Origin of the sequence: Kocuria sp. SM24M-10 (assembly GCF_001027955.1) — a bacterium.
Lineage (GTDB): Bacteria > Actinomycetota > Actinomycetes > Actinomycetales > Micrococcaceae > Kocuria > Kocuria oceani.
In genome coordinates, this window is record NZ_LDNX01000111.1 from 1 (window position 1) to 53,532 (window position 53,532).

Consider the following 53,532-nt stretch of genomic DNA (forward strand, 5'->3'; position numbering starts at 1 on the left):
CACGTATGTGAGCGGGAGCGCGGTTCCGACGGAACCGCGCTCCCGCTCACATCGGGACGACGTCTGGAGCGGGGAAACCCCACGGCACTGCTCCCTGTCGGAATTGGTTACCGCACCACTCTTCCCAGCCTGATATATGAGTCGTATGCTCAGGGTGGATCCGCCCACGGATCGACCGCCAACTCGACGAGGAGTGGAACAGCATGCGAGAACTCGCGCACCGGCTCGACCGGCTGGGCACCGAAACCGCCTTCAGCGTCGCCCAGGCCGCGGCCGCCTGGAAGGCGCAGGGGAACCGCGTGTACCCCTTCCACCTCGGCGACATCAACATCCCGACGGCCCCGCACATCATCGAGGCCATGAACCGGGCCATCGCCGACGGCTACACGGGCTACTGCCCCGGCCCCGGCATCCCCCAACTGCGGGAGGCTCTCGCCGAGGACCTCGGCTCGCGCCGCGGCATCGACCTCACCCCCGAGAACGTCGTCGTGATGACCGGCGGCAAGCCCGTCATCACGAAGTTCCTGCAGGCCGTCATGAACCCGGGCCAGGAGGTGCTCTACCCGAACCCCGGCTTCCCGATCTACGAGTCGCAGATCGAGTACCTCGGCGGCACGGCCGTGCCGTACCGCTACCTCCCCACGCCGGACGGCTTCGCGATCGACCTCGACCAGGTGCGCGCCTCGATCACCCCGAACACGGTCGCCATCATCTACAACGACCTGCAGAACCCGATCTCGGCCGAGTCGACGGCGGCCGAGCGCGAGGCCGTCGCACAGCTGGCCCAGGAGCACAACCTCTGGGTGCTCTCCGACGAGGCCTACTTCGAGACGCGCTACGAGGGGGTCTCGAGCTCGATCGCCTCGCTGCCCGGCATGGCCGAGCGCACCGTCATCCTCTACACGTTCAGCAAGAAGTTCGCCATGACCGGCTCGCGCCTCGGCTGCGCCGTCGCGCCGCCCGAGATCGCCAAGGTGCTCAGCACCCTCAACACCAACGACGAGTCCTGCACCACGCACTACGTGCAGTGGGCCGGCGTCGAGGCGCTCCGCGGCCCCCAGGAACCCGTGCAGCAGATGCTCGACGTCCTGCGCGAGCGTCGCGACGCCGCCTGTGAGCTCGTGAATGCCACTCCCGGCATGCACGTGGCCGTGCCGCAGTCGACCTTCTACCTGTTCCCGGACGTCACCGCCGCCATGGAGCGCATGGGGTACACGGCGGTCGGCGAATTCGCCACGGCGGCGCTGCACGAGACCGGCGTCTCCTTCTGTACGCGGGAGCACTTCGGCCGGCGCCAGCCGGGTGAGGAGCAGCAGTACATCCGGCTGGCCTACTCGGGCATCGACGTCGCCGACATCCGCGACGGCCTCGGCCGCCTGTGCCAGTGGATCGAGTCGGCATGAGCCGGGTCGTCGTCACGGGACGGGTGCCCGACGCCGCCGTCGAGAAGCTCCGCGCCGAGCACGAGGTCGACGCCTGGCCGGGCCCGCAGTCGATCGACCGCGAGGAACTCCTGCGCCGCGTGGCCGGCGCCGACGCCGTGGTGAGCCTGCTCACCGAACGCGTCGACGCCGAGCTGCTCGACGCCGCCGGCCCGCAGCTGAAGGTGGTCGCGAACGTCGCCGTCGGCTACGACAACATCGACGTCCCGGCCTGCAGCGAGCGCGGTGTCGTGGCCACCAACACCCCCGGGGTGCTCACGGAGGCCACCGCGGACATCGCGCTGGGCCTCGTCCTCATGGCGACCCGCCGGCTCGGCGAGGGGGAACGGCTCATCCGCTCCGGCCAGGAGTGGAAGTGGGGCATGTTCTTCCTGCTCGGCAGCAGCCTGCAGGGCAAGACCCTCGGCGTCGTCGGCATGGGCGGCATCGGCCAGGCGACCGCGCGCAGGGCCAAGGCCTTCGGCATGGAGATCGTCTACCAGTCGCGCAGCGAGATCGATCCCGGGGTCGCCGCCGAGCTGGGCGCCCGGCGGGTCGAGCTCGACGAGCTGCTGGCCGTCTCCGACGTCGTGTCGCTGCACTGCCCCTACGGGCCCGCCACGCGCCATCTGATCGGCGCCGAGCAACTGGCGGCGATGAAGGACACCGCGTACCTCGTCAACACCGCGCGCGGACCGATCGTCGACGAGGCGGCGCTCGCTTCCGCGCTGCGCGAGGGCCGGATCGCGGGCGCCGGACTGGACGTCTACGAGCACGAGCCCCAGGTGCAGCCCGAGCTGCTGGAGCTCGACAACGTGGTGCTGGTGCCGCACCTGGGCTCCGCCACCGTGGAGACGCGCACCGCGATGGCGGTGCTCGCCGCCGACAACGTGCTCGCCGTGCTCGGCGGGGAGCGGCCGCCGACGCCGATCGGGTAGCGGCCGGGCCGTCCGTCGCTCAGGACAGGACCGCGGTGACCGGCTCCCGGACGTCCTCCGCCGTCGGACGCGGCGTCCGGGCCCGCACCGGCCCGGACGCCGACGCCTTGCCGAGGATGGCACTTTCCTGATATCCGTCGATTCCCTGCCAGTTCCGTGGGAGCATGGACCCATGATCAGCAACGTGGCCGTCATCGTGTTCGACGAGGTCTCCCCCTTCGAGCTCGGGGTGGCCTGCGAGGCCTGGGCGATCGACCGCTCCGGGGACGGGCTGCCGGTCATGGACTTCGCCGTGTGCAGCCCGGACGGGCGGCCGGTCCGCACGATCGCCGGCTTCGACGTGGCCGTTCAGCACGGGCTCGACCGGGTGGCCGAGGCGGATCTCGTGGTCCTGCCGGCGATGTCCCGGGGCATCCCGGTCCCGGCGGAGGTGATCCACGCGCTGCGCACGGCCCACGACCGGGGGGCCCGGATCCTGTCCATCTGCTCGGGCGCGTTCGTGCTGGGGGCCGCCGGGCTGCTCGACGGCCGCCGCTGTACCACCCACTGGATGCACACCGCGGAGCTGGCCGAGCGGTTCCCGGCCGCCCAGGTGGTGCCCGAGGTCCTCTACGTCGAGGACGGCACCATCCTCACCAGCGCCGGCACCGCGGCGGGCCTGGACGCCTGCCTGCACCTGTGGCGCCAGGAGTTCGGCTCGGCGGCCGCCAACACCGTGGCCCGGCGCATGGTCGTGCCGCCGCAGCGCCAGGGCGGGCAGGCGCAGTTCATCAAGGACCCGGTGCCCGAGCAGCGGGCCGAGACGCTGGACCCGCTGCTCACCTGGATCGTGGGGCACCTCGACGAACCGCTCGACGTCGACGCCCTGGCCCGGCGCGCGGCCATGTCCCCGCGCACCTTCGCCCGCCGGTTCCGCGACGAGACCGGCACCACCCCGCACGCCTGGATCACCGCGCGGCGCCTGCACCGGGCCGAGCAGCTCCTCGAGGAGACCGACCTGCCGGTCGAGCGCATCGCCGCGGACGTGGGCTTCGGCAACGCGGCCACGCTGCGCCACCACTTCACCCGGATCCGCCGGCTCAGCCCGCAGCAGTACCGCCGCCGCTTCGCGACCGCCTCGTGAGCACCGCCTGAGCACGATCTTGGCCGCGATGACGCGGCCGAGATGCTCCGTGATGGTCGCGGCCGGGGCCCAGACAATGCCCCTGCCGGCTCCGGAGCGAGGCACTGGCACATTTGGCAGATAATGACCGGAGAGAGGCATTTCTGCCACTCGTACGCCGGGGCCCGGGCGACCAGGCTTGTCAGTGTGAGAGTGGGCCGGATCGGACCGGCGCACGACAGGCAAGGAGCCAACCATGATGACGGACCTGTTCCTGATGCTGGCCGCAGCCGCCGTGCTGTCGGTGTACACGCTGATCGGGCGCCTGGCCATTCCCGCGGAGGAGCGGGTGCCGCTGCGTGACCTCGGCTGGGACGGCTGGGTGCACACGCTGCAGCGCAGCCTGGTCGCCCTGGGCGACTCCGCACCGGGCGCCGGCGCGGTGCGGGGACGGTGAGGCAACGGGGCTGACCGTGGCGGCCCGGCCCGACGAGGGCCCCGGTGCGTGGTCGCACCGGGGCCCCCGTTGCTGGCGTCTAGAGGTCGTGCTCCTCCAGGACGTCGAGGTTGCGGAAGACGGGTTCGCCGTCCATGAGCTCTGTCAGCTTCCGCGCGTACTCCTGGGTCTCCGGGAGGTTCGAGTTCTCCATGGCGGACTCGTAGGAGTCGAAGTGGACGATGTGGGTGTAGCGGTTCGGGTCGTCGCGGTCCTGCGTCGACAGGACCCGCCGGGCGGTCCTGTTCCCCTGGGAGCTGCGCTCCCACTCCGCGACGATCTTCTCCACCTCCTCCGGCTTCGAGGTGCTGAACTCGATCAGCTGGACGAAGGCCATGACGCACGCTCCTTCGGATCTGGCCCTTTCCGGGGCCAACAGTTTAAGTCCGAGTCCTTGCGCTGGAGTGAGTGGACGAAGAATGACAGCCCGTAGCGTGGACTCCACCACCTGCCGGGCGTCCCGCTGCCCATGGACCGCCCGACGCCCCACTACGACCAGGAGAGCCCGACCCGATGAAGATCCTGATTCCCGACACCACGGACATCGACCCGGCGGACCTCACCGGCCACGAGGTCGTCCGCTACGACGCGGCGGTCCCCGTCCCGGCGGAGCACGCCGACGCGGAGGTCGTCGTCGTCTGGGGCACCCCGCCCGACGCCCTGCAGGAGACGGCGCGCCGGCTCTCCCGCGTGCAGCTGGTGCAGGCGCTGGCGGCCGGTCCGGACAGCGTCCTGGAGGCCGGGTTCCGCGAGGAGGCCGTGATCTGCACCGGGGTCGGCCTGCACACCCTGCCCGTGGCCGAGCACGCACTGGCGCTGATGCTGCACCTGGTCCGGCAGCTGCCGACTGCGGCGCGAAGCCAGGAGGAGCGCTCCTGGGACCCGCGGCTGGGCGGGCTGCAGCCGCTGCACCCCGAGGACCGGGTCACCACGCTCCTGGACGCGCACGTGCTCATCTGGGGGTTCGGCGCGATCGGGCAGCACCTGGCCGGCCTGTGCACCGCCCTGGGCGCCCGGGTCACCGGCGTGGCGCGCAGCGCCGGCGAGCGCGGCGGATACCCGGTCGTCACCCCGGAGCAGCTGCCCGAGCACCTGCCCGGGACGGACGTGCTCGTCCTGATCCTGCCGCAGGACCCGGCGACCGAGCGGGCGCTGAACCGTGAGCGGCTCGACGCCCTGCCCCCGCGCGCTCTCGTCGTGAACGTGGGGCGGGGATCGACCGTCGACGAGGACGCACTGGTGGACGCCCTCGACGCCGGGTCCATCGCCGGCGCGGCGATCGACGTCGCCGCCCAGGAGCCGCTGCCCGCGGAGTCCCCCCTGTGGTCGGCGCCGCACCTGACCATCACCCCGCACATGGCCGGCGGCCGGCCCATCGGGGCCGCGCCGCTGCTGCTCGAGAACCTCCGGGCCCTGGCGCAGGGCGGCGACTTCACCAACCGGGTCGACCGCACGTGAGCACCGGACCGGGGCGTCCGGTGACGCGCAGCGCCCGTTCCTGACGACGCCCTCGCGCACACCGCTCAGGGGCACCGTTCGGAAGAGCCCGCCGGGACGCCCAGCACGGCATCGAGCCCCTCGGCCCCCGTCCTTGCCGGCCGACCGGAATGCCCGCTTTCCGGACGTCGGACTTGTGGGAGCCCCCTCCGCGCCGCAAGGATGAACCCGTGCCCGAACCCTGCCTCGGGGACTTCCCGCCGCAGCACGTCCGCGGCGGCCCGCCGGCGGGAGGCTCTGCACGCGGTGTGCAACCGATCAGGTGCGAGAACCGAAGAACCCCGACAGGAACGGCGGTAGGGCCCATGAACTGGTATTTGGTGTGGATCGTGGGGTTCCTGCTCCTCCTCTTCGCCGTCAGCGTGCGGTCGGCGAAGACGGTGAAGACCGCGGACGACTACGCGATGGCCGACTTCCGCCTCGGCTTCTTCCCGATCTGCGGCTCGGTCATCGCCACGGTGACGGGCTCGGCGGCGCTGATCGGCGGGGCCGGCCAGGGCTTCGAGCTGGGGATCTCCTACGCCGTCACCGTCATCAGCTTCACCCTGTTCACGATCGTCGCGGTGCTGGTCCTGGGTCCCACGATCCGCGCCCTGCGGCTCTACACCGTCCCGGAGCTGTTCGCCCGCCGGTTCGGGAAGCTCTCGGCCCTGATCCCGGCGCTGATCATCGGCTTCCTCTACATGACCCCCACGTTCGGCATGCAGCTGGTGGGCATGAGCTCGATCCTGTCCTCGATCACCGACCTGCCGGTCTTCTGGGGCATCGTCCTCGGCTTCGCGGTGACCCTGGTGTTCACCATGATCGGCGGAATGCCCAGCGTGGCCTGGACCGACACCGTCCAGACCGTCGTCATCGTGGCCGGTGTGGCGCTCATGCTCGTGCTGGGCATCGTGTACGTGGGCGGCCCCTCGGTCGTCGTCGAGGCCACCCCCGGCCGCCTGCTGGACTTCGGCAGCATCGGCTTCACGGAGCTGCTGAACTGGTTCCTGGTCTTCGGGCCGTTCTACATCGTCTGGCAGACCACGTGGCAGCGCCTGACGGCGGCCCGCTCCACCCGGACCGGGATCTCCGCCGTCGTCGTCGGGTTCGTCATCTCCGGGGTCATCGCGGTGCTGGCCATCCTCATCGGCATCACCGCGGTCCAGGCGTTCCCGGCCGGGACGGACCCGGACGCCGTCTACACGTCGTTCGTCGCGGAGGTGTTCCCCGGGTCCGTCGGCGGTCTGCTCATGGTCTCGCTGCTGGCGGCCCTGCTCACCGGCGCGACGTCGTTCCTGCTGAGCGGGGCGATCAACATCTCGAAGGACATCTACCAGGGGTGGGTCAACCCTGCGGCCGACGACGCCAGGATCCTGCGCGTCTCCCGTCTGTCGGTCGGCTTCATGGCCGTACTCGGCCTGCTGATCGCCCTGTGGGTCGAGGACATCATCGCGATCTACCAGGTGGCGCTGTCCTTCACGGCGGCCGCGCTGGTCGCGCCGGTGCTCGCGGCCATGTTCTGGGAGCGGGCCACGAAGGCCGGCGTCATCGTCAGCACGATCGGCGCCCTGGCCGCGACCCTGCTCTGGCGCCTGGCCGGGCAGCCGTTCGGCCTGCACGAGATCGCGCCGGGCCTCGTGGTCTCGGCCGTGCTGCTGGTCGTGGTGAGCCTCCTGACGCCCCACGCGCGGGAGGAGCAGGTCACCGCCTACGTCCACGAGTTCCGCCGCGGCCGCCTGCGCGCACCGGACGCGCCGGACGCGCCGGACGCGCCGACGGAGGACACCGCGGCGCCGACGGGGCAGGACGGTCCGAGCCTCGCGGCACCCCGCCGCGACGGCCGGGACTGAGCCGACCCCGCGGACGCCCGAGCCCACCACCGAGAGGACCCCATGGAGCCCACCACCGTCTACCCGGCCCGCACCGTCCGCACCATGGACCCGGCCCGGCCCGTGGTGGAGGCCGTCGCCGTGCGCGGCGACCGGATCCGCGCCGTCGGAGGCGTCGCCGAGCTGCTGTCCTATCCGGGCGCGGAACTCGACGAGCGATACGCGGACGCCGTCCTGCTGCCCGGCTTCGTCGAGGCGCACAGCCACGCCGGCTCCGGCAACGTGTGGGCCAGCACGTACGTGGGCCTCGTGGACCGCACCGATCCCGACGGGCGCCGGTGGCCCGGCTGCCGGACCATCGACGAGGTGCTGGACCGGCTGCGGGAGGCGCAGGCGGAGCTGGACGCCCCGGACGCTCCCCTGCTGGCCTGGGGCCTGGATCCCATCTACTTCCCGGGGCAGCCGCTCGCCGCCGCGGAACTGGACCGGGTCTCCGCCACGCGCCCGATCCACGTCTCCCACACCAGCGGGCACGTGTGCGCCGTGAACTCCGCGGTCCTGGACCGGTTCGGCATCGACGCCGCCACCCCCGTTCCCGGGGTGGTCAAGGACGACGCGGGCCGGCCCACCGGGGAGCTGCGGGAGTTCGCGGCGATGGGCCTCGTCGGCGAGCTCACCGCGGGCTCCGGCCTGCTCACCATCGACGCGCGGGCGCTGCGCCGGTTCGGCCAGGACGGGGTCAACACGGGCACCACCACGCTGACCGACCTGGGGTCGCTGATCCTGATGGACGACGACGGCGTGGCGCTGTACCGCTCGAGCGTCGACGACGACTTCCCGGCCCGGCTCAACGTCTTCCACTTCGGCGCCGGCGTGGGTCCCGTGTCCCGCTCCCTGCCCGAGGCCGCGCAACGGCTGGTCCGGCTCCGGGAGCTGAACACGGAGCGGCTGCGCTTCGGCAACGTCAAGCTCATGCTGGACGGCTCCATCCAGGGCTTCACCGCACGCCTGCTGGAGCCGGGCTACCTCAACGGCGAGCCGAACGGGATCTGGGCCGTGAGCCCGGAGGAGTTCCGCGAGGCCTTCGAGACGTTCCACCGGGCCGGGCTGCTGATCCACGTGCACTGCAACGGGGACCAGACCACCCAGCTCTTCCTGGACACGCTCGAGGCCGTGCTCGTGGCGCACCCCCGCCCCGACCACCGGCACACCTGCACGCACTCGCAGCTGAGCACCGCCGCCCAGTACCGGCGGATGGCCGCCCTGGGCGCGTGCGCCAACGTCTTCGCCAACCACATCTGGGCCTGGGGCGACCAGCACATGGATCTCACCGTGGGCCCGGACCGGGCGGCGCGCATGAACGCCGCCGCCACGGCGCTGCGGCTGGGCGTGCCGATCTCGCTGCACTCCGACACCCCGGTCACGCCGCTGGGCCCGCTGCACTCGGTCAAGCACGCCGTGACGCGGCTGACGGTGTCCGGACGGGTCATGGGCGAGCACGAGCGGATCGGCGTGCAGGAGGCCCTGGAGGCCGTCACCGTCGGCGGGGCGTACCTGCTGAAGATGGACCACGAGGTCGGCTCGCTCGAGGCCGGCAAGTTCGCGGACCTGGCCGTCCTGGCCGAGGACCCGCTCGCCGTGGCCCCCGAGGAGATCGGGGACATCCACGTCCTCGGCACGGTGGTCGGCGGCCGCCACCACGCCACCCGGGTCCCGGCCCCGCCGGCGGGCGCAGCGCCGTGACCGCCCGGCTGGGGATCATCGGCGGCTACCTGGGCTCCGGGAAGTCCACGCTGGTGAACCGGCTGCTGGCCGGGGTGCTGCCCGGCCGGACCGCCGTGGTCGTCAACGACTTCGGCAGTGTCAACATCGACGCGGACCTCATCGCCTCGGCCTCCGGGGACACGATCGAGCTGACCAACGGGTGCATCTGCTGCCAGATCAGCGACGACGCCCTGCGCACCATGACCGCCCTGGCCGCCCGCGGGGACCTGGACCACGTGCTGTGCGAGGTCAGCGGCGTGGGCGACCCCGCCCAGCTGGCCGCGTGGCGGGACTTCCCGGGCTTCTCCCCCGGCCCGGTGCTGGTCTGCGCGGACGCGACCGCCGTGCGCCGGCTGCTGCGGGACGAGTACGTCGGGGACACCGTGCGGCGCCAGCTCACCGCGGCCGAGGTGGTGCTCGTGACGAAGACCGACCTCGCGCTGCCCGCCGAGACGCAGGAGGCCGTGGAGGCCTGCCGGGAGGCCGCACCGCGGGCGCGTCTGCTCGTGCAGGATCCCACCGACCCCGGCGCGGCGGCGACGGCCGCCTTCGCCGGCCCGGTCCCGGGGACGCAGAACGGCGGAGCGCCGCCGGACGACCCCGCGGACCGCCACGCGACGACCCACAGGTCCACCGCCCTGGAGGACCTCGGCCCGCTCGACGTCGCCGCGTTCGCCCGGGTGCTGGCCGGGCAGGCGGGGCGGCTGGTCCGGGCCAAGGGATTCCTCCAGGATCCGGCCGGGCGGTGGCACGAGATCCAGCTCTCGGGCGGACGGGTGGACCTGCGCCCCCGCCCGCCCGGCCGGCCCGCACCGGAGCACCCGGTCCTGGTGCTCATCGCGGCGGACCCGGACGCCGAGGACATCCTGGGCGAGGTCCGTACCGTCCTGCTCCACGCAGCGACGTCCCCGCCGGGGTGAGCCCCGGCCTCGGCGGCTCGGTCGTTTCCGCGGTGGACGCCGGCTTCCCCGGCGTCGTCCGGGACCGAGTTACCGGGATGGTCCCGGCCGGGGGCTTCGCGCCCGCAACGAAATGTTGCCTGTGGTGTGCGTCATATTCAGGCACCGTTTGCGGGCCCGGCGGCAGATCCTCCATGGTGGTCGTGGGGAAAGACCAGGGCCTGACCAGAGGCACTTCTGGTCACCCGCAGCCGTTGCGCACCACTCGCTGGACAAGGGAGTCCCCGAGGCGGTCGCAGCGGCCGTCCCTACCCTGAGGGGGGGAGCGCTGGAGGCGGATCGTGCTGGGGGGCATGATCCGCCTCCAGCCATGTCCGCACCCGGTCCCGCACCGCCGAGGTCCTCCTGCAGCCGGGCCGTTCGCCGCACGTCGATCGGGGTGCTGTGTCCCGTCAGGGGGTCCAGCCCAGGACCTGCCCGCCGAACGACATCAGGCCGAACCAGCTCACCGCGGCCACGACGGGCACGAGCAGCACCAGGTAGGACCGGCGCTGCACCAGCCGCACGCCGACGACGGTGAGGACCGCCCACCAGACCAGCAGCAGCACCACGGCCCACAGCGGGGCCATCAGACCGCTGGCCAGGTAGAAGTACCCCGCCACGAGGTGGGCGACCGCAGCCAGCACGACCGCGAGCACGAACCCGGGCTGTCTCCGCGTCGTCATGCAGCCACTGTGCGCCCCCGCACGGCGTGTGCGCAATGGTGAACTCCGGGCCGACAGGCCGGGGCCGCCCGGGAGGTCCCGCCCCCCGGGGGATCTCCTACAGCACGCGGCTGTAGAACACGGTGGGCAGCGGGGTGAAGCCTCCGGCGGCATAGGCGGCCCGGGCGGAGGCGTGCGCGTCGTCACCGCCGGTGCTCGCCCAGGCGACGACGCATCCGGCAGCGCGCATCGCCGTCAAGGTCCCCTCGATCAGGGCGCGGCCGAGGCCGCTCCGCTGGTGCCGGGGGTCGACCGCGAGCAGCGTGATCTCCCCTTGGGGCCCGGCGGGACCGGGGTGGACCGCCCAGGCCGCGTAGCCGGCGGGTGCGCCGTCGAGGTCGGCGACGAGGAACTGGTGCCGGCGCTCCGGGGCGGTGAGCTCCGTCAGGGTGTCGCGGTAGTCCTGCTGCCACTGTCCGTTCTGCCGGGCGAACAGCTCAGGGCCCAGCTGGTGGCGGATGCCGTCCTGGATGGGCCGGAAGGCGCGGACGGTGAGGCCGATGAGGGTCTCGAGGTCGTCGGCGCGGAAGGTGCGAAGGTGCATGGTCCGTCTCCTGGTGCGTGGGGAATCCCGCGGCCCGGGTCCGGGTCGCGGAAGGAGCTCGTTCCCGAGGCGGCGGGGCCTCGGCACGGTCAGGAGCGGGTGCGCGCGGCGGCGGGGCACATCACAGCTCCAGCGTAGGCCAGGTCCGTGACACCGGGACATGGACTGCCTGCCGAAGCCGCGCCGTCCGCGGAGACCGCGCGGGCGAACCTGGGGATCCTCTCGGAATCAGCGCTGGGAGCCCGGCCGGCGGTGCGGCGGGAAATAGACTGGTCGGCGCATCTGCATCCCCGACCAATGGAGTGTGTGTACCACCGTCATGGGCCCATCGCCTGCGAGCCCCGGGTCGTCCGACGACCCGGGCGACAGTTGTCCTTTTCACGCCACAGCTGACCACCGCCGCAGGCTCCGGCCCGGCTCCTCCTCCCCGGGGGTGAGCCCCCGATGATCGGAGCGCTCCTCACCCTGCTCCTGGGCATCGTGGTGATCCTCGCGATCATCGCCGCCAACGGGTACTTCGTGGCCCAGGAGTTCGCCTACATGTCGGTGGACCGCGCCCGCCTGGGGGCCCGCGCCGACGCCGGCGACAAGGCCGCCCAGCGCGCGCTGAAGGTGACCCGCCGCACCTCGTTCATGCTCTCGGGCGCCCAGCTGGGCATCACCGTCACCGGCCTGCTCATCGGCTACGTCGCCGAGCCCATGGTCGGGGAGTCCCTCGCCGTGCTGCTGGGCGAGGCGGGGATTCCCGCGGCGCTGAGCATCACGGTGGGCACGGTGATCGCCCTGGTCGTGGCCGCCGTGGTGCAGATGATCTTCGGTGAGCTGTACCCGAAGAACCTCGCCATCGCGAACCCCGAGCCGCTCGCCCGGGCGCTGGCCCGCTCCACGACGATCTACCTGGCGCTGTTCGGCTGGCTCATCACCGTGTTCGACCACGCCGCCAACGCCCTGCTGCGCCTGGTGCGCGTGGAGCCGGTGCACGACGTCGACTCCACCGCGACCGTCGAGGACCTCGAGCGCATCGTGGCCGACTCCCGTCAGAGCGGGGACCTGCCCGAGGAGCTGTCGGTGCTCATCGACCGCATCATCGACTTCCCGGACCGGGACGTCGAGCACGCCATGATCCCCCGCTCCCAGGTCGGCGCCGTCACCCCGGACACCACCGTGGGCGAGCTGCGCGCCCTCATGGCCGCCGAGCACACCCGGTACCCGGTCCTCTCCGAGACCGAGGAGCCCCTCGGCGTCGTCCAGCTCGCCGACCTGCTGCGCAGCAACGCGCCCGACGACGCCGCGGTGGCCACCATCATGGCGCCCCCGCTGGTGCTGCCCACGCTCATGTCCCTGCCCGACGCACTGGCCCGGCTGACGGAGTCGCGCCACGAGCTGGCCTGCGTCATCGACGAGTACGGCGGCTTCGCCGGCGTCCTGACGGTCGAGGACCTGGCCGAGGAGCTGGTCGGGGAGATCACCGACGAGCACGACGACGAACCTCCCGCCGTCATCACGCCGGAGCAGGAAGACACCTGGCGGATGGACGGTGACATCCACGTCGACGAGGTCGAGCGCGCGGTCGGTCACGAGCTGCCCGACGGCGACTACGAGACCATCTCGGGCCTGCTCATCGCCCACCGCGGTGAGCTGCCGGCCACCGGGGACGTGGTGCGCATCGAGCTGCCCGACGACCCCCGCGACCTCGTCCTGGACGACCCCGTGCACCGGGCGCTCGACGTCGAGGTGCTGGAGCTGTCCCGGCACGTGCCCAGCGAGCTGCTCGTGCGGCTCGTCGAGACCACCGCCGAGGGCGCCGCCCCGGGTACCACCACCGACACCACCCGGGAGGAGGACCGATGACCGACCCCCTGATCGTCACCGTCGCCACCGTGCTGCTCATCGTGCTCAGCGCGTTCTTCGTGGTCATCGAGTTCGCCCTGCTGGGGGCCCGCAGCCACCGGCTCGAGGCCGAGGCCGCGACCAACCGCTCCGCCCGCGCCGCGCTGCGCGGGATCAACGAGCTGACCATCATGCTCGCCGGCGCGCAGCTGGGCATCACCGCCTGCACCTTCGCCCTGGGGGCGGTCACCAAGCCGGCCGTGGACGCGTGGCTGAGTCCGGTGTTCGCGGCCTGGGGCGCGCCCGAGGGGCTGGCCGACGGCGCCGCCTTCGGCCTGTCGCTGCTGTTCGTCACCTTCCTGCACCTGGTGGTGGGCGAGATGGCGCCGAAGTCCTGGGCGATCGCGCACCCGGAGACCTCGGCCAAGCTCATCGGCGTGCCCTCCCGCGGCTTCATCTGGGTGGTGCGGCCGCTGCTGGTCTGGGTCAACGCCATCGCCAACCGGCTGGTCGCCGCCAGCGGGGTCACCCCCGTGAACCGCGCGGCGGTCGGCGGCCAGGACGCCGAGACGATCCAGCACCTCGTGGAGCACTCCGCCTCCGTCGGGGCGCTGGACTCCTCCTTCCGCAGCCAGGTCTCCGGCGTCCTGGAGCTGGAGAAGCTCACCGTCGAGGCGCTGATCGCCTCCGACGGGCCGCCCACCACGGTGCCGGTCGGGGCCACGGCCGCCGACGTGCAGGAGGCCGCCACCCGCACCGGGCACCTGCGCATCCTCGTGGGGGACCCCGAGACCGGCGCCCCCGGCGTCGTGCACGTGCGCGACACGCTGCTCGAACCGCCGGGCCGGCCCGTGCGGGAACTGTCCCGCCCGGCGTTCGTGCTCGAGGCCGACACCCCGGTCTACGAGGCCCTGGCCAGGATCCGGGAGGCCGGCGAGCAGCTCGCCGCCGTCCGGCACGACGGCCGCTTCGTCGGGGTGATCACCCTCTCCGACGTCCTGCGGCGCGTGCTGCCCATGGAGCTCACCCCGGCGGACCAGCCAGGCTGATCCCGCTCCCCGACCTGCGGTGACGCGGTCCCCGGTGCGGTCCCGACGACCGCGCCGGGGACCGCACCGTCACACCGGCGCCGATCAGAAGGAGTCCAGGACCGCCTCGACCGGCCCCGAGCCGAGGAACGCCGCCAGCGCCGCGGCGACCCCGGCGAGCTTCCACAGGTCGCGCCGCACCCGCGCGCCGCGGACGGTGGACCGCAGCTGCTCGAAGCGCTCCTGCAGCACCGCTGGGTCCTCGGGCAGCGCGGGGTGGTCGTGCCAGGTATCCGGGCGAAGGGCCGCGGCCCTGATCCGGTCGACCTGCGCGGGCGCCAGCACGGGGCGACGCCGCTGCAGCCAGCGCAGCACCTGGCGGTCGGTGACGACGGCGACGTCCACGGGACGTTGCTTGACCGTCAGCGACTTCGGGGCGATCAGCACCAGCACCGGGGTGACCGGCACCGGCTCCCCCACCGCCGCGCTCAACCGTTTCGCCGCCCGGGCGGCCTCGTGCCGGGAGTGCGACAGGTAGTGCTGCCTGTGCCCGCCGACAAGAATGGCGCGCGCCCCGAGCCACACTGCCTTGCCCGTGTGGTTCTTCGTGTTGAGCGTGAACACGCCGGCCGGGCCGATCACCACGTGGTCAATGTCCGAGGTCCCGGCCCCGACCGGGACGGCGTGCAGCACCGTCCACTCCGGTCCGAGCCGCCCCAGGATCTGCCCGACCGCCATCTCCCCTTCCGCGCCCCGGAACCACGGGCGGCTCCGGTCGCTGAGCGGATCGGTGCCGAGAAAGCGGGCCCACCGTGACCGGGGTGGTCGCTCGTCCTGGATCCGCAGCGTCTCGGCGATCACCGCCTGGCCGGCAGGCCGGTCCGCCAGGCTGGGTCCGGGCCTCGGGCTGCTCACATCCGCCGGTGGGGGCAGGAGCCGGAACGCGGCGAAGCCCGTGCTGCGGATAGGGGCTTCGGGCGGGAACTCCCCCGGCGCCGCGGCCGGCGGGAGTCCCGCGCGGTTCCCGGCATGCACCGGCCGTGGAGAAGGCGGCAGGACGGGTGGGCCGGGCGTGGCAGGAGTCGTCATGGTCGTCGGCTTTCGGACGGAGCGGAGATGTCTTCCTGCATCTCATGTGTTTGCATTAGTACACGACAAGTCGGAGCGCCCGTGTGCCCCATTGTGACGCTGCAGCAGCGCTCGGCCCCCGTCCTCGACGCACCACGAGGCGCGGCACATCCCCGAACTGGGGACGGGCCCCTCCGTGATGATTGCATTCGCATCCATAGGCTGGAGGGGTACTGACGGCTTCCTGACAGGACCCCCATGACCTTCCTCCCGGCATCTCGCCGCCTGGGCGCCTCCGCGCTCGTCCTCCTGCTCCTGACCGGCTGCGGTGGGACGGCGGCCTCCAGCGACGCGGCACCGCCGTCGAACGCTTCCTCGACCGTGACCTCCGATGCCGCGGAGCTGCGCGGCGAGCGCGCCGTGGTGGAGCGGGTGATCGACGGCGACACCGTCGACGTCCAGCTGGGCGGCGAGGTGGTGCGGGTGCGGCTGCTCAACATCGACACCCCGGAGACCAAGGACCCGAACGAGGTCGTCGAGTGCCTCGGCCCGGAGGCTACCGCGCTGCTGGAGGAACTCCTGCCGCCGGGCACGGTGGTCGGCCTCGAGTACGACCAGGAGCGCACCGACTCCTACGGCCGCAGGCTCGCCGGCGTCTTCCTGGAGGACGGCACCCTGGTCAACGCCGAGATCGCCCGCCAGGGGCTGGGCACGCCGCTCTACATCGCCCCGAACGACCGGTTCCTGCCGCCCGTGGAGGAGGCCTTCGCCGAGGCCGAGCAGCAGCAGGCCGGCCTGCTCGACCCGGCCCACGGCTGCACCATCCCGGCGCAGCTGCAGCAGGCGACGAACGCGCTCGCCGACGCCGCGCCGGCTGATCTCGACGACGTGGCCGGAGAGGTCGCGGCTGCCCTCGCGTTCCTGGCCGCCCTGGACGCTGTCGACGGGGACGCGCACCCGCACGTGCGCCACCTGGCCGGGCTGCCGTCGCTGAAGGGCAAGCTCTCGGATGTGCGGGGAGACGTCGCCGCGCTCCGGGAGCGCGCCGCCGAGCAGCGCCGCGCGGCGGAGGCCGAGGAGCAGAGCCGCCAGGCAGAGACCGAAGCCGCCCGGCAGGCGGAGGCCGATCGTCAGGCGGAGGCGGCGCGCCAGGCCGCGGCGGCCCAGCAGGACGAGCTGGCGCACCAGGCGGAGGCGGCCCGGCAGGCGGCAGCCGACGCCGCGCGCCGGGCGGTGGCGCCCGCGCCCGCTCCGGCACCCGCACCCGCACCCGCACCCGCACCCGCACCGAAGCCTGCCCCGAACCCGGGGGCCAACATCGTCAACCAGGCACCGCCCGGGTACTACGCGGACATTCCCGGCTACACGGGTCCGCGCTGCTACGCGCCGGGCGGGAAGTTCTTCAAGCCCTGCTGAGTCCACCGGTGGGGAATCCACGGGCGGCGCAGCGACTCACCGGAGCGCGTCAAGGCGCCGGACGCCGAACCGGGCCCTTCCTGGGACGGCCTCGTCGGCCCTGAGTCTGCTGTGGCAGCTCGCCGTCGGTGACAATGGCTGGATGCTGCCTGACCGCCATCTGCTCCGGGCCGATCAGCACCAGCCCCGATGATGGCCCATCCGGCCTCGGCCATCGCTGGGCCGGACAGTCCACGCTCGCCGGACTGCGAGCCTCCCGGCTCACCTTCGGCGTGGACCCGTATGGGGCCGGGAGGCGTCAGCAGCACCGGCACCAATCACCCTCACGGTCATACGCTGCGCGCGCCAGCCACCACTGGACGTTGCGGTCCCGGTCCCGCGCAACCAGAGCCGCGTAGGCGGTGGCGGCGACCCCGGCCAGCATCCACCCGGCGAGCGAGCGCCGAGACTCGGGCGGGGCCTTGACGCCCACCAGCATGCCGAGCAGGACGGCCAGCACGTGGAGGGGCCGGCCCTCAGGGATGATTTCCACGGGGATCTCCTGACGTGGGGGAACGGGAACTGCGCATCATCGTCCCACGTCAGCGGCGTGTTTCTCGGCGGAGGAGACCGGCAGGGCGTCCCCTCTTGCGCGGACGGCAATGGCCCTCCCCCTCGTCGCGACGAGTCCGACCGGCCCCGAGGTCGGTCCACGGGAGGCCGACGACCGATGGAGTTCGCGATGTGCGACTCCGACACGGAGACGACATGAGTCACGGCCCGGCGACGATCCGGTCGATGCCCTTGGGCCGCCTCCCGCCGGGGGCCTACGGTCGGGGCAGCCGCGCTCGAGGAATCCGGCGGAACAGCCGCCAGGACGCCCTCGGGCACCGGAAGGACGAGACGATGCCGCTCTATCTGTCGAAGTTCAGCTACACCCCGGAGACCTGGGCCCGGATGATCCAGCACCCGGAGGACCGCCGCGAGGCCGCCCGGGCCTACATCGAATCGGTCGGCGGGAAGCTGCACGGATTCTGGTACGCCTTCGGCGAGCACGACGGCTACAACCTCTGGGAAGCACCGGACAACGTGTCCATGGCCGCGGTGGCCCTCGCCATCGGCGGGGGCGGGGCGCTCAGCTCGCTGGAGACCACGGTGCTCATGAGCGTCGAGGAGACGCTGGACGCCCTGGGCCGGGCCCAGCAGGTCCGGTACCGGCCACCCGGCACCTGATCCGGTCCGGTACGCCGGTCCGGGCGGGGTCCACGCCGGCGACCCCTCGGACGGCCGGTCGCCCCTCGGACGGCCGGCCGCCGGCGGCTACCCGAGCCGGCTCAGGTGCGATGCCGCGGCCATGACCGTGTTGCGCACGGGCAGGAAGTGCTGCGCGGTGCTCACGGTGTTGGCCAGGCGCGCCAGGCGCACCGTGCGGGTGGCCGGCCTGCGGCGGGCGTCGTCGTACCGGCGCAGGGCGCCGGCCACGTCCGGTGCTGCGGTCAGCGCCTCGACGAGGACCGTGGCGTCCAGAAGGGCCTCGCAGGCGCCTCTTCCGAGATTGGGCGCCATGCCGTGGGCGGCGTCGCCCAGGATCGCGGTCCGTCCGCTGACGTAGGAGGGCGGCGGAGCGACGTCGAGCAGCGTCCGCCGGTCGATCGGGGTGTCCCCGAGGGCGTCCAGCACCCGCCGCACCTCCCGGTGCCAGTCCCCGTAGAGCTCTCGGAGCAGCTGGGCGGCGCTGCGCGGAGACGTTTCCGGCGGCAGGAGATCGGCGCGGATGCTCGCGAACCAGTTGGTGTTCCCGGGGTCGTGCGGGGTGATGCCGAAGAGCCGCCCGGGCCCCCAGGTCTCCGTGATCCCGTCCGCAGGGCCGGGCACGGTGCCGCGGAAGGCGACGGTGCCCAGCGCCCGCGGGGCGGTGCCGAACAGGGCGGCGCGGGTGGGGCTGTGGATGCCTTCGGCGGCGACGAGGATGTCGGCCGCGGGCAGCTCACCGTGGTCGGTGACCGGGGTGTTCCACGCGATGACTCCCGGAGGAATCATTGCGGCCAGTGCCGTCAGCAGCACGGGCCGGGGCACCAGCCGGACCGGGCGGCCGAGGTCCATGCGGGCGATCTCGGTGCCGTCCGGCCGGAGGAGCCGCCCGCCGCGCTGCTCGACGGAGGAAGATCGGACCTCCTTCCCCACCCCCAGCCGGTCCAGGGCGTGCATGGCCTCGGGCCACATGCCCAGGGCGGTGCCGGTGTCCGGCAGGCCCGGCGAGCGCTCGAGCACGTGGACGGTCCAGCCCGCGCGGAGCAGCCCGCGGGCGGTGGCGAGACCGGCGATGCCGGCCCCGAGGACGACGGCTGATCCCTGCACGGCGCCTCCTCCGATCGGTGGTGTCCTGTTCAGTGTCTACACCCGGGGGCGGGAGGACGTCGGACGGTCGAGGGTTCAGGTCCGGTGGCCGGGCACGCCCTGGTCCGCACCGGGCCCCAGGTGGCGCCGGCCGTAGGCCTTCCCGCCCTGGACCACGGCCACGAGCAGCAGCACGAGCAGCCCGACGCTGGCCGCGGGCACCACGTCGACCGGCAGCGTGTAGGCCATCACCACCCGGGCCGCGGCGTCGAGCAGGAACGCCGCGCCGAAGGCGGCGGTCATCCGGCGCAGCAGCCGGCGGAAACCGGGGCTGGTCTCCCAGTCCCGGCGCCACCCCGCGGCGGCGCCGGCCGGCATCAGCCGCAGCGTGGCCTCGTAGAGCACCGGCTTTCCCCCCAGCAGGGAGGCGAGGATCCAGCCGCCCACCAGGGCCGTCAGCCAGCTCTCCCGGGCCAGCAGCAGGCGCGGGTCGGGGCTGAGCAGTCCGACGACGGTGCCCGCTGCGAGCACGGTGAGCGTGAACAGGCCCAGCCGCTCCAGCCGCCGGGCGCGGACGGCCGTGACCACCACCCGCGCCAGGGGCCCGACGGCGCCGAGCATGAGGGCCGTCCACGCGTCCGCCCCGGCCAGCCGGGACCCGTAGTAGAGGGCGAAGGGCAGCACCAGGTCCACCCCCAGCCACCCGGCGGCACTGCCGCCCCGGCGCGGGGTCGGAGCGGCGTCGTCGGCGGCGTCGTCGGGGGCCGGAAAGCGTGGACTGCTCATGGCGTCCTCCTCGGGACGGTGCGCTCAGCGCACCCTGCGGGTGGCGAGCTCGGCCGTGGCCACGAGCTCCCGGGTGTAGGCCGCGAGGTCGAACCCGGGGTCGGTGACCAGCCGTCCCGAGGCGGTGTCCACGGCCCCGCGCAGCAGCACGGCCATGCTGCGGGCGTCGAAGTCGCGGAACTCCCCGGCCTGCTGGCCGTCCCGCAGCATCTGCTCCAGGTGGCCCAGCACGGGGTCCTCCCCGGTCGGGGCGAACCGGGGCGCGCCGTCCGGCCCGCGCAGGTTCATCACGATCTCGGTCACGGCCCGGATGTCCGCCGGGTGGTCGGCCAGGAAGCCGAGGTTGGCCTCGAGATAGGCCCGCAGGAACGCGGCCCCGGTGCGCCCGGCGGTCGCCGCGGCGATGGCCGCCCCGGCCCGGGTGTAGACGTCGGCCACCACCTGCCCGAGCAGCCGGTCCTTGCCCGGGAAGTAGTAGGAGACCACGCCCTTGCTGGCTCCCGCCCGGCGGGCGATCTCCGTCAGGGAGGCCCGGGCGTAGCCCAGCTCCGCGATCGCCTCGACCGCGCACGCCAGGATCTGCTCGCGCCGGGCCCCCTCCGTGAACGTCCTCCCGCCGTCCCGCCCCGTGTCTGACCGCATGGTCAGATTCTCGTACGACCGGTCAAGGTCGGCCAGGGTCCGCGGGTCACGATCCGGCCACACCTGCCCGGCGGGATCGCCTCCTTCCCGTTCCGAGATGCCTCGCGGCCCGCGCCCACGTGAGAATGGGCCATGGACACGACCCCGTTCACGATCCGGCCGGCCACGAGCGAGCGGTTCGACGACGTCGCCACCGTCCTCGGCCCCCGGAACCCCGACTCGGCGGTGTGCTGGTGCCTCACCTACCGGCTGCCGTCCCGGGAGAACCGCGCACTGAGCGCTCGAGAGCGGGCCCAGAAGGTGCAGGAGCTGTGCGCCCGGCCGATCCCGCCCGGCATCCTCGCCTACGACGGGGACACCGTGGTCGGCTGGTGCGGCGTCGCCCCGCGGGCCGAGCTGCACGCGTTCAGCCACAGCAGGACGATCCCGCACCTCGACGACCTCCCGGTCTGGGCGGTGTGGTGCTTCCGGGTGCGCGGGGGCCGGCGCGGCCGGGGTGTGGCCCGGGCCCTGCTCGACGGGGCCGTCGAGCACGCCCGCGGCCACGGGGCGCCGGCGCTCGAGGGGTACCCGGTCGACAACGGGGACCGGAAGGTCGACACCACGATGGCCTACGTCGGCACCCGCGCCATGTTCGAGCGCGCCGGCTTCACCTGGGCCGCCGACACGACCTCGACGCTGAACGGCTTCCCCCGCGTCCTCATGCGCCGGTCGCTGCGCTGACTCGGGCACAGGGTCGACGGCGCACCCTGTGCGCTTTCCCCGACCTCGCCCCCGCACGGACCGTCGCACCGCGGCGGGCGACCACGTCCCGGGAGCTCCAGCGACACGAAGGCGCACAGAGTCACGGGCCCGAGACGATCCGGCCTCCGCCCTTGGGCGCGCCCTCGACGGGCGCCTATGGTCGAGGCACCCTTCGGTGCGGGTCCCACCCGCACCGAGGTCCCGGCACCTGATCCGCTCCGCCACCGCACCACGGAGGACCACCATGCAGACCCTGGGCCGTGCCGAGGAGTCCGTGCACATCGAGGCGCCGCCGCAGGCGGTCTACGACGTCGTCGCCGACGTCACCCGCACCCCCGAGTACAGTCCCGAGGTCGACGAGGTCGTCTGGCTCGACGACGGCGGCCCGCACGTCGGCGCCCGGTTCCGGGCCCGCAACCGGGCCCCGGAGGACTCCCGCTTCTCCTGGCACAACACCCCGATCGTGATGGCCGCCGAGCCCGGCCGGGAGTTCGCCTTCGCGCGCACCGAGAAGTTCGCCGGCACCATCGTGTGGCGCTATCGCTTCGAGCCCGAGGGCACCGGCACCCGGGTGACGGAGTCCTACGAGGTGGCCCGCCCGGTCGGCCGGATCGGCTGGTTCATCATCGGCACCCTGGGCCGGGACCCGGACCGGATGACCACGATGCGCGAGGGGCTGCGGGAGAGCCTGCGGCGGCTCAAGCGCCTGGTCGAGGCCGGGACGGCGCCGTCGTCCTAGGGTCGTCCCCGTGCCGGCCCACGGCCCGGAGCCCGCCGTGGTCACTCCTGCGGGTTGGGCGTGAAGGTGTGGCCCAGCGCGGTGGAGAGCTCGGCGAAGATGCGGGTGGCGGGCCCGGAGCACGGCAGCGTCCTCGGGTCGTCGGCCAGCACCGGGGACTCGGGGCAGTTCCCGGAGGCGATGTCGCTGTTGACCAGCACGACCACGGTGGTGTCGGTGGTGGTGTCGTAGTAGACGGTGGTGTTGTACCCGGGCAGCTCCCCGGTGTGCCCGACCCAGCCGTCGATGCACCCGAAGCCCAGTCCGTAGCCTCGTTCCGGCGGTGAGAAGGACATCAGGCGTTCCCGCTGGCTGTCGGCCTCCAGCAGACCCTGTCCGGTGCCCAGGGCCCGGCCGTAGGTCAGCAGGTCGTCCACGTCCGAGATCAGGCCCCCGGCGGTGAAGGCCCAGGTGGGGCTCCAGTGGGTGGCATCGGCCGGGGCCTCGGGGGTCGCGGTGTCGCCCTGCAGGGTGAAGCCCCGGGCGAAGGGCTCTGGCAGCTCGGTGGAGGCTCCGGGCCAGACGGTTTCGTCGAGCTCCAGCGGGTCGAAGATGTTGGCCTCCAGCACCTCCCCGACCGGGCGTCCGGTGACCTGCTCGACGACCAGGCCCAGCAGGACGTAGTTGGTGTTCGAGTAGTCGAACTGCGCCCCCGGGGCGAACAGCGGGGACTCCGCCACGCCGAAGGCGACGAGCTCCTCGGGCGTGAAGACCGTCTCCGGGGCCGCGAAGAGGACCTTCTGGAACTCCTCGTTGCGGGAGTAGCTGGCGATGCCGCTGGTCATGTCCGCGAGCTGGCGCAGCGTGATCCGGTCCCCGTTGGGGATGCCCTCGACGTAGTCCCCGATGGGGTCGTCCAGGGACAGCTCGCCCTCCTCGGCCAGCTGCAGCACCAGAGTGGCGGTGAAGGGCTTGGTGGCGGAGCCGATGCGGGTGTGCACGTCGACGTCCATCGGCTCCCCGGTGGCCGGGTCGGCCACTCCGTAGGCCTGCGTCCAGGTTCCCTCCGGGGAGGAGACTCCGACGACCGCACCGGGGGCCGAGGCCTGTGCGAAGGATCGCCGCGCGGCGGCATCCAGCCTCGCGGTGAGCTCCTGCGGCAGCGGCTCCGCCGTCTGCGGGGACGGACCGGCGCTGACGACGCGGTCGACGTCGGGAACGCAGGCCTCCGGGACGGAGGGCGCGGGGGCCGCCGCGGCTCCCGTCGCCGGTCCGGCCGCGGACCCTGTGGCCGCCGATGGAACGCCGACGGCGCCGCCGGCCCCGAGGAGCAGCACCGCCGCCACGGCGGCGAGGAACGGGGGACGGGTGGATCGGGTGGATGGTGACATGGGTCTTCTCTTCCCGGTCGGCGGAGCACGCCGTCGGCGCGGACTCTCCGCCCTGGAGGCGGTGCTTCGGACACTGTCGTCGTGGGCGACGATGTCGATCCCTGCGGCGCGCCACGGCGACGGCAGTTCCTGGCCGTGCGCACGGACACGGGAATCGAAGCCGGGGCGGGCCGGTGCCGGGCCCCGCGGATCACGCGCCCCGGCCCGGGTCCGCACCCGGGGGGACCGCTCCGTCCAGCGTAGGACCGCGTCCGGGACAGGCCTCCGGCCCCGTCCCGGATCGTTACCCGACACCGGAAGATGACGCACCCCACGGCCGCGACGGGCCCGGCCGCGCCTCAAGTCGCCGACAGCCACCACGGTCGCCGCCGGACTCCGCCCTGACCAGGCGCTGTGACGCAGCGTTGCGCCCTGCTCGCCCCCAGGATGTGAGGATGCCCACTCATCCTGTGTTCTCCCAGGTCAGCCGGGATAATGGATCCGGCCGACCCGAGCGACGTCGCGGGGATCCGGCCCCCAACCCGCGACCGGACCAGGACATCAGCATGACCCTCGAAAAACCCCAGACCAGTACCGCACCCGCCGACGAGCAGGCGCCCACGGACGAGAAGCCGGAAAAGAAGAGCCCGGCCCTGAACATCCCGGGACTGCTCGCCGGAGCCGCCACCGCCGCGACCATGTCCGTGATCGGCGGTCACCTCAGCGTCGTCGGCACCGTCCTCGGCGCCGCCCTGACGAGCATCGTCTCCGGCATCGCCGTGGTCGTCTACTCCACCTCGCTCGAACGGAGCCGCCGGGGCCTGACCAAGGTCCGCACCGTGGTCACCACGCGCATCCTCACCCGCGACGGACTGCGGGTCCCCGAGACCCGCGGCAGCAGCGCCGTGGCCGACGACGCCCCCGGGCCGCGCTTCCGGCTGCCGTGGAAGCAGGTGCTCGTGAGCACCGGGGTGATCATCGGCCTGGCGGTCGCCGCGGTCTTCGGCGTCCAGGCGCTGACCGGCACCGAGCTCTCCGGCGGCACGGGCACGATCCAGCGCACCGTGACCGGCTCCGAGTCCGTGGCCGTGCGCAGCGCCAGCACCCCCGCCCCGGTCGAGGAGCAGGCACCGGGCACCGGCGAGCTCGCCCCGGCCGAGGGCGCCGCCCCTGCGGAGGCGCCGACCACCGACCCCGCGGCGGGCGAGGTGGTGCCCGGTGGGACCGCCCCGACCAGCGGGGCCGTGACCGGCGACGGCTCGGCCACGTCCGGCGACGCGGCCGCCGGCACGGGCGGCCAGCCGCTGGACGGCGGCCAGACGGGCACCGGAACCGGCCAGCTCGACCCGGGAGCGGCCCAGCAGGGCGCCACCGGCACCGACCCCGGAGCGGCCCCCGCCGCACCGTAGGCGAAACCCGGCCCCCGCGGAACAGGGGCGGCAGACGTGGCGACCACGGCTGCCGCCCCTGTCGCCGTCCGTGACCCTTTCGCCGTCCGCCCCGCGGCGTACCGTGGCACTCGACCCGGCGACGCCGCCGACGCGGGGCACCTGGCCCCGCACGCTCGCTTCCGAGGAGGCCCCGTGGAGAAGACACCCCAGCCGGTCGAGGAGTTCCTCGAGGGCGTCACGCCCAGGAAACGCCGGAACGACGCCGAGCGGCTGCTCCCGCTGTTCGCCCGCGCCACCGGAGAGACCCCCACCATGTGGGGCACGATCATCGGCTTCTGCGAGTACCACTACCGCTACGCCAGCGGTCACGAGGGCGACGCCCCGGCGGCGAGCTTCGCCCCGCGCCGGGCGGCCACCACCATCTACCTGTTCGACGGCGTGAGCGCCTACCCCGGCGAGCTGGCTCGGCTGGGCCCGCACACGACGGGCGTCGGGTGCCTCTACGTCAAGGACCTAGACGGCATCGACCTGGGCGTGCTCGAGGACGTCGTCGCCGCCTCCTACCGCGCCGTGACCTGGGGGACCTTCGGCCGGGGCGCCCACGACGGTGCCGCCTCGGGCTGAGCCGGGACCGAGGCGTCACCGAGGCCGTCGGGGCCGTCGGGGCCGTCGAGCAATCTTTCGTCATGTTCGGGTATCCCCGCTGACCAGGCCCGATGTTTCCGCGGGCACCCGGAGCTCTGGACTTAAGTCCAAAGACATATAACCCGGTCGGCACCTAACTTGGGGAGCAACCGGGCTGCGGTCGCAGCCGCGGAGGACACGACGAAGGGGATCGCAGTGGCGGGGGTTCGAGAAGTTCGGGAGGACCAGGTGGCGCAGTGGCTGACGGTGGTGGCCGTGGCGCTGTTCATCGCCAACGGCGCGGTGCTGGCGCTGGGCGCCCAGTCGTACGGGTGGGCCGCGCTGCTGGTCGTGGGCGCCGTGCTGGTCACCATCTCCACCGGCATCCTGGAGCGCCCGCTGCGCCGGAGCTGACCGCACGCCCGGCCCGGTCGGCCACCGGGTGCCGGACCGGGTCGGCCAGGACGAGCATGCGGCGATCAGCGCACGAGGGCTGCGGCGCCCGGGCCGGCGAGCTCCTCCGGCCCGACCGCGCGCCCGGACACCGCCAGCAGCAGGGCGGCGGCGGTCCCGCGCACTTCCGGGCCCGTGCCGGTCTCGAGTCCGGCGTCGGTGGTCACGACGCGCAGTCCATGAGCGCGCTCCTTGCCGCCGCCGAACCGCACACCGGTCCGCAGCTGGTGGCGCAGGGCCTCGGTGACGGGCCCGACCGGATAGATGCGGGAGATGCCGAGGGGCCGCCGGATGTCCTCTCCGTGCACGATCGCCTCGATCAGCCGGGTGGCCGGCGGCGCCGGGGCGCTGGTCGTGCGGCCGCTGACCGCGCGGAAGGCGGCCAGGGTCGCGCGCGGATCGGCACGGCGTTCCCGGGCGATCCCCCGGGCGTTGCAGCGGTCGAAGTCGAAGCCGGCGGCGGCGAGACGGCACAGGAAGCCCAGTCGTGTCGTCCGGGCGTCGTCGACGAGGTGCGCCAGGACGTCGTGCACATCCCAGCCGGGGCACAGGGACGGGGTGGCCCACTGCGGTGCCGGCAGGTGCTCCAGGTCCTGCGCGAGCGCCTGACGCTCGGCGTGCACCACGGGCCAGATCTCGGTCATGCGGACTCCTCTGTCCTGCGGCGGGCCGTCACCGGACGATGCCGTGCGGTGACGCGCCTGCACTACGTCGGGGGAGGCTCCGGGTCGGTGTGCTGGTCGGCGCCACGGCGCAGGAGCGCGCGCTGCCGCAGCAGCCCGGAGACCACGAAGCTCAGGGCCAGCGAGCAGACGAGTGCCACCAGGTAGCTGTCCAGCACCCAGGACAGCAGCGGCAGGAGCCCGCCCAGGCACACGGCCGCCAGCAGCTGCTCCTTGGGCGAGCCGGCGGGCTGCGGGGTCTTCCCGGCGTTCATTCCTCCACCCTACGGACCGCACACGACGCCTCGGCGACCGACCCGCCCCGGCGGTGCCGCCGGGGCGGCCGGGGCGGCCGGGACCACGCCCACCCGCGGCCGCGGCTCGGGTTCCCCTCGGGCGGGTCACGCGCTCCGGCCGAGCTCGCGCCCGATGGCCTGCGCCGCCTGCCGCACGACCGGCACCAGGGCCTGCATGCGCTCGGCGGGCATGTACGGCTGCGTGGCCGAGACGCTGATCGCCGCCACGACCGCGCCGCGGGCGTCGCGGACGGGGGCCGCGACGCAGCGGATCCCGGGCTCGTTCTCCTCCAGGTCCATCGTGCTGTCCCGGCCGGCACCGTCCTCCATGGTCCTGCGGAACGCGGCGAGCTCCTGCGGGGAGTGCGCCCCCGGGTGCTCCGCGGTGTACTGCTCCGCCCAGCGGTGCGGCTCGTCCAGGAGCAGGGACTTGCCGATGCCCGTGCGGGTCAGCGGCATCCGGTGCCCGATCCGCGAGCGCATCTCGGCTCCGCGCGAGCCGGGGATCTTGTCGAGGTAGAGCACCTGCCCGGCGTCCTCCACGGCCAGGTGCACGGTGTCCTGCACCGTGGCCGCCAGCCGCTCCAGGACCGGGCGGGCGAGCACCGGCAGGGGTTGCTGGTGCAGGGCGCGGAAGCCGTAGTCGATGAGCTGCGGCCCCAGCGTGTAGGACGTGCCGTGGACCGTCCGGACGAAGCCTCGCAGCTCCAGCAGCTGGATCAGCCGGTGCGCCGTGCTGCGGCCGATGCCCGTGGCGTCCACGACGCCCCTCAGGTCGTGGGCGCCCTCCGCGACGGCGTGCAGGATGTCCAGTCCGCGCGCGAGGGTGAGGGTCCCCTGCGGGACGGGTGGCCGGGGCGGGCTGCTCTCGGAGGTCATGCAGGGAAGTCTAGGAGGGGAACCGGCCGTCTTCCGGTCCGGGACGGAGTCGTCATGTCCCATTATCTACGACGCTGTTCGACATAGTGAGACAGGTAAAGCACACTCCAGATGTGCCTCAGCTCTCACCCGCCCCCTCCGGTCCTGACCCGTCGGCCCCCGGCCCGGCCTCCTCCCGGCTGGTCGCGCTGGACTGGGGAACGACCTCAGCGCGGGCCTACCTGCTCGACACCGGCGGCACCGTCCTCGACACCGCCCCGGCGGGCCGGGGCGTCCTGGCCGTCACCGACGGGCTGACCACCGCGCAGGACCGCCGCGCGGCGTTCGAGGAGGAGTTCGAGCGGATGTGCGGGCGGTGGCTGGAGGCGCACCCGGCGCTCCCCGTGCTGGCCTCCGGCATGGTCGGCAGCACCCAGGGCTGGGCGGACGTGCCGTATCAGCGCCTGCCCCAGGATCTCGAGGCCCTGGCCGGGGCGCTGACGGCGATCCCCACCCGCCGCGGGCCCGTGCACGTGGTGCCGGGCCTGCTGGCGGACGGCGAGCTGCCCCAGGTGATGCGCGGGGAGGAGACCCAGATCCTGGGCCTGCTCGAGACCGCCCACGGCGACGCGCACACCGGCGGGCGCCGCGGGACGGTCGTGGTCCTGCCCGGCACCCACACCAAGTGGGTGCACGTGGAGGGACGCCGCGTCCTCGACTTCCGCACCGTGATGACCGGTGAGGTCTACGGCCTGGTCACCCGGCACAGCATCCTGGGCCGGCTCGCCCGCCGGCCCGACGCGCCCGACCTGGAGGCCTTCGACCGCGGGGTCCGGACGTCGCTGAGCGCGGACGCCGACGGCGGGATCCTGGCCACCCTCTTCTCCGCACGGACCCTGCCGCTGACCGGGCGCCTGGCCGCCGAGCAGGTGGACGACTACATCTCCGGGCTGATGATCGGCGCCGAGGTGGCCTCCTGGGCGCGCGACCGGCCGGCCTCCGGCGGCTCCCCCGGCGCAGGGCCGGCCGAGGTGCTGCTGTGCGGGGAGCCGGAGCTGTGCCGGCGCTACCAGCGCACCCTGCACCAGCTCGGCGTCGACGCCCCGGTGGTCGGCGGCGACGTCGTCACCCACGGCCTGCGGAGCATCGCGCTCGCCGCCGGCCTTCTCGATGCCCCGACGGAAGGAACGGCATGACGCACACTCCCACCGGCCTCGTCGCCATCCTGCGGGGCCTCACCCCGCGGGAGGCCCCCGAGGTCGGGGACCGGCTGTACGCGGCGGGCTTCCGCGCCCTCGAGGTCCCGCTGAACTCCCCCGACCCCCTGACCTCGGTCCGGGTGCTGCGCGAGAACCTCCCGGAGGACTGCGCCGTGGGCGCGGGCACCGTCCTGACGGTCGAGGAGGTCCGTGCCGCCCGTGCCGCGGGGGCCGGGCTCATCGTCTCCCCGGCCATGGACCCGGAGGTCATCGCCGAGACGGTCCGCCTCGGCATGCGCAGCTACCCCGGCGTGGCCACGCCCACCGAGGCCTTCGCCGCGCTCCGGGCCGGCGCCCGGAACCTCAAGCTGTTCCCCTCCGACGCGGTCGGGATCGCCGGGATGACGGCCTGGCGGGCCGTGCTGCCGGCGGACGTCGAGTTCCTGCCCGTGGGCGGGGTCGGCGCCGAGAACCTCCGGGACTGGGTGGCCGCCGGGGCCGGCGGGGCCGGCATCGGCTCGTCCCTCTACCGGCCCGGCGTGTCCGGCCCCGACCTGTCCGCCCGCGCCGAGGCCCTGGTCCGGGCCTGGCGCTCCGCGAGCGACCACCCCGAGAAGTGAGCGAGGAGACTCCATGAGGATCACCGGCGTGACCACCTACACCGTGCCCCCGCGGTGGCTGTTCCTGAAGATCGAGACCGACGAGGGCGTCGTGGGCTGGGGCGAACCGGTCGTCGAGGGCCGGGCGGCGACCGTGGCCGCCGCCGTCGAGGAGCTCTCGGACCACCTGGTCGGCCAGGACCCCCGCAACATCGAGGACCTGTGGACCGTGCTGTACCGCGGCGGGTTCTACCGCGGCGGGCCCATCCTGATGAGCGCCCTGGCCGGCATCGACCAGGCCCTGTGGGACATCAAGGGCAAGGCCCTCGGGGTGCCGGTGCACGAGCTGCTCGGCGGGAGGGTCCGCGACCGGATCCGCGTGTACTCGTGGATCGGCGGGGACCGCCCCACCGAGACCGCCGCCGCGGCCCGCGCCGCCGTCGAGCGAGGCTTCAGTGCGGTGAAGATGAACGGCACCGCGGAGCTGCAGTACGTCGACAGCTGGGACAAGGTCGACCTGTGCCTGGAGAGCGTGCGGACGGTCCGCGAGGCGGTGGGCCCGGACGTCGGCATCGGGGTGGACTTCCACGGCCGCGTGCACAAGCCCATGGCCAAGGTCCTGCTGCGCGAGCTCGAGCCCTACCGGCTGATGTTCATCGAGGAGCCCGTCCTCAGCGAGAACGTCGACGGCTTCCTCGATCCCCTGCGCAGCACGTCCACGCCCATCGCCCTGGGCGAGCGGCTGTTCTCCCGCTGGGACTTCAAGGACGTCCTGGCCTCCGGCGCCGTGGACATCATCCAGCCCGACCCCTCCCACTGCGGCGGCATCACCGAGGCCCGCAAGATCGCCCACATGGCCGAGGCCTACGACGTCGCCCTGGCCCTGCACTGCCCCCTGGGCCCCATCGCCCTCGCGGCGTGCCTGCAGATCGACGCCGGCTGCTACAACGCCTTCATCCAGGAGCAGAGCCTGGGCATCCACTACAACGAGAGCAACGACCTGCTGGACTACCTGGCCGACCCGTCGGTCTTCGACTACGAGGACGGCATGGTCCGGATCCCCGGCGGGCCCGGGCTGGGCATCGAGGTCAACGAGGACTACGTCCTGGAGCGGGCCCGCGAGGGCCACCGCTGGCGCAACCCGGTCTGGCGCCACGCCGACGGCTCCTTCGCGGAGTGGTGAGCCGGCGGCCACGGACCTGAACGCCCCGGACCTGAACGCCCCGGACGGCCCCGCCCTCGTCCCGGCGGAGGCCCTACCGCACGTGCTCGCGCAGGAACGCGATCGCGCGCGCCCAGGCCGTCCGGGCGTCCTCGGGCCGGTGGTTGTGCCGGTTCTCGTCGTTGTGGAAGGCGTGCGGGGCGTCGTAGAAGTGGAACTGCACGACCGGGGCCCCGGACTCCCGGCGGATCTGCTCCTCCAGGGCCTCGGCCTTCTCGACCGGGTACGACCGGTCCTGCCGGCCGTAGTGGCCCTGCACGGCCGCGCGCAGCCCCTGGTAGGCGTCCGGCAGCCCCTGGCCGACGCCGTAGAACGGCACTGCGGCGCCGATCCGCTCGCCCTGGTCCGCGGCGAGCGCCAGGACGAACCCTCCGCCCATGCAGAAGCCGACGGCGCCCAGGGTGGCGCTCGTGACGGCCTCGTGGCCCAGCAGGTGGTCCACCGCCCCGCCGAGCAGGCGGGCGCCCTCCTCCTCGGGCAGCCGGGCCATCATCGCGGCGGCCTCCTCGGCGTCGTGGGTGATGGACCCGCCGTAGAGGTCCGGGGCCAGCGCGACGAAGCCCTCCGCCGCGAGCCGGTCGGCCACGTCGCGGATGTGGTCCGTCAGCCCCCACCACTCCTGGACCACGATGACGCCGGGACCGCGGCCGGTCTCCGGCAGGGCCAGGTAGCCGTGGGCCTGTTCCCCGGCCGAGGGGAAGGTGACGTTCTGGTGCGGGCTCTGCTCCACTGCGGTGCTCCTTCGTCGGGGATCCGGCCCGGCCAGTGTAGGCAGGCGGCCCGTCATGTTCGGACGGGAAAGACCGCCATTTCCCTTTGCTTTCGTACACTTCAGTACGGTCAAGGGGACAGGGTCGATCGAGCACTGGAGACGGGGACGATGCGCGAGCACGGTGGCACCACACCGCACCGGGTTCCCCGGCGACGGAGCCGGGTGCGGCGGACGAGCCCGGCGGTGGGGGTCGTGCTGCTGACCGTGCTCTGCTTCGCCCCCGGCCTCGTCGACCGCTACGCCCTGCCCGTCCTCCTTCCGCACCTGCCGGACGCCGCGGCGCCGCCACCGGGGGTGGAGGCCTCCCGGACCCCACTGGGCGACCCGCCGGTCGTCGAGGAGGCGGGCGGCTACCGCTTCATGGACTCGCCCGACCCGGAGCAGGAGATGGTCGCCTACGACCCCTGCCGGCCGGTGCACTGGGTCCTGCGCCCGGACGGCGCCCCGCCCGGAGGGCAGCAGCTCGTGGAGGAGGCCGTGGCCGAGATCTCCGCGGCCACGGGCCTGCAGTTCATCTACGACGGCACGACGACGGAGGACCCCGACACACGGCGGGAGCCCTATCAGCCCGACCGGTACGGCTCGCGGTGGGCGCCGGTGCTGATCACCTGGTCGGACCCGGACGAGGTCCCGGAGCTGGCCGGCGACGTCGTGGGCCTCGGCGGCAGCACGCCCCGGGGCGCACCCGGGCAGCCGCTGGTCTACGTCACCGGCCAGGTCACCCTCGACGCCCCGGGCCTGGCGCCGATCCTGGAGGCGCCCGGCGGCGCCCATCACGTCCGCGCGACCATCGTGCACGAACTGGCGCACGTGGTCGGGCTCGCCCACGTGGACGACCCCGCCCAGGTGATGCACCCGGCGGGTGAGGTCACGACGCTCGCCGCCGGGGACCGGGCCGGCCTGGCCGAGCTCGGCGCCGGGCAGTGCGTCCCGCAGCTGTGAGCGGCGGGGCCCCGCGGGTCCGTTCCACGGATCGGGTGCGGTGAACGTCGGGGCCGGCATGGACGGTCTCTTCTCCGACCACCCGGATCTGGCGGTCGCGGCCGTGGACGAGCGGGGCTGAGCGGCCGACCGCCGGTCGAACGGCCCGGAGGGACAGCCCGGCACGGCCCGGGCGGCCCCTCCGGGCTGTGCCGTCGGCGTGCTGACGAGGGACAATGGAGCTCCACCCGCGTCCGATGCGGGCGCGCCCCGCTCCCAGGAGACCCATGCAGCACGCGCACGACCCCTCCGCCCGCCGGGCCGGCCGGCACCCGGCCCGCTGGGCGGTGGCCGTCCCGCTCGCCCTCGCCCTGCTGAGCGGGTGCACCGCCCCGGCCCGGACCACCGCGAGCGCCTCCCCGGCCGGGCAGGCCCTCGAGGCGCTGCCCGTCGAGGAGGCCGGCAGCGGCGACGACTACGACCGGCTCGCGCAGTTCGGCGACTGGGCCGATCCCGACGGCAACGGCTGCGACGCCCGCAACGACGTCCTGGCCCGGGACCTAACCGGCACGGTGCTCGGCGACGACGGGTGCACCGTCCTCTCGGGGACGCTGGAGGACCCCTACACGGGGGCGACGATCGACTTCCGCCGCGGACCGCTGACCTCCGCCGACGTGCAGATCGACCACGTGGTGGCGCTCAAGAACGCATGGGTCACCGGGGCGGACCGGCTCCCCGCGGACGAGCGGCAGGCACTGGCCAACGACCCGCTGAACCTGCTGGCCGTGGACGGGCCCACCAACGGGGAGAAGTCCGCCTCGGACGCCGCCGCATGGCTGCCGCCGGACGAGGCGTTCCACTGCCCGTACGTGGCCCTCCAGATCGCGGTGAAGACCCGCTACGAGCTCTTCGTCACGGCCGAGGAGAAGGCCGCCATGGCCCAGGTCCTGGCCGGGTGCCCCGAGCAGGACCTGCCCGACGGCGCCTCCGCGGCCCGGGCCGGTGCGTCCTCCCCCGCGCCGTCGGCCCCGGTGGAGGTGTACTACCCGAACTGCGACGCCGTGCGCGAGGCCGGCGCCGCACCGCTGCGCGCGGACGAGCCCGGCTACCGACCGGCCCTGGACCGGGGCGGGGAGCCGGGCGTGGCCTGCGAGGACTAGCCGCGCCGACCGGCTGCTGGCTCCTGCGGCGCAGCCGCGTCGGCTGCCGGCTCCTGCGGTGCGGTGTCCGAGGTCGCGGGCTCCGGCGATCCGGCGTCCGGATCCGAGGCCGCCGGCTCGGAAGGCACGGTCTCCTGCGGCGCCGTCTCCTGGGCCGCCGCGGCGGCCCAGGAGGCGCCCGGCGCGCGCGGCACCCCGGCCGCGAACGCCTTCCGCACGGCGGCGGCCTGCTCCTCCGGGCCCGCGTGCTCGGCGGCGGCGATCACGGTCACGAACGCCTTGGTGTCGTGGACCAGGTCGGTGATCGTCTCGGGCGAGTCCACGGCCCAGCCGTAGGCGGTGGCGTAGTCCACGGGGCGTCCGCCGGAGGTCACGGTGCCCTGGTCGTCGATCTCCACGCTCATGCTCGTGCGTCCTCCTGTGCCGGTGACCGTCCCGGAAGGGCCGGATCTGAGGCGAGGGTATCCCAGGCGGAGGCGGTCCGTGCTGACATCCTGTCGTCGGGTGTTGTCAGCTCCGCTCCCTAGACTGGACCGGTGCAGGCCTGGATGGAGTCCCTCCCCCTCGGTGCCGCGATCCTGTTCTTCTGGGCCGTGGGCATCGTGCGCACCACGGCCGTCTTCGCCCTGGGCCGCGCCGCGGCCACCGGCGGCAGCCGGCGCTCCGACCGTGTCCGCCGGCTGATGGACACCGCCCTCTACCGGCGGGCCCAGCGGCTCGTGCACCGCTGGGGCGTGCTGGCCGTGCCCGCCTGCTTCCTCACCGTGGGACTGCAGACCGCCGTCATCCTCACCACCGCCGTCACCGGCATGCCCCTGCGCCGCTGGATCCCCGCGATGCTGGTGGGCACGCTCATCTGGGGCACCGTCTACGGGACGGTCGGGATGGCCGTGGTCTGGGCCTGGCTGCGGGAGCCGTGGGCGGTCCTGCTCGTCGTCGCCCTGCTGGCCCTGCTGGCCGCCGCCCGCGCGGCCCACGCCCGCCGCAGCGCCCGGCGCACCGCGGACCGGCAGACGTCCCCGGGACGCAATTGATCAGCACACTTGCTGTCGCGCGCGGCGATTCTCTACGGTGGGTCCACACCCACCGACAGGAGCACCGATCATGCAGCTCAAGCCCATCGCGGACCAGGTCGTCGTCGTCCTGGGCGCCTCCAGCGGCATCGGCCGCGCGTCCGCCCTGCGCCTGGCCGAGAAGGGGGCGGCGCTCGTCGTGGCGGCCCGCAGCGAGCCCGGCCTGCAGTCCCTCGTCCAGGAGATCACCGACCGCGGCGGCCGGGCCGCCTACGTGGTGTGCGACGTCGTCGACCCCGACCAGGTCCAGGCCGTCGCCGAGGCGGCGGTGTCCGCCTACGGGCGGATCGACACGTGGGTCAACGTGGCGGCCGTGCTCGTGCACGCCCCCTTCGAGCAGACCCTGCCCGAGGAGTTCCGCCGCCTCATGGAGATCAATTACCTCGGCCAGGTGCACGGCGCCCTCACCGCGCTGCCGCGCCTGCGCGAGGCCGGCGGCGGCGCCCTGATCACCGTCTCCTCCGTGGAGAGCCGGGTCGCCCTGCCCCGGCACAGCGCCTACGCCGCCTCCAAGCACGCGGTGGAGGGCATGACCGACGCCCTCCGGCGGGACCTGATGGCCGAGGGCGCGCCGATCTCGGTCACCAGCATCAAGCCGGCCACCATCAACACCCCGTTCTTCACCAGCGCGGCCCACACCCTGGACGTGGAGCCCACCGGCCCGCCGCCCATCTACCAGCCCTCCGTGGTGGCCGACTGCGTGCTCTACGCCGCCGAGCACCCGGTCCGGGACCTCTACGCCGGTGGGGCCGGGCGGATCATGTCCGCCGTCCAGGCCCTCGCGCCGCGGCTGATGGACGCGGCGCTGTCCCGCGCCGTGCCGCTGGAGAGCACCTCGACGCCCGCCCCGGGCGGCGCCCCCGGCACCCTCTACGCCCCCCGGGAGGAGGACAACCGCACCGAGGGGGATCTCGGTGCCCGGGCCCGCGGCGTCAGCGCCTACACCTGGCTGCAGACCCACCCCCGGGCCGCCTCCCTGCTGGCCGGAGGGGCGCTGGCCACGGCCGCGCTCGCCCGGAACCGCCGGCACGGCCGCTGATTCCCGCGCTGGGCAGCGACCGCTGCCGCTCCGGGCAGCGTCCCGGGGACGCCGCCGGGCCGGGCGCACGACGCGCCCGGCCCGGTGCCGTCCCCGGAGTGCGCGGTCAGCCGCGCAGGGACAGCTCCTCGTCCTTGATGTCGGCGAGCGGGCCGAGCACGGCGCCGTCGAACGGCGCCGGCTCCCGGCCCTCCCGCACCAGGCGGGGCCAGTTCCGGTTGGCCAGGGCGCCCTTGCCCAGGGCGACGACGTCGGCCGCGCCCGTGCCCAGCAGCGTGGCCGCGGCGTCCGGGTCGTCGAGGTGGCCGTTGGCGATCACGGTGACCCCGGAGTGCTCCTTGGCGAGCGCGGCCAGCGACTCGCCGTCCCCTCCGAAGGCCGGGGCGGTGGCCCGGTACTCGGTGGTGTGGACGAAGTCGATGCCCGCGGCCCCCAGGGCCGAGAAGATCACGCGGGCCTCCTCGGCCCCGCCGCTCCACCGGTGCTCGGCGTCGCTGACCTTGGCCTGGGAGATGCGGATCCCCACGGTCATCTCCGGCCCCACGGCCTCGCGCACGGCGCGGCAGATCTCCACGGCGAAGCGCACCCGGTTCTCGGGCGAGCCGCCGTACTTGTCGGTGCGCCGGTTCAGGTAGTCGGTGAGGAACTGGTCCAGCAGGTACCCGTTGGCGCCGTGGATCTCCACACCGTCGAAGCCCGCGTCCTGGGCGTGCAGGGCGGCCGTGACGAAGCCGTCCCGGACCTTGTCCATCTGCTCCGGGGTGATCTGCTCGGGCACGGGGAACGGGCCCTCGCCGCGGTAGAAGCCGAGCTGCTCGCCCTTGGGCGCCACCGCGGAGGGTCCGACCGTGGCGTCGACGTACCGGTTGCCCTGGGTCTGGGCGCCGGCGTGCATGAGCTGGGCGAAGATCCGCGCCCCGGCCGCGTGCACGGCGTCGACGACGGGGGCCCAGGACTTCGCCTGCTCCACGGTGGCGATGCCCGGCTGGTGCAGATAGCCCTGGCTGTAGGCGGTGTCGGGGTAGATCCCCTCGGTGATCAGCAGCCCGAAGCCGCCGCGGGCGAAGGTCTCGTAGTAGGAGACCATCCGGTCGGTGGCCCGGCCGTCCTCGGTGGCGCTGATGCGGGTCATTGGGGCCAGGGCGACGCGGTGCGCCACCTCCGTGGCGCCGATCCGGACGGGTGACCAGAGCGGGGCGAACTCCTGCATGGGCATCTCCTTCGATGTCTTTGTCTGTGGGCTGCGGATCTGTACTGGGTATCGGTGCGATCCGGATCCGTGCGGTCTCGAGCTCTGCGGTCTCGAGCCGTCGACGCGGTCGCGGGCGGGGCCGCCGGCACGTCCTGGGCCCCACGGTGGAGCGAACGTCCGCGCCGTGCGTGGCATTCCGCCGGGGGGATCGGCCCGTCGCCCGGATTCAGGGGATTTTCATGGAAGCGGATTATCGTTGCAACTGTGATGTCCACGATGCAGACCCCACTTCCCCACATGTTCGCCGCCAGTCTCTACGCCGCGGAGCGGCTGCTCGCCGAAGCCATCCACGACGAGCACGTGAGCGTCGACGCCGTGGTCGTCCTGGACGCCCTGACCGAGCACGTCACGGCCGAGGCGGCCCCCTCGCTCGACGCCGTGGCCCGTGACGCCCAGCTCACTCCGGGGCAGCTCGACACCGCCCTGCACGACCTCGCCGAGCTGGGCTATCTCCAGGAGCTGGCCGAGCACGCGCCGCACCTGTCCGGGCTCCGCGCCGCCCTCGACACGGCGGCCTGACCGCGGCGGCCCGGCCGGCGGCGGCCCGACCGGCGCCGGAGGGGGTCACCGGCCGCGGACCGCGGCCTGACCGCCGGGGTCCCGTCCGCGGGCCGTGCGGGCGGGAGGACCCGGTGCCACCGGTGGACGCTCAGGGCGCGGAGAGCCGCCGCGCCCCGCTGCTCTCCCGCACCACCAGCTCCGCCGGGTAGACGATCGGCGCACGGCGGGCCCCCGGGGAGTCGATCTCCTCGAGCAGGATCCGGCACGCCGCGCCGGCCATGGCCGACATCGGCTGGGTGACCGTGGTCAGCGGGGGAACGGCGGTGGCGGCGAGGGCGTGGTTGTCGTAGCCGACCACCGCGACGTCCTCGGGCACCGAGCGGCCGCGCCGGCGCGCGGCCTCGAGAACCCCCAGGGCCATGAGGTCCGAGGCCGCGAAGACGCCGTCGAGCTCCGGGGCCTCCTCGAGGAGCCGCAGCGCGGCCTGCCGGCCGCCGGCCGTCGTGAAGTCCGCGTGCACCACCGGCCCCTCGGCCAGGCCGGCCTCGCGCAGCCCCTCGCGCCACCCGGCGAGCCGGTCGGCGGCCGCAGTCATGTCCACCGGGCCGGCGACCGTGCCCACCCGCGTGCGGCCGCCGGCGGCGAGGTGCAGGGCGGCCAGCCGACCGCCCTGGTGGTTGTCGGTGTCCACGTAGGGGACCCCGGGCCGGCCCTCCCAGGGGCGGCCGATGAACACGGTGGGCAGACCGGCCCCCGGCAGGGACGTCGTCCACGGATCGTCCCGGTGGTGGGAGACCACGACGGCGCCGTCCACGTGCCCGCCGCGCAGATAGCGCAGCACCCGCCCGGAGTCGTCCCCGGTGCGGGACATGAGCAGGACCAGCTGCACGTCCGTCTCCCGGAGGGCGTCGGTGATGCCCGTGATGACCACGGCGAAGAACGGGTCCGCCATGATCCGGACGTCCGGCTCCGGGATGACCAGGGCGATCGAGGACGTGCGCCGGGTGACCAGGCTCCGGGCCGCGCGGTTGGGCGTGTAGCCGAGCTCGACGACGGCGGCGTCCACGGCCGCCTGCGCCCGCGGGCTCACCCGGTCACCGCCGTTGACGGCCCGTGAGGCGGTCGACCGGGACACGCCCGCCGCCGCGGCGATGTCCTCCAGGGTGGGGCTGGGCCGCCCGGTGCCGGCGCGCCCCGCCCCGTGCCGCTCCGCGCTCACCGGCCGGGCGATGCGGCGCCCTCGAGCGGTCCGGGCTCCTGCGAGGGGGACGCCGGAAGCGCGTTGGCCGCGGCCACGGCGGCGTACCACCGGGCGCTGGCCTTGGGGGTGCGGCGCTGGGTCCCGTAGTCCACCCGGACCAGGCCGAACCGCTGGTGATAGCCCCACGCCCACTCGAAGTTGTCCATGAGGGACCACGCGAGGTAGCCGCGCACGTCCACGCCGTCGTCGATGGCGTCCTTGACGGCCCGCAGGTGGGCGTCGAAGAAGTGCAGCCGGTCCTGGTCGTCCACGAACCCCGAGGCGTCAGGGGCGTCGTCGTAGGCCGCGCCGTTCTCCGTGATGAACACGGGGATCCCCGCGGGGCCGGTGTACTCCTCCTGCACCCGGTTCAGCAGCCGGCGCAGCCCCTCGGGCTGCACCTCCCAGCCCATCCCGGTGACCGGCAGGCCCCGCGGCACGGACTGCACGCGGTCGGCGGCGACGTACGGGGAGGAGACGGGACGGCTCAGCGGAGCGTGGCCCTCCGGCGCGGAGGGGGCGTCCGGCGCGGCCGTGGTCACGGCCTCCCCGTGGTAGTAGTTGATGCCCAGCACGTCGAATGGTGCGGCGATGACGGTGAGGTCACCCTCCTGCACGTGGTCGGCCAGGCCCAGGTGGTGCACGTCCTCGAGCACGTCGGCCGGGTACTCCCCCCGGAACAGGGGGTCCAGGAAGATGCGGTTGAACTGCCCGTCGATGCGGCGGGCCGCGTCACGGTCCGCGGCGCTGGCGGGGTCCAGGGGATCGGGCACCGTGAGGTTCAGGGTGATCCCCAGGGTGGCCTCCGGATCGCGCCGCCGCAGCTCCTGCACGGCCAGGCCGTGCCCGAGCAGCAGGTGGTGCGCCGCGGCGAGCGCGGCCCGGGGCTCCTGCCGGCCCGGGGCGTGCACGCCGGCCGCGTAGCCCAGGAAGGCCGAGCACCACGGCTCGTTGAGGGTGGTCCAGATCCGCACGCGGTCCCCGAGGGCCTCGTGCATGACGGCCGCGTACTCGGCGAACCGGTGGGCGGTCTCCCGGTTCGTCCAGCCGCCCCGGTCCTCCAGCGCCTGCGGGAGGTCCCAATGGTAGAGGGTGAGCCACGGCTGGATCCCCGCCTCGAGGAGCTGGTCGACCAGGCGGGAGTAGAACGCGATGCCCTCGGGGTTGGGCGTGACGCCGTCCGGCACGCACCGGGCCCACGACGTCGAGAAGCGGTAGGCCTGCAGGTTCAGCTCCTGCATCAGGGCCACGTCCTCCGCGGACCGGTGGTAGTGGTCGCAGGCGACGTCCCCGTTGTGGGCGTCGGCCACGGCTCCGGGGACGCGGGCGAAGACGTCCCAGATGGAGTCCTCCCGGCCGCCCTCATGGGCGGCGCCCTCGATCTGGTAGGCGGCGGTGGCCGCGCCCCAGACGAAGTGGTCGGGGAACGACAGCGGTGTGGTGCTCATCCTGTGACTGCTCCTTGCACGGGTCCGGGAACGAGGTGGCATCCGGTCGCCACGAGGAGCGGCAGCGGGCCGATTCGGCGGGGCGCCCGGTTCGTGGGAGCGCTCCCACCCCACTCTCACTGTGCGTGGCGGCCGTCACGGTGTCAAGCATCCTGTCGATCCGAGGGCCGGGCGGCGTGTTGCGCCCGGCACGTCGTGGCGAGCTGGCCCGGCCTCCTGCCGAAGCCCGCCGGCGGACACGGGGACGCCCCCGGGGAGCAGCTGCTCCCCGGGGGCGTCCCCGTGCGGCCGCACGGGCGGGGTGCCGTGCGGCACCGGTCGTGCGGTTTGAGTCGTGCGGTCTCAGTCCTCCGGGTCGGAGTCCTCGTTCTTGGCGTCGCCGTGCTCGTGCGGCACCGGGGTCATCTCGGTGGTCATGTCGGCGTCGTCGATCTTGGCCGCGTCCTCGATCGGGTCGGGGCTGGAAGTCGGCTGGTCGCTCACGGGTGCTCCTTCGTCGGGACGGCTGGATGTGCTCAGCCTACGACCACGCCGCGCTCATCCGGCGCCGTCGGCCGGGGCGCGCAGCGGCGCGAGCGCCGTGGACCAGGCGATCACCTGGTCCAGCATCGTGGACAGCGCGCGCAGGTGGTGCTCCGCCGGGGCGAAGGTGCTGTAGTGCTCGAAGTCGGTGCGCAGGGACAGCGCGACCTGCTGGCGCACGTCCGCCAGCTGGAGCTCCCCGGCGACCTGCCGCAGCTGCTCCACGGCGCGCACCCCGCCGGCGGAGCCGTAGGAGACGAAGCCCACGGCCTTGTTGTTCCACTCGGCGTAGAGGTGGTCGAAGGCGTTCTTCAGCACCCCGGGGGCGCCGTGGTTGTACTCGGGGGTGACGACGACGAAGCCGTCGAAGCCGTCGATCGTGGCGGCCCACCGTCGCGTGTGCTCGTGCTGGTACCGGCCCGCCGAGGGCGGCACGGGCTCGTCCAGGTGCGGCAGGTCGTGCTCGCGCAGGTCGAGGAGCTCGAAGTGCGCGTCGTCGCGGTGGGCGGCGTGGGTGAGCACCCACTGCGCCACGGCCTCCCCGTTGCGCTGGGGGCGGGTGCTGCCGAGGATGATGCCGATGCGGACCATGACGGTTCCTCCTGCGTGGGACGGATCGGGGGCGCGGGATGGATCAGGTGCGGACGGTGGACGCGAGTTCCCGGGGCCCGGAGGTCCCCGCGCCCAGCAGCCGCACGGCCTCCCGGGAGGCCGCCCGTCCCGCCCGGGTGGCGCCGAGGGTCGAGGCGGAGGCCCCGTAGCCGACGAGCGGCACGCGCGGGTCGGCGAGCACCCGCACCCCGTCGGTCCGGATCCCGCCGCCGGGCTCGCGCAGCCCGAGCGGGGCGAGGTGGTCGAGGGCGGGCCGGAAGCCGGTGGCCCACAGGATCGCGTCGGCGCGGATCTCCCGGCCGCCGGCCAGGCGGACCCCGTCGGCGGTGAGCTCCCGCAGCGGGCCGGCCGAGACCAGGACCCCGGCCTCGATCCCGGCCCGGTACTGCGGGGTGAGGGGCAGGCCGGTGGCCGAGACCACGCTCTCCGTGGGCAGCCCCGCCCGGGTCCGCTCGTCGACCCGGCGCTCCACGTCCCGCCCCCACTCGGCGTCGAAGGGGCGCGGTGTGAACTGCGGGGGGCGGCGGGTGACCCACGTGGTGGTGGCGCCGGCCGCGTCCAGCTGCAGCAGGAACTGCACGGCGGAGGTGCCCCCGCCCACGACCACGACGTGCCGGCCGCGGAACTCCTGCGCGGAGCGGAAGTCGTGGGTGTGCAGCTGCCGCCCCCGGAAGAGCTCCCGGCCGGGGTAGTACGGCCAGTGCGGGCGGTCCCACGTGCCGGTGCCGTTGATCAGCAGCTGCGTCCGCCAGGTCCCGGTGTCCGTGACCACGTCGAGCGGTCCGCCGTCGGAGACGGACTCCACCCTGCGCACGGCCACGGGACGGCGCACGGGCAGCTCGAACCGGCGCTCGTACTCGCCGTAGTAGCGGGTGACCACGGCGGAGGCGGGCTCGGCCGGATCGGGGACCCCGAGGGGCATCCCCGGCAGGTCGTGGATGCCGTGGGCCCCGCCGAAGGTCAGCGAGGGCCAGCGGTGCCGCCACGCTCCCCCGGGCCCGGGATTGGCGTCGAGGACCACGAAGTCCTCCTCGGGCACCAGCCCGCGGCGGCGCAGGTGGTGGGCCGCGGACAGTCCCGCCTGCCCGGCCCCGACGACCACGACCTTCTGCACAGCACCCCCCGTTCGTTGACGTATCACTGATTAGGGAACGCCAGGCGGCCGTGGGCTATTCCGGCCGACGGGGCGGGGCCGGAACCGCACCGGCACGCAGCGGGGTGCGGACACCGGGTCCGACCGCAGCGCCCCGGGGAGACGTCAGGGGCGCTCAGGCGCGGCCGGGCTGGTGCTCCCGCGCGGCGCCGACCCGGTGCAGGGCGTCCCCGGTGAGCCGGAAGACGGACCACTCGTCCTGGGGCAGCGCGCCGAGGCTGCGGTAGAAGCCGATCGACGGCTCGTTCCAGTTCAGCACGCTCCACTCGACCCGGGCCCAGCCCTGCGCCACGGCGTGCCGGGCCAGGGCCTGCAGCAGTGCCTTGCCGTGGCCGGCGCCGCGGGCCTCGGGGCGCACGTAGAGGTCCTCGAGGTGGATGCCGTGCACGCCCTCCCAGGTGGAGAAGGTGCGGAACCACAGGGCGAAGCCCTGCAGGCGGCCCTCGTCCTCCGCGACGTGGGCGAAGACCGCCGGGTGCTCCCCGAACAGCGCCTGCGCCAGCTGCTGCTCGGTCATCCGCACGGCGTCGGGCTCGCGCTCGTACACGGCCAGGTCCCGGACCATCCCGAGGATGGCGGGCACGTCCTCCGGGCGGGCCTGACGGATCTGCGACATGACCGGCAGACTACCGCACCGGCCCGGGCCGGACGGCGGGACGGGCTGTGGGACGGGCGGCAGGAAGGGTCCGGAGCGGGGCGTTCAGAGCAGCGAGCGGACGTGCCGGATGGCCCGCTGGGCCTCGGGGGTCCACCACGCGCCCACGTAGACGTGGAAGGCGCCGGGCTCGTAGAGCAGCCGCCCGGGGTTGCCGGCGCGCTGCAGGGCCCGGGCGAAGCCGAGGGCGTCGGCCGCGAGGATGTCCCGCCCGCCCTGCACCAGGTGCACCGGGGGCAGGCCCTCCACGTCCCCGTGGACGGGGCTGACCAGGGGGTCGGTCAGCGAGCGGTCCCCGGCCCAGGCCTGGCACAGCGGGACGACCTCGTCCGTGCTCAGCATCGGGTCGTGCGGGTCGATCTCGCGCACGGCCGGGTGGCTCGCGGTGACGTCCAGGGCCGGGGAGAAGCCGACGACGTGGTCGGGCGCCCGCAGCCCGGTGTCGCGCAGCAGCATGGCCAGCCCGATCGCCAGGCACCCGCCGGCGGAGTCCCCCGCCACGACGATCCGGTCCACGGCGGGCCGGGCCACCAGGTCGGCCCAGGCCGCGGCGAGGAAATCGTAGCCCTCGTCCGCGCAGCCCTCCGGGGCGAGCCGGTAGAGGGGCACCGTGACCGTGGTGCCCGTGCCCTTGACGACCTCGCGGATGATCCACCAGTGCGCCGGCAGCAGCGGGTTCACGAACGCCCCGCCGTGCAGGTAGATCAGGTGGGACCCGTCCGCGCCGTCGCGCGGGGTCAGGCGCAGCACCGGGCGCCCGCCCACCTCCTCGCGGGTGAGCTCGTGCGAGCGCCGCAGGTCCTTCGGCACCGCCGCGGGCTCCGGATAGGGCCGGCCCCGCAGCTGGTCCACCTCCCGGAACGGGCTGAGGCGGGCGCGCACGGCCACCGCCCGGGCGGTCAGGTCCATCCGCAGGCTCATCGATCATCCCCTCCGGGCCGGGCGGCCCACTCCCCCGGCGCGGCACCGCCGCACCGGCGGGGCCGCCCTCGGCGTTTGGGCGGCCCGTCGCGGCCAGTGTAGGCGCGCCGTCCCGGACCGGGGCCCCGGCGCGGCGGTCCGGGACGGCGCGCCGGCCGTCAGCCCTCGGCGCCCGCGGCGGCCGCTGCGGCCGCTGCGGCGGCGAGGGTGGTGCTGCCGCCGGTGATGAGGGACGCGGCGCGCTCGGCGATCATCGCCGTGGGCGCGTTGGTGTTGCCGCTGGGCACCCGCGGCATCACGGAGGCGTCCACCACCCGCAGGCCGTCGACGCCGTGCACGCTCAGGTCCTCCGGGGAGACCACCGCGTCCGGGCCGGTGCCCATCCGGCAGGTGCCGACCTGGTGGTGGTAGGTGGTCACGAACCGGTGGAGGTAGGCGATCTCCTCCTCCTCGGTGCGCACCTCCGGGCCGGGGTACAGCTCCTCGGCGCCCCAGTCCTGCGCGAGGGGGCGGGTGCGCACCATCTCCCGGGCCTGGCGCAGCGAGGCGAGCAGGGCCTCGCGGTCGCGCGGGTCCTCGAAGATGTTCGGGTCGAGCGCCACGGGGTCGGCCACGCCCGGCCCGGTGAGGCGCACGGTGCCACGGGACCGGGGGCGGACGAGCCCCGCGTGCAGCGTGAACGCGTTCGTCGGCCCCTCCATGCCCTCGTCGTACATCGGGACGGAGAAGTGGATGGGCTGGGTGTCGGGCGCGTCCAGGTCCGGGCGGGAGCGCCAGAACAGGTGCGTCTGGGTGACCGACCAGTCGGACGCGAGGTGCTCGATCGTCCGGGCCGTGGCCTCGGCGATGACCGGGGCCAGCAGGTGGTCGTGCAGGTTCGACCCGACCCCGGGCAGGTCGTGGACCACGGGGACCCCGACGTCGGTGAGGTGGGCGGCGGGGCCGATGCCCGAGCGCAGGAGGATCTTCGGCGAGTCGAGCGCCCCCGCGCACAGGACCACCTCGTCGGCGCGGATCTCCTCGGGCGCGCCGTCCGGGGCGGTGAAGGGCACCACCGCCACGCCGACCGCGCGCCCGTCCTCGACGAGCACCCGCTGCAGGAGCACTCCGGTGCGCAGGCTCAGCCGCGGGTGATCCTCCACCGGCTTGACGTAGGCCATCCACGTGTTGAACCGCCGCCCGTCCCGGACGTTGATCTGCTGCTGGGAGACCCCGTCGAGCGTGCCGCCGTTGTAGTCCGCGTTGTACGGCACCCCCACCTGCTCGGCCGCCTCGATGATCGAGGCGAACACCGGGTTGAGCGGGTAGTCCTGCACCACGGGCACCGGCCCGTCGGTGCCACGACTGTCGCCGGGGACCGCCCCGGCGGGCGGGACGTAGGCCTCGAGCGCCCGGAACCAGGGCAGCACGTCCTCCCACCCCCATCCCGGGCACCCGTCCGCCGCCCAGGCGTCGTAGTCCTGGGCGGCGCCGCGCACCCAGATCGTGGCGTTGAGGGCGTGGGAGCCGCCGAGCACGCGTCCGCGCGGCCAGTGGATCACCCGGCCGTCCGCGTGCCGCTGGGGCACGGTGAAGTAGTCCCAGTCCTCCGGCGAGTGCCACAGCTCGCCCAGGCGGGACACCTGGTGGATGGCCGGGTTGAGGTCCGTGCCCCCGGCCTCGAGGAGGATCACCTCGTGGCCGGCGTCCAGGAGGCGGCGGGTCAGGATGCTGCCGGCGGTGCCGGCGCCCACGACGACGTAGGTCTTGGCGGTCTCGTTGCGCATGGCCCCAGTGTGATCCAGGGCACGTCGAGGCGAGTTGTCCCGGCGCGCACGGCCCTTGACCCACAGCGCGGGAATCCGCGCTGTGGGTCAACAGCCGTGCTCGCACGGTCAAGCCGTCCGGCTGTGTCCCGGGTCACCATGGGGGCAGCACCGCATCCGTCCTCCCGAAGGAGCCACCGTGACCACCACTCCCGCTGCCACGACCGACACCCCGACCGTCCTCGGTCTCGACGAGCTGCTGGCGGCCGTCACCGACCCGCAGGGCCGGGAGATCTTCGACCCGGCCACCGGGGAGCTGGTCGGCCGGTCCCCGGAGTCCACGGTCGAGGACCTGGACGACGCCCTGGACCGGGCCCGCCGGAAGCAGTCGGAGTGGGCCGCCGTCCCGGACTCCGAGCGCTCGGCGCTGCTGCTCCGGGCCGCCGACGCCGTCGAGGCGAACGCCGCCGCGCTCGCGGAGCTGCTCTCGCGCGAGCAGGGCAAGCCCGTGCAGAACGGGCCGAACGCCCTGTTCGAGGTCGGCGGCGCGGTGGCCTGGCTGCGCGCGACGGCGACGCTGCCGCTGGAGCCCGAGACGCTCTTCGACGACGAGTCCGGCCGTGCCGTGCTCAGCTACGAGCCCATCGGCGTCGTGGGGGCCATCAGCCCCTGGAACTGGCCGATGATGATCTCGGTCTGGCAGCTCGCCCCGGCCCTGCGGATGGGCAACACCGTGGTGGCCAAGCCCTCCGAGTACACCCCGCTGTCCGTGCTCGGGCTCGCCCACGTGCTCAACCAGGTGCTGCCCGAGGACGTGCTGACCGTGGTGGCGGGGGGCCGGGAGGTCGGCGAGGCGCTGTCGAAGCACCCGGGCGTGGACAAGCTGATGTTTACCGGCTCGACCGCCACGGGCAAGGCCATCATGCGCTCGGCCGCCGACTCCCTGACCCGGCTCACCCTGGAGCTGGGCGGCAACGACGCCGGGATCGTGCTCCCGGACGCGGACCCCGAGGCCATCGCCGAGGGCCTGTTCTGGGGCGCGTTCATCAACACGGGCCAGACCTGTGCCGCGCTCAAGCGCCTCTACGTCCACGAGGACGTCCACGACGCCGTGTGCGAGGCCCTCACCCGGGTCGCGGCGGCCATGCCGATGGGCCAGGGGCGGGACGAGCGCAACGTCCTCGGCCCGCTGCAGAACAGGGCGCAGTTCGAGATCGTCGCGGACCTCGTCGAGCAGGCGCGGGCCGGGGGCGGCCGGGTGCTGATCGGCGGCGAGCCGGCCGCGGAGCAGCCGGGGTACTTCTACCCCACCACGCTCGTGGCCGACGTCGACGACGACAACCCCCTGGTGACCGAGGAGCAGTTCGGTCCGGCCCTGCCGATCGTGAAGTACTCCTCGGTCGACGAGGCCGTGCGCATGGCCAACCGCCTCGACGTCGGCCTCGGGGCCTCGGTGTGGGGCTCGGACCCGGACCGGGCACGGGAGGTCGCCGCCCGGCTCCAGGCGGGCACCGTCTGGATCAACAAGCACGGCACCGTGGACCCCCGGATGCCCTTCGGCGGGATCAAGAGCTCCGGGTTCGGCCTGGAGTTCGGCGTGGAGGGCCTCAAGGCCCTGGGCGTGCCGAAGGTCATCTCCTCCTGAGCGTGCCCGCCCGGCCCGTCCGCGGACGCCGCCGGTGCCCGCGGACGGGCCGGGCGGTGGGCGCGGGCCTCGCTCCCGGGGCCCACGGCCCCCGGGGCCGGGATCAGGCCAGGCGCAGCGTGGTGAGGCAGGTCGGGTCGTCGGCGGAGGTGCTGACCTGCTGGGTCGCCGTCCCGGCGGCCGAGCTGATCTCGAGGGTGCCGGTGATGTCCTTGGGCAGCCACAGGCCCACGAACCCGTTCTCGTAGCTGGTGAGCGTCCGGTCGAGGAGCACCCGGCCGGCGTCGTCGGCCACCCGCACGTCGAACTCCTCGCCCACGAGCTCGCCCTGGCAGCCGGAGAGGCTGTGGTGGAAGCACTCGTGGGTGGTGGTGGTCCACGGGGCGACCGCGAGGTAGAACCGGTCCTCCGGCATGGGCAGCACGGCCTCCGACCCGCCGTCGGTCAGGACCACCTCGTCGTAGGTGACGGAGCCCGCCAGTCCCGCCGCCCGGTCCTCGTGGGTGCGGTCGAGCCGCTCCACGACCTCCTCGGTGCTCGCGCCCTCCAGCCCGTGCTCGCGCAGCAGGGCCTCGCGCTCGGCGTTCCCGCCCGCACACCCGGAGGCGAGCAGGAGGGCGGCGGCGGACACGGACAGCACCCAGGACCTCATGCCGTCCACCCTATCGAGGCCCCCGGCGGACCGGTCGCGGGTCCCGCCGGGCTGCTCCCCAGCCCGCTGCCGGTGGAAGCGACTACACTGCGGGGTCAAGCGGTTGCGGGATGCGGGATGCGGGAGGATCCGCCATGAACAGCACCGGGAACAGCGACGGCTCCGGCGTCGCACTGCTGGTCACCGGGGCCACCGTCGTGTCCGTCGTGTCGTCCGTCCTGGCCGACCTGCGGGTCATTGCCGTCACCGCGCTGGTCCTCGCCGGCCTGCTGGTCGTCGTGCTGCTGCTGCGCACCACCCTCCGGGCCCTGCGCCCGGGCGCGGCCGGCCGGCGGCGAGCGCGGCACCGGACGCTGGAGACCGCCCGCCGAGCCGGGACCGAGAACATGCGGGCGGCCTGGATGCACCGGCAGCTCGGGCTCCTGCCGCCCCAGCAGCGGACCGCGGACACGGCCTTCGTCGCCGCCCGGCTGGCCGAGGTGCCCCGGGCGGACTGGGACGTGGCCCGTCTCCGGCTGCACGGCCGGGCGCTGTGGTCGGTCCGGGACGCGGCCGGACGGACACCTCTGCACCAGGAGGTCGAGGCCCGGCTGGACCGGGTGGCCGCCGTGATCTCGGACCTGACCGAGGACGAGTTCGACACCCGCCTGGGGCAGCGCGACGACCGGTACCTCCTCCACCCCGATCCCGACGTCCGGGCCGCCTACCTGGCGGGCGGGTCCGAGGCCGTGGAGGCGATCATGGGTGCGATCTCCGCCGCCCGGGCGCAGGCCCGGGCGGACGCCGCCGCGCAGGCCGCCGCGGACTCCCTGGCCCGGGAGCGCAACGCCGCGCTGCGGGCGCTGCGGGAGATCCACCGGCCCACGGGCTCCCGGGACGCCCACGCCGCGTGGGAGGAGCAGGCCCGCCGGATCGGCCGCTGACCCGCCCGGCCCCTCAGCCCGGGAGGTGCTCCTCCGGCGCCCCCTGGAACTCCCGCACCTCGACCGGCAGGGTGGTCGCCCGCGCCAGCTTCCGGCCCCACTCGATGGCGGCGTCGTAGTCGGGAGCGGCCACGATGCAGATTCCGCCCGCGTGCTCGTCCTCGCGCTCGTACGGGCCGTCGGTCGTGACCACGTCCGCGCCGTGGAAGCGCACGACGACGGAGGCCTCCGCGCGGTCCAGGCCCCCGGCGAAGACCCACGCCCCCGCGGCCCGCAGCTCCTCGTTGAACGCGGCGACGTCGCGCATCACGGGCTCGAGGACCTCGGGGGCCGCCGGCCCGCCGTCGGGCTGTTCGATGCTGAGCAGGTAGTGCTTCATGGCAGGTGAGCCTCCCTGGGGCGTCGGATGGTCCTCGGAGTCTACGGTCGGGGCGGTCCCCCGAAACAGACCTGCACGCCCACCACCCGGCCCTCGCGCACCGGTCCCGGGCTGCCCCGTTCCTGCGTCACGGGGCCCTCAGCCGTTCTGCGGCAGCTGGGCCACGAGCTCGTCGTCGTCGGGCTCCGCCACGGGCGGCAGGGTGCGCACCTGGTCCGCGGAGGGGCGCACGGCCCGGTCCGCCGGCTCCAGGCGCACCGGCCGGCCCGTCTCGAGGGAGGCGAGCACCGCCTCGTGCACGCGGATGTCCAGCAGCCCCTCCTCCCCGTCGGCCTCGGGCGCGGCGCCGGTCAGGATGCACGCCGAGAAGTAGTCGGTCTGGCCCGCGAACTGCTCCACCGGGTCGTGGGTGCGGGTCTCGGTCCGGCCGTCGCGGGTCACGGTGTAGCTGATGCCCACCTCGGGACCGAAGCCGAAGCACGGCTGGGCCGCCAGCGCACCGCCGGTGCCCACCACGGTGAACTGCTCGGTGGCCTCGGTGGCGTAGCTGATCGTGAACTGCGCCAGCCGCTCCCCGGGGAAGCGCAGGGTCACCGCCACGGTGTCGTCGAAGTCGAAGCCCCGGCCCGGTGTCCGCACGCCCATCGCGTGCACCTCGACCGGTTCGGCCGCGAACAGGTTGCGCACCGCGTTGAGCGGGTAGCTGCCCATGTCCGGGATCGGCCCGCCCCAGAACCCGGAGTGGCCGCGGTGGTTGGCCTCGTCGATGTCCTGGGCGAACACCGCGGTGAACAGGCGGGGCTCGCCCACCAGGGCCTCGTCCCGGACCCGGGTGATCAGCTCCAGGGTGCCCGGCTCGTGGTGCAGCCGGTAGGCGACCATGAGCCGGGCCCCGCCGCGCGCGGCGGCGTCGATCATCGCCCGGCAGTCCTCCACGGAGGTCTCCATCGGTTTCTCGACCAGCACGTGGATGCCCGCCTCGAGGGCCGGCTCCGCGAACTCCCGGTGCCGGAACACGGGCGTGGCCACGTACACGGCGTCCACGTCACCGGAGGCCAGCAGCGCCGGGTAGTCCTCGTAGGAGTACGCGGGCACGCCGTACTCGGCCGCGAGCTCCTGGGCCTTCTGCGGGGTGCCGGTGACCAGGGCGGCCAGCACGGAGTTGCCGGTCCGGGCGATGGCGGGCAGGAACGCCTGCTGGGAGATCTGGCCGAGCCCGACCACCGCGTAGCGCACGGGGCCGTTCGTCGAGGGGGCGGTGCGGGGGATCGTCATGGGATGTCCTTCGCGGTCGGGAACGGGGCGGTCCCGGCCAGACTAGCGGCGGGCGGGGACGGGTGGAACGCCCGCGCACGGTCCGGGCCGGGTGGGCCATCATGGGAGCACGCCCCCGCAGGACCGTCGCCGGTCCCCGACCGCCAGGAGAGTTCCGTGCCCAAGAGCAAGGCCCGCAAGAAGGCCGCCGCCAAGAAGAAGCAGCAGCGGCGGGAGTTCCACGCCGCGGCCGGCGCCCGCGGCGTCGAGATCGACGGCGCCCCGCAGGGCACGTGGGACGACGACGCCCACGAGCTGCTGGTCGCCCGCGGCTGGGTGGCCTACCGGGACCTGGAGATGGACCAGCTCGGCGACGGCTGGGAGTGGCTGCCGTCCCAGCTGCCGCTGGACGCCGGGGTGGGCGGCGAGCCCGGGCCCACGTCCGTCTTCGCCGCGGCGGAGGGCGGCTACGACGTCGAGCTCGCCAACCCGAACGGGACCGTGGACCCCGACCGCTCGGGGCACTACGACACCCTCGAGGAGCTCGAGGCGGCCCTGGACGACCTCGAGGCCTGGCGCGTCCCCGCCGACGAGTACGTGCTGCCCGACGAGCCGAGCTTCTCCGCGGATACCCCCTGGGCGATCTGCCAGCTCTACGCCGGCGGGATGATCGACCACTGGGAGCTCGCCGCCGACCTCATCCACTTCCCCTACGAGCAGACCCCCGACGGGTTCGCCGCGGTCGAGCGCGCCCACCGGGCCGGGCTCATCCCGGCCTCGCTGTTCGCCGCGGTCGTCGCGGGCCGGGCGGCGTAGCGGCCCGCTCCCCTTGTCGGCGCTCCTGGCGCGGGCGTAGCGTGGCACCGGACCATCACCCTACTGAGGAAGAAGGACCGTCATGACGCAGACCCCGGACCCCGCCGAGAACAAGCCGTCCCAGGCCGAGGGGGACGTTCCCGAGGACCAGGACGTGGAGTCGGCCGTCGACCCGGCCGGCAACAAGCCCTCCCAGGCCGAGGGCGACGCGCCGGAGGACGCCCCCGGCGACGACTGAGACCCGAGCCCCCGGCGCCGGGCGTCCCGATCCCGGGGCGCCCGGCGCCGCCGTGACGGGGCGTTTCCCTCGTGCCCGGCGCGAGCTCCTGGTCCCCGCCCGGCCGGGAGCCCCCGGCGTCCGCGGCGCCCGGCCCGGATCCGGGCGCGGACCTCAGTGCCGGCTCAGCCCCCGGCCGCGCCGGCTCCCGGACGTCGGCGCCCACCCCGGCAGGCCGAGGAGGTCGGACGCCTCGCGGTAGTGGCAGGTGGAGAGGATGCCGAAGCCCGTCTCCACCGCGCGGCGGTAGTAGTGCGGGTCCAGGGCGTCGGCGGGCAGGTTCTCGTCGTAGCGGTGCAGCTCCAGGCGCATCGGCACGTCCCAGCCGCGCATCCGCAGGCTCGTCTCCATGTCCGGGACGTAGTGGCCGGCGAAGCCGATGACCCGCCCGATGTCGGGCACCTCGCGCCGGACATCCTCGGCCGTGGCGAGCCCATCCGGGTGGCTGGGCACGAAGTAGACGAGGTCCGGGGCGATCCGGCGGTAGACGGCCAGCTGCGTCAGCCCCTGCACCCCCACCACCACCTGGCTCTCGGCACGGTGGGTGCGGACGAGCTCGACGACGACCTCGGGCGCCACGTGGTGCACCTCCAGCCACAGGACCGCCCCGGCCGGCACGGCCCAGGTGAGGAACTCGCCGGCCTCCCGCACGGGGCAGCGGGTGACCTCGCCGTAGTTGTCCACCAGGTGCTGGCTCAGCACGTAGTCGGCGGACTGCTCGCTCACCGGCCCGACGCCGGTGCTCCCGTGCCCCATGACGGGCTCGTGCAGGACGACGCACCGGCCGTCCACGGTGCTGCGCAGATCGATCTCGATCATCGTCCGCGGCCGGGTGGCCAGGACGTTCTGGGCCGACTCGAGAGCGGAGCACGGCCACGGGCCGTCGGGGTGGTAGCCGCCGCGGCGGGCGAGCAGGAGGGGCCCGGTGGCCGTCAGGCGGTCGTGCCGCGTGTAGGCCGCCAGCTCGGCCGGCGAGTCGAAGAAGATCGAGTGCTGTGCTGCTCGGGAGGCGGTCCCTGCGGAGCTGCAGTCCAGCGGGTCCGGTCGGTGGGGGTCGTTCGGCATGGATACTCCTGGGGGGATGGGAGCGCAGTCGGTGGCCGTGGGGGACGGCCGGAGGGACGGGAAGCTGGGGGAACCGCCCGTCCGAGTGCTCAGGGGCCCTCGGCCGCCCGTGCACGCTCCAACTCTTCCACGTCCGAGGGCGAATACGTCGCCTCGATCTGCATGTCGTTGCCTCCGCGGAGCACATTGGCCGTCTTGAGACCTCGGATGACGAGCCGGGGAATGGGCCGGTACGTGGTCCGGCCGTCGCGAACCGGCCGGGTGCCCACGCCTTGGCGCAGGGCGACGGCGTGCAGCCACACGTCGTCGGCCCGGGGCGCGCACGCCGTGAACCCGCTCCCGGCCTCGCGCAGGGCGTCGAGCAGGCGCGGCGGGTAGAGCACACCGGAGGTGCCCGTGGCGAAGGTCAGCAGCGAGGCTCCCGCGGGGGCGCCGGGCACCCAGGTGGCGTAGGGCTGGATCCGTCCCGCCTGCACGCGCATGCGGTGCGCCCGGTGCGCCACCACGTCGCCGGGGTGCCGCTCGTGGACGGCGAGCAGCTCCTCCAGCCACGTCCCGCCGTAGAGGACGTCGTCGTCGGCGATCACCAGGGGCAGCTCGTGCCGGGCCTCGGACCGCACGTAGGGGTAGTACTTCTTGTGCGGGCCCCAGTCCTCGGTGGCGCGGATCTCGAGGCCGCGGCGCACCAGCCGGGCCAGCGGTGCGGGGGGATCGGCCACCACGGCGGGGTCCTCCAGCCACAGGATCAGCCGCCGCGGGCGGACCGTCCCGTGCGCCATCGACTCGACGGCCAGGTGCACCGTGCGGATCCGGCTCCCGTAGGAGGTGAGGCTGACGACGACGGGGGCGTCCCCCCGCACGGGCGTCCCCACGAAGCGGTTGCGCGCCCGGAAGTACAGCGCGCTGCGGCTGGTCCGGAACGAGTGCAGCCAGCTGCGGACCAGCGCACGGGACAGCACCCACCGCAGGGGGTGGGACCGCCGTCCGGCCGACCGGGAGCTCATGCCGGGGGCGTCAGCCCGGCGCGCGCCGCCGCGCTGCCCAGGTGC

At 74.2% G+C, this 53,532-nt stretch carries 58 protein-coding genes (1 of these 58 only partly in view); 29 read left to right on the top strand and 29 right to left on the bottom strand.

The annotated features are described in order from the left end of the window. Nucleotides 1-203 precede the first annotated feature (203 nt). From ABL57_RS12195 to ABL57_RS12210, 4 genes are all read left to right on the top strand, one after another. The gene (locus ABL57_RS12195; protein WP_047803752.1) at nt 204-1,403 is read left to right on the top strand and encodes a pyridoxal phosphate-dependent aminotransferase; all 1,200 of its coding nucleotides are present in this window, start codon (nt 204-206) and stop codon (nt 1,401-1,403) included. Next, nucleotides 1,400-2,359, top strand: a complete 960-nt coding sequence (locus tag ABL57_RS12200) for a D-glycerate dehydrogenase (protein ID WP_047803753.1) — start codon at nt 1,400-1,402, stop codon at nt 2,357-2,359. The genes ABL57_RS12195 and ABL57_RS12200 overlap by 4 nt, the downstream gene beginning before the upstream one ends. Before the next feature lie 172 nt (nt 2,360-2,531). Beyond that, nucleotides 2,532-3,482, top strand: coding sequence for a helix-turn-helix domain-containing protein (locus ABL57_RS12205; RefSeq protein WP_047803754.1), 951 nt, complete (start codon nt 2,532-2,534; stop codon nt 3,480-3,482). 235 nt (nt 3,483-3,717) lie between these two features. Next, complete coding sequence (locus ABL57_RS12210) at nt 3,718-3,918, top strand: hypothetical protein (RefSeq protein ID WP_047803755.1); 201 nt, start codon at nt 3,718-3,720, stop codon at nt 3,916-3,918. 79 nt (nt 3,919-3,997) lie between these two features. On the opposite strand, the gene ABL57_RS12215 is transcribed toward ABL57_RS12210, so the two are convergent. Next, nucleotides 3,998-4,294: a hypothetical protein gene (locus ABL57_RS12215; RefSeq protein WP_047803756.1), complete on the bottom strand. Its 297-nt coding sequence runs from the start codon at nt 4,292-4,294 to the stop codon at nt 3,998-4,000. 176 nt (nt 4,295-4,470) lie between these two features. On the opposite strand from ABL57_RS12215, the gene ABL57_RS12220 reads away from it, so the two are divergent. The 4 genes from ABL57_RS12220 (at nt 4,471) to ABL57_RS20765 (ending at nt 9,949) form a co-directional block, all read left to right on the top strand. Further along, on the top strand, nt 4,471-5,415 hold the full coding sequence (locus tag ABL57_RS12220) for an NAD(P)-dependent oxidoreductase (RefSeq protein ID WP_047803757.1): 945 nt from the start codon (nt 4,471-4,473) through the stop codon (nt 5,413-5,415). A gap of 344 nt (nt 5,416-5,759) precedes the next feature. Further along, a complete protein-coding gene (locus ABL57_RS12225; RefSeq protein ID WP_082157422.1) occupies nt 5,760-7,286 on the top strand; it encodes a sodium:solute symporter in 1,527 nt (508 codons plus the stop codon). Between the two features lie 42 nt (nt 7,287-7,328). Beyond that, the gene (locus tag ABL57_RS12230) at nt 7,329-9,008 is read left to right on the top strand and encodes an amidohydrolase (protein ID WP_047803758.1); all 1,680 of its coding nucleotides are present in this window, start codon (nt 7,329-7,331) and stop codon (nt 9,006-9,008) included. Beyond that, nucleotides 9,005-9,949, top strand: coding sequence for a GTP-binding protein (locus ABL57_RS20765; protein WP_053004939.1), 945 nt, complete (start codon nt 9,005-9,007; stop codon nt 9,947-9,949). The genes ABL57_RS12230 and ABL57_RS20765 overlap by 4 nt, the downstream gene beginning before the upstream one ends. Nucleotides 9,950-10,380: 431 nt before the next feature. On the opposite strand, the gene ABL57_RS12240 is transcribed toward ABL57_RS20765, so the two are convergent. Beyond that, nucleotides 10,381-10,653 carry a hypothetical protein gene (locus ABL57_RS12240; protein ID WP_047803759.1) on the bottom strand — a complete coding sequence of 91 codons (273 nt, stop codon included), beginning with the start codon at nt 10,651-10,653 and terminating at the stop codon, nt 10,381-10,383. Between the two features lie 97 nt (nt 10,654-10,750). Then, nucleotides 10,751-11,236 (bottom strand): GNAT family N-acetyltransferase, encoded by a 486-nt coding sequence (locus tag ABL57_RS12245; RefSeq protein WP_047803760.1) that lies wholly within the window; start codon nt 11,234-11,236, stop codon nt 10,751-10,753. 444 nt (nt 11,237-11,680) lie between these two features. Here ABL57_RS12245 and ABL57_RS12250 point away from each other — a divergent pair, with 444 nt between their 5' ends. Together ABL57_RS12250 and ABL57_RS12255 are read left to right on the top strand one after the other, a co-directional pair. Next, complete coding sequence (locus ABL57_RS12250) at nt 11,681-13,087, top strand: hemolysin family protein (RefSeq protein ID WP_047803761.1); 1,407 nt, start codon at nt 11,681-11,683, stop codon at nt 13,085-13,087. Then, nucleotides 13,084-14,115 carry a CNNM domain-containing protein gene (locus tag ABL57_RS12255; RefSeq protein WP_047803762.1) on the top strand — a complete coding sequence of 344 codons (1,032 nt, stop codon included), beginning with the start codon at nt 13,084-13,086 and terminating at the stop codon, nt 14,113-14,115. Before ABL57_RS12250 ends, ABL57_RS12255 begins: the two co-directional genes overlap by 4 nt. A gap of 84 nt (nt 14,116-14,199) precedes the next feature. Here ABL57_RS12255 and ABL57_RS12260 read toward each other — a convergent pair whose 3' ends face one another. Continuing rightward, the gene (locus tag ABL57_RS12260) at nt 14,200-15,009 is read right to left on the bottom strand and encodes a nuclease-related domain-containing protein (protein WP_238986048.1); all 810 of its coding nucleotides are present in this window, start codon (nt 15,007-15,009) and stop codon (nt 14,200-14,202) included. Nucleotides 15,010-15,420: 411 nt separating this feature from the next. Between ABL57_RS12260 and ABL57_RS23395 the strand changes: the two genes are divergently transcribed. Next, nucleotides 15,421-16,578, top strand: coding sequence for a thermonuclease family protein (locus ABL57_RS23395; protein ID WP_053004941.1), 1,158 nt, complete (start codon nt 15,421-15,423; stop codon nt 16,576-16,578). 298 nt (nt 16,579-16,876) lie between these two features. On the opposite strand, the gene ABL57_RS12275 is transcribed toward ABL57_RS23395, so the two are convergent. Next, the gene (locus ABL57_RS12275; protein ID WP_047803763.1) at nt 16,877-17,110 is read right to left on the bottom strand and encodes a hypothetical protein; all 234 of its coding nucleotides are present in this window, start codon (nt 17,108-17,110) and stop codon (nt 16,877-16,879) included. Between the two features lie 353 nt (nt 17,111-17,463). On the opposite strand from ABL57_RS12275, the gene ABL57_RS12280 reads away from it, so the two are divergent. Then, the gene (locus ABL57_RS12280; protein WP_047803764.1) at nt 17,464-17,790 is read left to right on the top strand and encodes a GYD domain-containing protein; all 327 of its coding nucleotides are present in this window, start codon (nt 17,464-17,466) and stop codon (nt 17,788-17,790) included. 87 nt (nt 17,791-17,877) lie between these two features. On the opposite strand, the gene ABL57_RS12285 is transcribed toward ABL57_RS12280, so the two are convergent. The 3 genes from ABL57_RS12285 to ABL57_RS12295 all read right to left on the bottom strand — a co-directional run bounded on the left by ABL57_RS12285 (nt 17,878) and on the right by ABL57_RS12295 (nt 20,322). Further along, a complete protein-coding gene (locus ABL57_RS12285; RefSeq protein ID WP_047803765.1) occupies nt 17,878-18,915 on the bottom strand; it encodes an FAD-dependent oxidoreductase in 1,038 nt (345 codons plus the stop codon). A 75-nt stretch (nt 18,916-18,990) separates the two neighbouring features. After that, nucleotides 18,991-19,680: a VC0807 family protein gene (locus ABL57_RS12290; RefSeq protein WP_053004942.1), complete on the bottom strand. Its 690-nt coding sequence runs from the start codon at nt 19,678-19,680 to the stop codon at nt 18,991-18,993. 24 nt (nt 19,681-19,704) lie between these two features. Then, on the bottom strand, nt 19,705-20,322 hold the full coding sequence (locus ABL57_RS12295) for a TetR/AcrR family transcriptional regulator (protein WP_047803824.1): 618 nt from the start codon (nt 20,320-20,322) through the stop codon (nt 19,705-19,707). 132 nt (nt 20,323-20,454) lie between these two features. Between ABL57_RS12295 and ABL57_RS12300 the strand changes: the two genes are divergently transcribed. Further along, nucleotides 20,455-21,045 carry a GNAT family N-acetyltransferase gene (locus ABL57_RS12300; protein WP_047803766.1) on the top strand — a complete coding sequence of 197 codons (591 nt, stop codon included), beginning with the start codon at nt 20,455-20,457 and terminating at the stop codon, nt 21,043-21,045. Between the two features lie 265 nt (nt 21,046-21,310). Continuing rightward, a complete protein-coding gene (locus ABL57_RS12305) occupies nt 21,311-21,805 on the top strand; it encodes an SRPBCC family protein (protein ID WP_047803767.1) in 495 nt (164 codons plus the stop codon). Nucleotides 21,806-21,846: 41 nt separating this feature from the next. Here the strand turns inward: ABL57_RS12305 and ABL57_RS12310 are convergent, their stop codons facing one another. Further along, complete coding sequence (locus tag ABL57_RS12310) at nt 21,847-23,175, bottom strand: serine hydrolase (RefSeq protein ID WP_047803768.1); 1,329 nt, start codon at nt 23,173-23,175, stop codon at nt 21,847-21,849. Nucleotides 23,176-23,720: 545 nt separating this feature from the next. On the opposite strand from ABL57_RS12310, the gene ABL57_RS12315 reads away from it, so the two are divergent. From ABL57_RS12315 to ABL57_RS22355, 3 genes are all read left to right on the top strand, one after another. Further along, nucleotides 23,721-24,563, top strand: a complete 843-nt coding sequence (locus tag ABL57_RS12315) for a hypothetical protein (protein ID WP_047803769.1) — start codon at nt 23,721-23,723, stop codon at nt 24,561-24,563. Nucleotides 24,564-24,737: 174 nt separating this feature from the next. Continuing rightward, a complete protein-coding gene (locus ABL57_RS12320; protein ID WP_047803770.1) occupies nt 24,738-25,169 on the top strand; it encodes a DUF1801 domain-containing protein in 432 nt (143 codons plus the stop codon). Between the two features lie 249 nt (nt 25,170-25,418). After that, the gene (locus tag ABL57_RS22355) at nt 25,419-25,583 is read left to right on the top strand and encodes a hypothetical protein (RefSeq protein WP_158041183.1); all 165 of its coding nucleotides are present in this window, start codon (nt 25,419-25,421) and stop codon (nt 25,581-25,583) included. A 65-nt stretch (nt 25,584-25,648) separates the two neighbouring features. On the opposite strand, the gene ABL57_RS12325 is transcribed toward ABL57_RS22355, so the two are convergent. The 3 genes from ABL57_RS12325 to ABL57_RS12335 form a co-directional block, all read right to left on the bottom strand. Continuing rightward, nucleotides 25,649-26,266: a maleylpyruvate isomerase family mycothiol-dependent enzyme gene (locus ABL57_RS12325; RefSeq protein WP_047803771.1), complete on the bottom strand. Its 618-nt coding sequence runs from the start codon at nt 26,264-26,266 to the stop codon at nt 25,649-25,651. Nucleotides 26,267-26,328: 62 nt separating this feature from the next. After that, on the bottom strand, nt 26,329-26,559 hold the full coding sequence (locus ABL57_RS12330) for a hypothetical protein (protein ID WP_047803772.1): 231 nt from the start codon (nt 26,557-26,559) through the stop codon (nt 26,329-26,331). A gap of 126 nt (nt 26,560-26,685) precedes the next feature. Then, the gene (locus ABL57_RS12335) at nt 26,686-27,459 is read right to left on the bottom strand and encodes an IclR family transcriptional regulator (protein ID WP_047803773.1); all 774 of its coding nucleotides are present in this window, start codon (nt 27,457-27,459) and stop codon (nt 26,686-26,688) included. 113 nt (nt 27,460-27,572) lie between these two features. On the opposite strand from ABL57_RS12335, the gene ABL57_RS12340 reads away from it, so the two are divergent. The 3 genes from ABL57_RS12340 to dgoD are packed head-to-tail and all read left to right on the top strand — an operon-like array spanning nt 27,573 to nt 30,419. Then, nucleotides 27,573-28,634: a 2-dehydro-3-deoxygalactonokinase gene (locus ABL57_RS12340; RefSeq protein ID WP_047803774.1), complete on the top strand. Its 1,062-nt coding sequence runs from the start codon at nt 27,573-27,575 to the stop codon at nt 28,632-28,634. Continuing rightward, a complete protein-coding gene (locus ABL57_RS12345; protein ID WP_047803775.1) occupies nt 28,631-29,257 on the top strand; it encodes a 2-dehydro-3-deoxy-6-phosphogalactonate aldolase in 627 nt (208 codons plus the stop codon). Before ABL57_RS12340 ends, ABL57_RS12345 begins: the two co-directional genes overlap by 4 nt. Before the next feature lie 13 nt (nt 29,258-29,270). Beyond that, nucleotides 29,271-30,419 (top strand): galactonate dehydratase, encoded by a 1,149-nt coding sequence (gene dgoD, locus ABL57_RS12350; protein ID WP_047803776.1) that lies wholly within the window; start codon nt 29,271-29,273, stop codon nt 30,417-30,419. 73 nt (nt 30,420-30,492) lie between these two features. Here the strand turns inward: dgoD and ABL57_RS12355 are convergent, their stop codons facing one another. Continuing rightward, nucleotides 30,493-31,245 (bottom strand): dienelactone hydrolase family protein, encoded by a 753-nt coding sequence (locus ABL57_RS12355; RefSeq protein ID WP_082157425.1) that lies wholly within the window; start codon nt 31,243-31,245, stop codon nt 30,493-30,495. A gap of 147 nt (nt 31,246-31,392) precedes the next feature. Here ABL57_RS12355 and ABL57_RS12360 point away from each other — a divergent pair, with 147 nt between their 5' ends. Both ABL57_RS12360 and ABL57_RS12365 read left to right on the top strand, forming a co-directional pair. Next, a complete protein-coding gene (locus ABL57_RS12360; RefSeq protein ID WP_152683392.1) occupies nt 31,393-32,172 on the top strand; it encodes a peptidase in 780 nt (259 codons plus the stop codon). Nucleotides 32,173-32,438: 266 nt separating this feature from the next. Next, complete coding sequence (locus tag ABL57_RS12365; protein WP_047803779.1) at nt 32,439-33,311, top strand: DUF1524 domain-containing protein; 873 nt, start codon at nt 32,439-32,441, stop codon at nt 33,309-33,311. Here ABL57_RS12365 and ABL57_RS12370 read toward each other — a convergent pair. After that, nucleotides 33,308-33,715 carry a hypothetical protein gene (locus tag ABL57_RS12370; protein WP_047803780.1) on the bottom strand — a complete coding sequence of 136 codons (408 nt, stop codon included), beginning with the start codon at nt 33,713-33,715 and terminating at the stop codon, nt 33,308-33,310. The two genes, ABL57_RS12365 and ABL57_RS12370, sit on opposite strands and share 4 nt — an antisense overlap. A gap of 132 nt (nt 33,716-33,847) precedes the next feature. Here ABL57_RS12370 and ABL57_RS12375 point away from each other — a divergent pair, with 132 nt between their 5' ends. Then, complete coding sequence (locus ABL57_RS12375) at nt 33,848-34,345, top strand: DedA family protein (RefSeq protein WP_047803781.1); 498 nt, start codon at nt 33,848-33,850, stop codon at nt 34,343-34,345. Nucleotides 34,346-34,415: 70 nt separating this feature from the next. Further along, nucleotides 34,416-35,423, top strand: a complete 1,008-nt coding sequence (locus tag ABL57_RS12380; RefSeq protein WP_047803782.1) for an SDR family oxidoreductase — start codon at nt 34,416-34,418, stop codon at nt 35,421-35,423. 106 nt (nt 35,424-35,529) lie between these two features. Here the strand turns inward: ABL57_RS12380 and ABL57_RS12385 are convergent, their stop codons facing one another. Continuing rightward, entirely contained in the window at nt 35,530-36,633 is a 1,104-nt protein-coding gene (locus ABL57_RS12385) for an NADH:flavin oxidoreductase (protein ID WP_047803783.1), read from the bottom strand. Between the two features lie 249 nt (nt 36,634-36,882). Here ABL57_RS12385 and ABL57_RS12390 point away from each other — a divergent pair, with 249 nt between their 5' ends. Then, nucleotides 36,883-37,194 (top strand): hypothetical protein, encoded by a 312-nt coding sequence (locus tag ABL57_RS12390; protein ID WP_047803784.1) that lies wholly within the window; start codon nt 36,883-36,885, stop codon nt 37,192-37,194. Nucleotides 37,195-37,324: 130 nt separating this feature from the next. Here the strand turns inward: ABL57_RS12390 and ABL57_RS12395 are convergent, their stop codons facing one another. The 8 genes from ABL57_RS12395 to ABL57_RS12425 all read right to left on the bottom strand — a co-directional run bounded on the left by ABL57_RS12395 (nt 37,325) and on the right by ABL57_RS12425 (nt 45,493). Next, nucleotides 37,325-38,395, bottom strand: coding sequence for a LacI family DNA-binding transcriptional regulator (locus ABL57_RS12395; RefSeq protein ID WP_047803785.1), 1,071 nt, complete (start codon nt 38,393-38,395; stop codon nt 37,325-37,327). Beyond that, nucleotides 38,392-39,864, bottom strand: a complete 1,473-nt coding sequence (locus ABL57_RS12400; protein ID WP_047803786.1) for a GH1 family beta-glucosidase — start codon at nt 39,862-39,864, stop codon at nt 38,392-38,394. Before ABL57_RS12400 ends, ABL57_RS12395 begins: the two co-directional genes overlap by 4 nt. Nucleotides 39,865-40,206: 342 nt before the next feature. Beyond that, complete coding sequence (locus ABL57_RS22360) at nt 40,207-40,347, bottom strand: hypothetical protein (RefSeq protein WP_158041181.1); 141 nt, start codon at nt 40,345-40,347, stop codon at nt 40,207-40,209. A 54-nt stretch (nt 40,348-40,401) separates the two neighbouring features. Continuing rightward, nucleotides 40,402-40,977, bottom strand: a complete 576-nt coding sequence (locus tag ABL57_RS12405) for an NADPH-dependent FMN reductase (protein WP_047803787.1) — start codon at nt 40,975-40,977, stop codon at nt 40,402-40,404. Between the two features lie 43 nt (nt 40,978-41,020). Further along, the gene (locus ABL57_RS12410) at nt 41,021-42,112 is read right to left on the bottom strand and encodes an FAD-dependent oxidoreductase (RefSeq protein WP_047803788.1); all 1,092 of its coding nucleotides are present in this window, start codon (nt 42,110-42,112) and stop codon (nt 41,021-41,023) included. 154 nt (nt 42,113-42,266) lie between these two features. Next, nucleotides 42,267-42,767: a GNAT family N-acetyltransferase gene (locus ABL57_RS12415; RefSeq protein WP_047803789.1), complete on the bottom strand. Its 501-nt coding sequence runs from the start codon at nt 42,765-42,767 to the stop codon at nt 42,267-42,269. Nucleotides 42,768-42,851: 84 nt separating this feature from the next. Next, nucleotides 42,852-43,727 (bottom strand): alpha/beta hydrolase, encoded by an 876-nt coding sequence (locus ABL57_RS12420; protein ID WP_053004944.1) that lies wholly within the window; start codon nt 43,725-43,727, stop codon nt 42,852-42,854. Between the two features lie 158 nt (nt 43,728-43,885). Further along, nucleotides 43,886-45,493 (bottom strand): GMC family oxidoreductase, encoded by a 1,608-nt coding sequence (locus ABL57_RS12425; protein WP_047803790.1) that lies wholly within the window; start codon nt 45,491-45,493, stop codon nt 43,886-43,888. Between the two features lie 178 nt (nt 45,494-45,671). On the opposite strand from ABL57_RS12425, the gene ABL57_RS12430 reads away from it, so the two are divergent. Continuing rightward, a complete protein-coding gene (locus ABL57_RS12430; protein WP_047803791.1) occupies nt 45,672-47,117 on the top strand; it encodes an aldehyde dehydrogenase family protein in 1,446 nt (481 codons plus the stop codon). A gap of 103 nt (nt 47,118-47,220) precedes the next feature. On the opposite strand, the gene ABL57_RS12435 is transcribed toward ABL57_RS12430, so the two are convergent. Beyond that, the gene (locus ABL57_RS12435; RefSeq protein ID WP_053004945.1) at nt 47,221-47,769 is read right to left on the bottom strand and encodes a CueP family metal-binding protein; all 549 of its coding nucleotides are present in this window, start codon (nt 47,767-47,769) and stop codon (nt 47,221-47,223) included. Between the two features lie 134 nt (nt 47,770-47,903). Between ABL57_RS12435 and ABL57_RS12440 the strand changes: the two genes are divergently transcribed. Next, a complete protein-coding gene (locus tag ABL57_RS12440) occupies nt 47,904-48,692 on the top strand; it encodes a hypothetical protein (RefSeq protein ID WP_047803792.1) in 789 nt (262 codons plus the stop codon). 13 nt (nt 48,693-48,705) lie between these two features. Here ABL57_RS12440 and ABL57_RS12445 read toward each other — a convergent pair whose 3' ends face one another. Together ABL57_RS12445 and ABL57_RS12450 are read right to left on the bottom strand one after the other, a co-directional pair. After that, nucleotides 48,706-49,071 carry a YciI family protein gene (locus ABL57_RS12445; RefSeq protein ID WP_047803793.1) on the bottom strand — a complete coding sequence of 122 codons (366 nt, stop codon included), beginning with the start codon at nt 49,069-49,071 and terminating at the stop codon, nt 48,706-48,708. A 138-nt stretch (nt 49,072-49,209) separates the two neighbouring features. Further along, a complete protein-coding gene (locus tag ABL57_RS12450) occupies nt 49,210-50,346 on the bottom strand; it encodes a Gfo/Idh/MocA family protein (RefSeq protein WP_047803794.1) in 1,137 nt (378 codons plus the stop codon). A gap of 156 nt (nt 50,347-50,502) precedes the next feature. Here ABL57_RS12450 and ABL57_RS12455 point away from each other — a divergent pair, with 156 nt between their 5' ends. Both ABL57_RS12455 and ABL57_RS22365 read left to right on the top strand, forming a co-directional pair. Then, nucleotides 50,503-51,141, top strand: a complete 639-nt coding sequence (locus tag ABL57_RS12455) for a hypothetical protein (protein ID WP_047803795.1) — start codon at nt 50,503-50,505, stop codon at nt 51,139-51,141. Between the two features lie 82 nt (nt 51,142-51,223). Next, nucleotides 51,224-51,379, top strand: coding sequence for a hypothetical protein (locus ABL57_RS22365; protein ID WP_158041216.1), 156 nt, complete (start codon nt 51,224-51,226; stop codon nt 51,377-51,379). Nucleotides 51,380-51,532: 153 nt separating this feature from the next. On the opposite strand, the gene ABL57_RS12460 is transcribed toward ABL57_RS22365, so the two are convergent. The 3 genes from ABL57_RS12460 to ABL57_RS12470 form a co-directional block, all read right to left on the bottom strand. Continuing rightward, nucleotides 51,533-52,483 (bottom strand): hypothetical protein, encoded by a 951-nt coding sequence (locus ABL57_RS12460; RefSeq protein WP_047803796.1) that lies wholly within the window; start codon nt 52,481-52,483, stop codon nt 51,533-51,535. A gap of 89 nt (nt 52,484-52,572) precedes the next feature. After that, a complete protein-coding gene (locus ABL57_RS12465) occupies nt 52,573-53,487 on the bottom strand; it encodes a hypothetical protein (RefSeq protein WP_053004946.1) in 915 nt (304 codons plus the stop codon). Further along, nucleotides 53,484-53,532, bottom strand: the 3' end of a protein-coding gene (locus tag ABL57_RS12470; protein ID WP_053004947.1) for an HpcH/HpaI aldolase/citrate lyase family protein. It continues 698 nt past the right edge of the window; 49 of the gene's 747 nt are visible here — the last part of the coding sequence; the start codon falls outside the window, past its right edge — the gene reads right to left on this strand; the stop codon is at nt 53,484-53,486. Before ABL57_RS12470 ends, ABL57_RS12465 begins: the two co-directional genes overlap by 4 nt.

What these genes read in the sequence shown, in the direction of transcription:
- ABL57_RS12195 (WP_047803752.1), top strand. Translation starts at nt 204, where the DNA reads ATGCGAGAACTCGCGCACCGGCTCGACCGGCTGGGCACCGAAACCGCC.
- ABL57_RS12200 (WP_047803753.1), top strand. Translation starts at nt 1,400, where the DNA reads ATGAGCCGGGTCGTCGTCACGGGACGGGTGCCCGACGCCGCCGTCGAG.
- ABL57_RS12205 (WP_047803754.1), top strand. Translation starts at nt 2,532, where the DNA reads ATGATCAGCAACGTGGCCGTCATCGTGTTCGACGAGGTCTCCCCCTTC.
- ABL57_RS12210 (WP_047803755.1), top strand. Translation starts at nt 3,718, where the DNA reads ATGATGACGGACCTGTTCCTGATGCTGGCCGCAGCCGCCGTGCTGTCG.
- ABL57_RS12215 (WP_047803756.1), bottom strand. Translation starts at nt 4,294, where the DNA reads ATGGCCTTCGTCCAGCTGATCGAGTTCAGCACCTCGAAGCCGGAGGAG.
- ABL57_RS12220 (WP_047803757.1), top strand. Translation starts at nt 4,471, where the DNA reads ATGAAGATCCTGATTCCCGACACCACGGACATCGACCCGGCGGACCTC.
- ABL57_RS12225 (WP_082157422.1), top strand. Translation starts at nt 5,760, where the DNA reads ATGAACTGGTATTTGGTGTGGATCGTGGGGTTCCTGCTCCTCCTCTTC.
- ABL57_RS12230 (WP_047803758.1), top strand. Translation starts at nt 7,329, where the DNA reads ATGGAGCCCACCACCGTCTACCCGGCCCGCACCGTCCGCACCATGGAC.
- ABL57_RS12240 (WP_047803759.1), bottom strand. Translation starts at nt 10,653, where the DNA reads ATGACGACGCGGAGACAGCCCGGGTTCGTGCTCGCGGTCGTGCTGGCT.
- ABL57_RS12245 (WP_047803760.1), bottom strand. Translation starts at nt 11,236, where the DNA reads ATGCACCTTCGCACCTTCCGCGCCGACGACCTCGAGACCCTCATCGGC.
- ABL57_RS12250 (WP_047803761.1), top strand. Translation starts at nt 11,681, where the DNA reads ATGATCGGAGCGCTCCTCACCCTGCTCCTGGGCATCGTGGTGATCCTC.
- ABL57_RS12255 (WP_047803762.1), top strand. Translation starts at nt 13,084, where the DNA reads ATGACCGACCCCCTGATCGTCACCGTCGCCACCGTGCTGCTCATCGTG.
- ABL57_RS23395 (WP_053004941.1), top strand. Translation starts at nt 15,421, where the DNA reads ATGACCTTCCTCCCGGCATCTCGCCGCCTGGGCGCCTCCGCGCTCGTC.
- ABL57_RS12280 (WP_047803764.1), top strand. Translation starts at nt 17,464, where the DNA reads ATGCCGCTCTATCTGTCGAAGTTCAGCTACACCCCGGAGACCTGGGCC.
- ABL57_RS12290 (WP_053004942.1), bottom strand. Translation starts at nt 19,680, where the DNA reads ATGAGCAGTCCACGCTTTCCGGCCCCCGACGACGCCGCCGACGACGCC.
- ABL57_RS12295 (WP_047803824.1), bottom strand. Translation starts at nt 20,322, where the DNA reads ATGCGGTCAGACACGGGGCGGGACGGCGGGAGGACGTTCACGGAGGGG.
- ABL57_RS12300 (WP_047803766.1), top strand. Translation starts at nt 20,455, where the DNA reads ATGGACACGACCCCGTTCACGATCCGGCCGGCCACGAGCGAGCGGTTC.
- ABL57_RS12305 (WP_047803767.1), top strand. Translation starts at nt 21,311, where the DNA reads ATGCAGACCCTGGGCCGTGCCGAGGAGTCCGTGCACATCGAGGCGCCG.
- ABL57_RS12310 (WP_047803768.1), bottom strand. Translation starts at nt 23,175, where the DNA reads ATGTCACCATCCACCCGATCCACCCGTCCCCCGTTCCTCGCCGCCGTG.
- ABL57_RS12315 (WP_047803769.1), top strand. Translation starts at nt 23,721, where the DNA reads ATGACCCTCGAAAAACCCCAGACCAGTACCGCACCCGCCGACGAGCAG.
- ABL57_RS12325 (WP_047803771.1), bottom strand. Translation starts at nt 26,266, where the DNA reads ATGACCGAGATCTGGCCCGTGGTGCACGCCGAGCGTCAGGCGCTCGCG.
- ABL57_RS12330 (WP_047803772.1), bottom strand. Translation starts at nt 26,559, where the DNA reads ATGAACGCCGGGAAGACCCCGCAGCCCGCCGGCTCGCCCAAGGAGCAG.
- ABL57_RS12335 (WP_047803773.1), bottom strand. Translation starts at nt 27,459, where the DNA reads ATGACCTCCGAGAGCAGCCCGCCCCGGCCACCCGTCCCGCAGGGGACC.
- ABL57_RS12345 (WP_047803775.1), top strand. Translation starts at nt 28,631, where the DNA reads ATGACGCACACTCCCACCGGCCTCGTCGCCATCCTGCGGGGCCTCACC.
- dgoD (WP_047803776.1), top strand. Translation starts at nt 29,271, where the DNA reads ATGAGGATCACCGGCGTGACCACCTACACCGTGCCCCCGCGGTGGCTG.
- ABL57_RS12355 (WP_082157425.1), bottom strand. Translation starts at nt 31,245, where the DNA reads ATGACGGGCCGCCTGCCTACACTGGCCGGGCCGGATCCCCGACGAAGG.
- ABL57_RS12365 (WP_047803779.1), top strand. Translation starts at nt 32,439, where the DNA reads ATGCAGCACGCGCACGACCCCTCCGCCCGCCGGGCCGGCCGGCACCCG.
- ABL57_RS12370 (WP_047803780.1), bottom strand. Translation starts at nt 33,715, where the DNA reads ATGAGCGTGGAGATCGACGACCAGGGCACCGTGACCTCCGGCGGACGC.
- ABL57_RS12380 (WP_047803782.1), top strand. Translation starts at nt 34,416, where the DNA reads ATGCAGCTCAAGCCCATCGCGGACCAGGTCGTCGTCGTCCTGGGCGCC.
- ABL57_RS12385 (WP_047803783.1), bottom strand. Translation starts at nt 36,633, where the DNA reads ATGCAGGAGTTCGCCCCGCTCTGGTCACCCGTCCGGATCGGCGCCACG.
- ABL57_RS12390 (WP_047803784.1), top strand. Translation starts at nt 36,883, where the DNA reads ATGTCCACGATGCAGACCCCACTTCCCCACATGTTCGCCGCCAGTCTC.
- ABL57_RS12400 (WP_047803786.1), bottom strand. Translation starts at nt 39,864, where the DNA reads ATGAGCACCACACCGCTGTCGTTCCCCGACCACTTCGTCTGGGGCGCG.
- ABL57_RS12405 (WP_047803787.1), bottom strand. Translation starts at nt 40,977, where the DNA reads ATGGTCCGCATCGGCATCATCCTCGGCAGCACCCGCCCCCAGCGCAAC.
- ABL57_RS12415 (WP_047803789.1), bottom strand. Translation starts at nt 42,767, where the DNA reads ATGTCGCAGATCCGTCAGGCCCGCCCGGAGGACGTGCCCGCCATCCTC.
- ABL57_RS12420 (WP_053004944.1), bottom strand. Translation starts at nt 43,727, where the DNA reads ATGAGCCTGCGGATGGACCTGACCGCCCGGGCGGTGGCCGTGCGCGCC.
- ABL57_RS12425 (WP_047803790.1), bottom strand. Translation starts at nt 45,493, where the DNA reads ATGCGCAACGAGACCGCCAAGACCTACGTCGTCGTGGGCGCCGGCACC.
- ABL57_RS12435 (WP_053004945.1), bottom strand. Translation starts at nt 47,769, where the DNA reads ATGAGGTCCTGGGTGCTGTCCGTGTCCGCCGCCGCCCTCCTGCTCGCC.
- ABL57_RS12440 (WP_047803792.1), top strand. Translation starts at nt 47,904, where the DNA reads ATGAACAGCACCGGGAACAGCGACGGCTCCGGCGTCGCACTGCTGGTC.
- ABL57_RS12445 (WP_047803793.1), bottom strand. Translation starts at nt 49,071, where the DNA reads ATGAAGCACTACCTGCTCAGCATCGAACAGCCCGACGGCGGGCCGGCG.
- ABL57_RS12450 (WP_047803794.1), bottom strand. Translation starts at nt 50,346, where the DNA reads ATGACGATCCCCCGCACCGCCCCCTCGACGAACGGCCCCGTGCGCTAC.
- ABL57_RS22365 (WP_158041216.1), top strand. Translation starts at nt 51,224, where the DNA reads ATGACGCAGACCCCGGACCCCGCCGAGAACAAGCCGTCCCAGGCCGAG.
- ABL57_RS12460 (WP_047803796.1), bottom strand. Translation starts at nt 52,483, where the DNA reads ATGCCGAACGACCCCCACCGACCGGACCCGCTGGACTGCAGCTCCGCA.
- ABL57_RS12465 (WP_053004946.1), bottom strand. Translation starts at nt 53,487, where the DNA reads ATGAGCTCCCGGTCGGCCGGACGGCGGTCCCACCCCCTGCGGTGGGTG.